This is a genomic window from Lonsdalea quercina subsp. quercina (genome assembly GCF_000688695.1).
Classification (GTDB): domain Bacteria; phylum Pseudomonadota; class Gammaproteobacteria; order Enterobacterales; family Enterobacteriaceae; genus Lonsdalea; species Lonsdalea quercina_D.
In genome coordinates this window covers 57,672-115,342 of sequence record NZ_JIBQ01000015.1, presented here as the reverse complement: position 1 = coordinate 115,342, position 57,671 = coordinate 57,672, and the positions used below count along the sequence as shown (strand labels likewise).

46 protein-coding genes (1 of these 46 only partly in view) are annotated in these 57,671 nt (G+C 57.7%); 22 read left to right on the top strand and 24 right to left on the bottom strand.

Going from position 1 to position 57,671, the window contains the following annotated elements:
- Both SB13_RS14345 and SB13_RS14340 read left to right on the top strand, forming a co-directional pair.
- Positions 1-228, top strand: partial view of a DUF1460 domain-containing protein gene (locus tag SB13_RS14345; protein ID WP_026741016.1) — the end only. The gene continues 573 nt to the left of window position 1, outside the view; 228 of the gene's 801 nt are visible here — the last part of the coding sequence; the start codon falls outside the window, past its left edge; its stop codon occupies positions 226-228.
- A gap of 23 nt (positions 229-251) precedes the next feature.
- Complete coding sequence (locus SB13_RS14340; protein WP_026741015.1) at positions 252-1,715, top strand: SH3 domain-containing C40 family peptidase; 1,464 nt, start codon at positions 252-254, stop codon at positions 1,713-1,715.
- 216 nt (positions 1,716-1,931) lie between these two features.
- Here the strand turns inward: SB13_RS14340 and SB13_RS14335 are convergent, their stop codons facing one another.
- Positions 1,932-2,747 (bottom strand): Cof-type HAD-IIB family hydrolase, encoded by an 816-nt coding sequence (locus SB13_RS14335; RefSeq protein ID WP_026741014.1) that lies wholly within the window; start codon positions 2,745-2,747, stop codon positions 1,932-1,934.
- A gap of 322 nt (positions 2,748-3,069) precedes the next feature.
- On the opposite strand from SB13_RS14335, the gene yghX reads away from it, so the two are divergent.
- Positions 3,070-3,957, top strand: coding sequence for a YghX family hydrolase (gene yghX, locus SB13_RS14330; RefSeq protein ID WP_026741013.1), 888 nt, complete (start codon positions 3,070-3,072; stop codon positions 3,955-3,957).
- Here the strand turns inward: yghX and SB13_RS14325 are convergent.
- Complete coding sequence (locus SB13_RS14325) at positions 3,945-4,916, bottom strand: LysR family transcriptional regulator (protein ID WP_072000261.1); 972 nt, start codon at positions 4,914-4,916, stop codon at positions 3,945-3,947. The two genes, yghX and SB13_RS14325, sit on opposite strands and share 13 nt — an antisense overlap.
- A 359-nt stretch (positions 4,917-5,275) precedes the next feature.
- Here SB13_RS14325 and SB13_RS14320 point away from each other — a divergent pair, with 359 nt between their 5' ends.
- From SB13_RS14320 to SB13_RS14260, 13 genes are all read left to right on the top strand, one after another.
- A complete protein-coding gene (locus SB13_RS14320; RefSeq protein WP_026741012.1) occupies positions 5,276-6,772 on the top strand; it encodes a UbiD family decarboxylase in 1,497 nt (498 codons plus the stop codon).
- A 9-nt stretch (positions 6,773-6,781) separates the two neighbouring features.
- A complete protein-coding gene (locus SB13_RS14315; RefSeq protein ID WP_026741011.1) occupies positions 6,782-7,366 on the top strand; it encodes a UbiX family flavin prenyltransferase in 585 nt (194 codons plus the stop codon).
- 44 nt (positions 7,367-7,410) lie between these two features.
- Complete coding sequence (locus SB13_RS14310; RefSeq protein ID WP_026741010.1) at positions 7,411-8,127, top strand: DUF554 domain-containing protein; 717 nt, start codon at positions 7,411-7,413, stop codon at positions 8,125-8,127.
- Positions 8,128-8,180: 53 nt separating this feature from the next.
- Complete coding sequence (locus SB13_RS14305) at positions 8,181-8,615, top strand: PNPOx family protein (RefSeq protein ID WP_081821863.1); 435 nt, start codon at positions 8,181-8,183, stop codon at positions 8,613-8,615.
- A gap of 57 nt (positions 8,616-8,672) precedes the next feature.
- Positions 8,673-9,236, top strand: coding sequence for an isopentenyl-diphosphate Delta-isomerase (idi, locus tag SB13_RS14300; RefSeq protein WP_026741008.1), 564 nt, complete (start codon positions 8,673-8,675; stop codon positions 9,234-9,236).
- A 239-nt stretch (positions 9,237-9,475) separates the two neighbouring features.
- Positions 9,476-10,009 (top strand): PadR family transcriptional regulator, encoded by a 534-nt coding sequence (locus SB13_RS14295; protein WP_051616324.1) that lies wholly within the window; start codon positions 9,476-9,478, stop codon positions 10,007-10,009.
- A 47-nt stretch (positions 10,010-10,056) separates the two neighbouring features.
- Positions 10,057-10,707: an O-methyltransferase gene (locus SB13_RS14290; protein WP_026741006.1), complete on the top strand. Its 651-nt coding sequence runs from the start codon at positions 10,057-10,059 to the stop codon at positions 10,705-10,707.
- A 98-nt stretch (positions 10,708-10,805) separates the two neighbouring features.
- Positions 10,806-11,927: an efflux RND transporter periplasmic adaptor subunit gene (locus SB13_RS14285; protein ID WP_026741005.1), complete on the top strand. Its 1,122-nt coding sequence runs from the start codon at positions 10,806-10,808 to the stop codon at positions 11,925-11,927.
- Positions 11,927-15,034, top strand: a complete 3,108-nt coding sequence (locus SB13_RS14280) for an efflux RND transporter permease subunit (protein ID WP_026741004.1) — start codon at positions 11,927-11,929, stop codon at positions 15,032-15,034. The genes SB13_RS14285 and SB13_RS14280 overlap by 1 nt, the downstream gene beginning before the upstream one ends.
- A 3-nt stretch (positions 15,035-15,037) precedes the next feature.
- The gene (locus SB13_RS14275) at positions 15,038-16,429 is read left to right on the top strand and encodes an efflux transporter outer membrane subunit (RefSeq protein WP_026741003.1); all 1,392 of its coding nucleotides are present in this window, start codon (positions 15,038-15,040) and stop codon (positions 16,427-16,429) included.
- Positions 16,430-16,519: 90 nt separating this feature from the next.
- Positions 16,520-17,308 (top strand): siderophore-interacting protein, encoded by a 789-nt coding sequence (locus SB13_RS14270; protein WP_026741002.1) that lies wholly within the window; start codon positions 16,520-16,522, stop codon positions 17,306-17,308.
- A 279-nt stretch (positions 17,309-17,587) separates the two neighbouring features.
- A complete protein-coding gene (locus tag SB13_RS14265) occupies positions 17,588-19,303 on the top strand; it encodes a tannase/feruloyl esterase family alpha/beta hydrolase (RefSeq protein ID WP_026741001.1) in 1,716 nt (571 codons plus the stop codon).
- Between the two features lie 357 nt (positions 19,304-19,660).
- Positions 19,661-20,341: a DUF3313 domain-containing protein gene (locus tag SB13_RS14260; RefSeq protein ID WP_026741000.1), complete on the top strand. Its 681-nt coding sequence runs from the start codon at positions 19,661-19,663 to the stop codon at positions 20,339-20,341.
- Between the two features lie 584 nt (positions 20,342-20,925).
- Here SB13_RS14260 and SB13_RS14255 read toward each other — a convergent pair.
- Positions 20,926-21,654, bottom strand: coding sequence for an IclR family transcriptional regulator (locus SB13_RS14255; protein WP_026740999.1), 729 nt, complete (start codon positions 21,652-21,654; stop codon positions 20,926-20,928).
- A gap of 205 nt (positions 21,655-21,859) precedes the next feature.
- On the opposite strand from SB13_RS14255, the gene SB13_RS14250 reads away from it, so the two are divergent.
- Positions 21,860-22,807: an aliphatic sulfonate ABC transporter substrate-binding protein gene (locus SB13_RS14250; protein WP_026740998.1), complete on the top strand. Its 948-nt coding sequence runs from the start codon at positions 21,860-21,862 to the stop codon at positions 22,805-22,807.
- Between the two features lie 61 nt (positions 22,808-22,868).
- Here the strand turns inward: SB13_RS14250 and SB13_RS14245 are convergent, their stop codons facing one another.
- From SB13_RS14245 to ssuD, 9 genes are all read right to left on the bottom strand, one after another.
- Positions 22,869-24,098, bottom strand: a complete 1,230-nt coding sequence (locus SB13_RS14245; protein ID WP_026740997.1) for an acyl-CoA dehydrogenase family protein — start codon at positions 24,096-24,098, stop codon at positions 22,869-22,871.
- Positions 24,073-25,551, bottom strand: coding sequence for an MFS transporter (locus tag SB13_RS14240; RefSeq protein ID WP_026740996.1), 1,479 nt, complete (start codon positions 25,549-25,551; stop codon positions 24,073-24,075). The genes SB13_RS14245 and SB13_RS14240 overlap by 26 nt, the downstream gene beginning before the upstream one ends.
- Positions 25,552-25,742: 191 nt before the next feature.
- Positions 25,743-26,618 carry a MetQ/NlpA family ABC transporter substrate-binding protein gene (locus tag SB13_RS14235; RefSeq protein WP_026740995.1) on the bottom strand — a complete coding sequence of 292 codons (876 nt, stop codon included), beginning with the start codon at positions 26,616-26,618 and terminating at the stop codon, positions 25,743-25,745.
- Positions 26,615-27,328: a methionine ABC transporter permease gene (locus SB13_RS14230; protein ID WP_026740994.1), complete on the bottom strand. Its 714-nt coding sequence runs from the start codon at positions 27,326-27,328 to the stop codon at positions 26,615-26,617. The genes SB13_RS14235 and SB13_RS14230 overlap by 4 nt, the downstream gene beginning before the upstream one ends.
- A complete protein-coding gene (locus SB13_RS14225) occupies positions 27,325-28,344 on the bottom strand; it encodes a methionine ABC transporter ATP-binding protein (protein ID WP_026740993.1) in 1,020 nt (339 codons plus the stop codon). Before SB13_RS14225 ends, SB13_RS14230 begins: the two co-directional genes overlap by 4 nt.
- Positions 28,341-29,747, bottom strand: a complete 1,407-nt coding sequence (locus tag SB13_RS14220) for an LLM class flavin-dependent oxidoreductase (protein ID WP_026740992.1) — start codon at positions 29,745-29,747, stop codon at positions 28,341-28,343. Before SB13_RS14220 ends, SB13_RS14225 begins: the two co-directional genes overlap by 4 nt.
- 86 nt (positions 29,748-29,833) lie before the next feature.
- Positions 29,834-31,243 (bottom strand): FAD/NAD(P)-binding protein, encoded by a 1,410-nt coding sequence (locus SB13_RS14215; protein ID WP_026740991.1) that lies wholly within the window; start codon positions 31,241-31,243, stop codon positions 29,834-29,836.
- Positions 31,236-32,339 carry a dimethylsulfone monooxygenase SfnG gene (gene sfnG, locus SB13_RS14210; protein WP_026740990.1) on the bottom strand — a complete coding sequence of 368 codons (1,104 nt, stop codon included), beginning with the start codon at positions 32,337-32,339 and terminating at the stop codon, positions 31,236-31,238. Before sfnG ends, SB13_RS14215 begins: the two co-directional genes overlap by 8 nt.
- A 15-nt stretch (positions 32,340-32,354) precedes the next feature.
- The gene (gene ssuD, locus SB13_RS14205; protein ID WP_026740989.1) at positions 32,355-33,527 is read right to left on the bottom strand and encodes an FMNH2-dependent alkanesulfonate monooxygenase; all 1,173 of its coding nucleotides are present in this window, start codon (positions 33,525-33,527) and stop codon (positions 32,355-32,357) included.
- A 279-nt stretch (positions 33,528-33,806) separates the two neighbouring features.
- Here ssuD and SB13_RS14200 point away from each other — a divergent pair, with 279 nt between their 5' ends.
- Positions 33,807-35,765, top strand: coding sequence for a sigma-54-dependent Fis family transcriptional regulator (locus SB13_RS14200; protein WP_026740988.1), 1,959 nt, complete (start codon positions 33,807-33,809; stop codon positions 35,763-35,765).
- Here the strand turns inward: SB13_RS14200 and SB13_RS14195 are convergent.
- On the bottom strand, positions 35,762-36,688 hold the full coding sequence (locus SB13_RS14195) for a LysR substrate-binding domain-containing protein (RefSeq protein ID WP_026740987.1): 927 nt from the start codon (positions 36,686-36,688) through the stop codon (positions 35,762-35,764). The genes SB13_RS14200 and SB13_RS14195 overlap by 4 nt on opposite strands.
- A 126-nt stretch (positions 36,689-36,814) precedes the next feature.
- Here SB13_RS14195 and SB13_RS14190 point away from each other — a divergent pair, with 126 nt between their 5' ends.
- Positions 36,815-37,972: a methionine aminotransferase gene (locus SB13_RS14190; RefSeq protein ID WP_026740986.1), complete on the top strand. Its 1,158-nt coding sequence runs from the start codon at positions 36,815-36,817 to the stop codon at positions 37,970-37,972.
- A 66-nt stretch (positions 37,973-38,038) separates the two neighbouring features.
- On the opposite strand, the gene SB13_RS14185 is transcribed toward SB13_RS14190, so the two are convergent.
- From SB13_RS14185 to SB13_RS14175, 3 genes are all read right to left on the bottom strand, one after another.
- A complete protein-coding gene (locus SB13_RS14185; RefSeq protein WP_026740985.1) occupies positions 38,039-38,818 on the bottom strand; it encodes an ABC transporter substrate-binding protein in 780 nt (259 codons plus the stop codon).
- Between the two features lie 864 nt (positions 38,819-39,682).
- Positions 39,683-40,273, bottom strand: a complete 591-nt coding sequence (locus SB13_RS17070; RefSeq protein ID WP_152545783.1) for a helix-turn-helix domain-containing protein — start codon at positions 40,271-40,273, stop codon at positions 39,683-39,685.
- A 1,375-nt stretch (positions 40,274-41,648) separates the two neighbouring features.
- Positions 41,649-42,266, bottom strand: coding sequence for a TetR/AcrR family transcriptional regulator (locus tag SB13_RS14175; protein WP_026740983.1), 618 nt, complete (start codon positions 42,264-42,266; stop codon positions 41,649-41,651).
- A gap of 724 nt (positions 42,267-42,990) precedes the next feature.
- Here SB13_RS14175 and SB13_RS14170 point away from each other — a divergent pair.
- The gene (locus SB13_RS14170) at positions 42,991-43,770 is read left to right on the top strand and encodes an acetoin reductase (protein WP_026740982.1); all 780 of its coding nucleotides are present in this window, start codon (positions 42,991-42,993) and stop codon (positions 43,768-43,770) included.
- Between the two features lie 59 nt (positions 43,771-43,829).
- Here the strand turns inward: SB13_RS14170 and SB13_RS14165 are convergent, their stop codons facing one another.
- On the bottom strand, positions 43,830-44,330 hold the full coding sequence (locus SB13_RS14165; protein ID WP_026740981.1) for an Lrp/AsnC family transcriptional regulator: 501 nt from the start codon (positions 44,328-44,330) through the stop codon (positions 43,830-43,832).
- Positions 44,331-44,599: 269 nt separating this feature from the next.
- Between SB13_RS14165 and SB13_RS14160 the strand changes: the two genes are divergently transcribed.
- Positions 44,600-45,547 carry a DMT family transporter gene (locus tag SB13_RS14160; protein ID WP_051616320.1) on the top strand — a complete coding sequence of 316 codons (948 nt, stop codon included), beginning with the start codon at positions 44,600-44,602 and terminating at the stop codon, positions 45,545-45,547.
- Positions 45,548-45,647: 100 nt separating this feature from the next.
- On the opposite strand, the gene SB13_RS14155 is transcribed toward SB13_RS14160, so the two are convergent.
- Positions 45,648-47,246 carry a methyl-accepting chemotaxis protein gene (locus SB13_RS14155; protein WP_026740979.1) on the bottom strand — a complete coding sequence of 533 codons (1,599 nt, stop codon included), beginning with the start codon at positions 47,244-47,246 and terminating at the stop codon, positions 45,648-45,650.
- Between the two features lie 349 nt (positions 47,247-47,595).
- Positions 47,596-49,164 carry a sensor domain-containing diguanylate cyclase gene (locus tag SB13_RS14150; protein ID WP_026740978.1) on the bottom strand — a complete coding sequence of 523 codons (1,569 nt, stop codon included), beginning with the start codon at positions 49,162-49,164 and terminating at the stop codon, positions 47,596-47,598.
- A gap of 286 nt (positions 49,165-49,450) precedes the next feature.
- On the opposite strand from SB13_RS14150, the gene SB13_RS14145 reads away from it, so the two are divergent.
- Complete coding sequence (locus tag SB13_RS14145; RefSeq protein WP_026740977.1) at positions 49,451-50,911, top strand: AMP nucleosidase; 1,461 nt, start codon at positions 49,451-49,453, stop codon at positions 50,909-50,911.
- 237 nt (positions 50,912-51,148) lie between these two features.
- On the opposite strand, the gene SB13_RS14140 is transcribed toward SB13_RS14145, so the two are convergent.
- The 5 genes from SB13_RS14140 to SB13_RS14120 all read right to left on the bottom strand — a co-directional run bounded on the left by SB13_RS14140 (position 51,149) and on the right by SB13_RS14120 (position 57,360).
- The gene (locus SB13_RS14140) at positions 51,149-53,581 is read right to left on the bottom strand and encodes a TonB-dependent receptor domain-containing protein (protein WP_026740976.1); all 2,433 of its coding nucleotides are present in this window, start codon (positions 53,579-53,581) and stop codon (positions 51,149-51,151) included.
- 162 nt (positions 53,582-53,743) lie between these two features.
- A complete protein-coding gene (locus SB13_RS14135) occupies positions 53,744-54,535 on the bottom strand; it encodes a heme ABC transporter ATP-binding protein (RefSeq protein ID WP_026740975.1) in 792 nt (263 codons plus the stop codon).
- Positions 54,528-55,499, bottom strand: coding sequence for a FecCD family ABC transporter permease (locus tag SB13_RS14130; RefSeq protein WP_036151809.1), 972 nt, complete (start codon positions 55,497-55,499; stop codon positions 54,528-54,530). The genes SB13_RS14135 and SB13_RS14130 overlap by 8 nt, the downstream gene beginning before the upstream one ends.
- 14 nt (positions 55,500-55,513) lie before the next feature.
- A complete protein-coding gene (locus SB13_RS14125; protein ID WP_026740973.1) occupies positions 55,514-56,332 on the bottom strand; it encodes a heme/hemin ABC transporter substrate-binding protein in 819 nt (272 codons plus the stop codon).
- Positions 56,329-57,360 carry a hemin-degrading factor gene (locus SB13_RS14120; protein WP_026740972.1) on the bottom strand — a complete coding sequence of 344 codons (1,032 nt, stop codon included), beginning with the start codon at positions 57,358-57,360 and terminating at the stop codon, positions 56,329-56,331. The genes SB13_RS14125 and SB13_RS14120 overlap by 4 nt, the downstream gene beginning before the upstream one ends.
- Between the last annotated feature and the right edge of the window lie 311 nt (positions 57,361-57,671).

The following is a 57,671-nucleotide window of genomic DNA, read 5'->3' as shown; positions in this document are numbered from 1 at the left end:
GCGATCAATCAACAGGTGCTGGATAACCTGAAAACCGGCGATTACGTCGGCATCTATACACAGCTCGAGGGGCTGGATGTCACGCATGTGGGCATTGTCATCAGGCACGACGGACAAGTGTGGTTCAGGAACGCCTCCTCGCTGAGCGCCAACCAAAAAGTCGTCGACACTCCGTTGATGGAATACGCGCATGCCAAACCGGGCATCATCGTGTTACGGGCAGAGTGAGCCCATGACGAAGGGATATCCAGATGAAAAATAAACACATATTCTGCCGCCTAAAACCCCTGTACCTGATTTTCCCATTGCTGTTATCCGCATGTCATACCGCGCCAATCCGACCGGGAGGTCATGACGCCCTCACCCCGAACGACGCGAACCCCGGCTATATTGACCCAACCAAAACGATTTTTCCGCTGGACGGCTACTCCCAGTCCGTCGACAAGTGGCTCCCTCCCGATGCAGAGAACGCCCACACGCCTGTCATCGATGACGCCACTCAACAGCGCTATTTTTCCGACCTGAAGTCCCGTTATTTCGGGATGGGGACAGACGAAAAATCGCCCTGGAACCTCCATTACATCGCTGCCACCCTGAAGAAAGGCGCGGAACGAGACCGCGACATCAACATAAACTCGTTTCTCAGCCCCCAGAGCCAATATTGGGGTGAAAACTTCAGAGTCCATTCAGACCGCTGGAAGGCGGAGATAAGGCACAACGCGGATACTCGCATTGATGCGGTTTATCAGGCTTCCCGCCGGGGGATCGCCGTCCGGGAAACGCTGGTCAGAGTGCTTCCGACGGCGCTTCCTGCTTACAGCAATCCTCGCCTGGCCGGACAGGGCTACCCCTTCGACAATTTACAGATGTCCGCTATCCGTCCCGGCACCCCCGTCTACGTGCTGACGGACAGCCGCGACAAACGCTGGAAATACGTCACGTCACCCACCGTCACCGGATGGGTACACAGCGAAGATATCACCAGCGTGGATCAGGCGTTCATCACGCAATGGGCATCACAAGCTCGCACACATCTGGGAGCCATCATTAAAAATCCGGTCTCCATCCATCAAGGCGACCAGTATTACTTCACGGCCCGTCCCGGCACCGTGCTGCCCTTCAGACAGGAATCCTCAGGGCATTTTCTCGTTGCGGTGCCGGTAAGCGACGATAAGGGCAGCGCGAAAATCCGCTGGGTCCGCCTGCAAGACAGCGAGTTCGCCGCCATGCCGTGGAAAATGACGCCAAGCAATATGGCGACGCTGATGAAGTCAATGAGCGGCAGGCCCTACGGTTGGGGAAATTATCTATTCCATAATGATTGCTCGGCCGAAATGCGCAGCCTGCTGATGCCCTTCGGTATCTTCCTGCCCAGAAATTCCGCCGCGCAGATCCAGGCCGCCAGCCGGGTGGTAGATCTCACCGACAAAGACATCAGTACGCGAATCAGCTCTCTCAAAGAACACGGCAAGCCGTTCACCACGCTGATTTATATTCCCGGTCACATCATGCTTTATATCGGTAACGCTATGATTAACGGACAGAATGTCCCCATGACCTATCAGAATGTCTGGGGGCTGCGCCCCGCTGACTCGAAGAGCAGAAGTATTATCGGCGGCTCCGTCTTCTTCCCTCTGCTCACCGCTTACCCGGAGAACCCGCAACTCAAGTCGTTGGTCGATAAGCCGCAGTTCAAGTTAGGTTTTATCGAATAGCCGATCCCCCAGGCGTTACCGCCCGAAGCGCTATCCGGNAAACAGGGGGAAAGTCACAGGGAGGGCGTGGGGTCAGACGCACCCGAAAATGTTTGAAGACGGCCTTCGGTGTGAACGCCGTTCTCCGCGCCAGGGCGGGAGTCATGCAGCAAGCCCTGGCGCGTTCACCGCCATCACCTCAAGGGGCGTAACGGAGGGGTCTTCACAGGGAAGTGATTAGCGTAGATCGAACGGCGCGCTGCGGGTTAAGACCCGATCGATGACGTTAAGCGCTCCTTCCTGCTCGTTGCTTTCGGTATGATATTTCGCCATTTCACGGATTTTAGGCTGAGCATTCGCCATCGCCACGCCGAAGCCCGCCTGCCTGAGCATTTCTTCATCGTTACCGCTGTCGCCTATCGCCACCACCTCGTCATTGCCGATCTGCCACCGTTTCTGTAGCAGCGCGATCCCGTGAGCTTTGTGCACGCCGGGGATGATCAGATCGACAAAGCCGAATCCGCTGGACACCGGTTTGACGATGCCATCGAGCGCATGGCCGATATGCGCCATCAGGGCCGGTATCTGGTCATCGGGTACGCTCAGCGAGAATTTGAAGATCGTGTCCGTCAGCCCGTCAAAATCGTCGCGCTGCTCGATGCGGTAATAGTGTTTGGCAATCAGCTGGAGGAAGTCGTCGGTGGACGACGCGTAAACATAGGCGCTGTCTTTACCGCACACCACGAACTGGATGTAGGGGATGGCGGACAGCACCTCAATCACCTTCCGCACATCCGCAGGGGCAAGCTCGCCGCAGAAGATCGGCTCCCCGGCAGTGACGACATAGGCGCCATTTTCCGCCACAAAAGCGATTTCATGACGGATGTCTGGAAAGAATGAGAGGAGCTGATAGTACTGATTACCACTGGCGACCACGAACTGAATGCCTGCCTGTTTCAGCTGTGCGTACTGTTTGAAAAATCGGGCCTGATTGAACTGCTTGTCGTGATTAAGAAACGTACCGTCCATATCAACTGCAATCATTTTGATCATACATCTCGTCCCCGGATAAAAAGGTATTACTGCGGGTTTAGTCTATACAAAAGCCCTCTACAAGCAATCGGCCAGACACGTGGCAGAGCGGGACGCAACGGCCTACGGCGCCTAAAATCGACGCTACCGTTTGGTGAAAAAGCTTTGCAAATCTTTACACCTTGTTAACCGGGTTCCGCCACGCGCCGCCGCCGCTGACAGCCCCGCAGGTCGCGGGATCTCAGGCCGATATCACCCACCGATTACCCGCTGTGGGCATGCTCGACATCCGTTAACCTTCTGTTAAATTAAAGATCAAAATAGGGACAAAAGGAGCGAGCGTATGACCCGTCTTACCGCAAAAGATTTCCCCCCGGAGTTGCTTGAACTCTATGACTATTATGCGCATGGCAAAATTACCAAGCGTCAGTTCCTCGAAAAAGCCGCGAAATATACCGTCGGCGGTCTGACGGCGGTGGCATTGCTCGGTTTGATGAGCCCCAACTATGCGCTGGCGCAGCAGGTGGAGTTCACCGACCCGACGATCGTTCCGTCCTACATCACCTACCCGTCGCCCAACGGCCACGGCAGCGTGCGCGCCTATCTGGTGGTGCCGGCGGGAGCGAAGGGCAAGCTGCCAGCGGTGGTGGTCGCTCATGAAAACCGGGGGCTGAATCCTTATATCGAAGACGTGGCGCGGCGCGTCGCCAAGGCGGGTTTTATCGCGCTGGCCCCGGACGGGCTCAGCTCCGTCGGCGGTTATCCCGGTAACGATGATAAGGGACGCGAACTCCAGCAACAGGTCGACCCGACCAAGCTGATGAACGACTTCTTCGCCGCCGTCGAATTCCTGCTGCAGGACGAACGCACGACCGGCAAGGTGGGGATCACCGGCTTCTGCTACGGGGGAGGCGTGGCCAATGCCGCCGCCGTGGCTTATCCGGAGCTGGCCGCGGCCGTCCCCTTCTACGGTCGTCAGCCGAAAGTGGAAGACGTCCCTCGTATCAAGGCGCCGCTGCTGATCCACTACGCCGAGCTGGATACGCGCATCAACGAGGGGNGGCCAGCCTATGAAGAGGCGCTCAAGGCCAATAACAAAACCTATGAGGGCTACATCTATCCCGGCGTCAATCATGGTTTCCATAACGACTCCACGCCGCGTTACGACAAGGCGGCGGCCGACCTGGCCTGGGAGAGGACCCTCACCTGGTTCCGCCGTTATCTGGTCTGATTTCCCGCCGACGTCGGCGATACGGCGTCGGCGCTCCCCTCCCAACCGGTCTCCTCGCCCAGCGGCTCGCTGTGCGTGAACGGATAGCCATCCTGAATAATCTCAAGCAGTTCCTGCATATAGGGCGTCGCGGACATCTTGACCATCGCGGGGAAAAAGACCTGCGGAGAAGGAAAGACGTCGATGACGTGACAGTGCTGCAGCCGGTCGCCGTCAACTTCCGACGAGGGCAGCAGCGTCGCAGCCTCCAGACCGGACTCCAGCCAGTCCATAATGACGCCGGGCTGAGTCACATGCATGATGACGTCCGGGTCGACGCCGCCTTTGCGAAAATGATCCAGTAGGCTCTCATAGGTGCCGGGATCGCGCGCCCGGTGTAATAACAGCAGCGGCCAGCGTCCCACATCCAGATAAGGGAAAGGCCCTTCCGGTTTTTCCGGCAGCAACGCCTGGTTGACGACCGCCACCAGCCTCACCGGGTTGAATGCCAGACAGTCGAAGCCTTTGCGATGATAAGGCTTTTGAATCAGCGCAATATCGATCAGTCCATCGTTAAGCGACTGTTCAAGATGACTGGAATCCGAAACGGAAATATTTAATATCACGTCGGGATGACGTCGGTGTAATTCCAGAAACAGCGGTTTGAAATAACATTGAAATAGGTGCGACAGCCCAATCTTTAATACTTTATTTTCTTTATTGGCGATTGAAATCGTCTCATGCGAGGTGTCATTAATCAGACGAAATATCTCGCAGGCTTTTTTATAAAGATAATAGCCCGCTTCCGTGGGTTCGATTCTTTTTGCCGTCCGTACAAAAAGGGAAACATTTAATTCCGCTTCCAGTTCATGAATGCGTTTGCTCAACGGCGGCTGCGCCATATTCAGCTGCCGGGCAGCCTGGCTGATGGAGCCCTCTTCTACCACCTTGCAAAAATACTTCAGTCTTTTCAGATCCATACCAGCCTCTTTATACAGACAGAATGAAAAAATGCTGTCAGCGGCTTCAGTCTACCATGCAGGGAAACGTTCGAATGCGTCGCCACGTCGCAATTATTACGTTTATTTCATCCGCCTGCGGTCAAGCGTGAATGATTGTTGCATTCATGTTGCAAAATATTGAGTCGTTTTATTTTTCATGTCGGAAATTTCACAGGTATTTGAATCAGATCACTTATTTGAATGGAATAAGAAAGAACAACGGCGACATAGATCGCTTTGATATGAGCGCTACTACTTAAATGGTATTTGTCGGCGAGTCCGCGCGGCCATATATTTTCCCACAACGAATATATGACCTTTCCATAAGGAGTCTCATTATGTCCCACGCTAAAAATAAACCGGATAATCAGGTGCACGATCTGCGCTCCGCGCTGGCGTTGCTAAACACGCTGCCGGGCGAGTTGGTCTCAACCGATGTCGAAGTCGATCCCCAGGCGGAACTCTCCGGCGTCTACCGTTACGTCGGCGCGGGCGGAACCTGTATGCGCCCGACGCGCAAAAACGGTCCGGTCATGATGTTCAACAATATTAAGGGGTTCGACGATATCAGCGTCGCCATCGGCCTGAATGGCTCTCGCCAACGCGTCGGCCATTTCTTGAGCTGCGAGCCGGAACGTCTGGGACACCTGCTGAAAGATTCCGTCCAGCATCCTATTCCGCCGGTCAAAGCCTCTGCCGACAAGGCTGTTTGTCAGGAGGTGGTGCATCTGGCGAGCGACGCCGACTTTGACCTGCGCACCCTGCTGCCCGCGCCGACCAACACTGCCGAAGATGCCGGTCCTTACATCACGATGGGCCTGTGCTACGCCTCCGNCCCCGATACCGGCGAGTCCGACATTACGATCCACCGCCTCTGCGTACAGAGCCGCGACGAGCTGTCCATGTGGCTGACGCCGGGCCGTCATATCGACGCCTTCCGCCAAAAAGCGGAGGCAGCGGGCAAACCGTTGCCCATCTCCATCAGCATCGGCGTGGACCCGGCCATCGAGATCGCGGCCTGTTTCGAACCGCCGACCACCCCGCTTGGCTTTGACGAACTGAGCGTCGCCGGCGCGCTGCGCGGCCACGCCGTCGAGCTGGTGAAATGCATGACCATCGACGAATATGCCATCGGACACGCTGAGATCGTCATTGAAGGCGAGCTGCTGCCGGATGTCCGCGTCCGTGAAGATCAGAATACCGATACCGGCAAAGCCATGCCGGAATTCCCAGGCTATACCGGGGGAGCCAAACCCGCGCTGCCGGTGATTAAAGTGAAAGCCGTCACCCATCGCCATCACCCGATCTGGCGGACCACCATCGGTCCCGGCGAGGAGCATGTCAACATGGCGGGCATCCCGACCGAAGCCAGCATTCTGGATATGGTCAACCGGGCGATGCCGGGCAAACTGCTCAATGTGTTCGCCCACTCTGCGGGCGGCGGCAAGCTACTGGCCGTGATGCAGTTCAAGAAATCCGCGCCGGTGGACGAAGGGCGGCAGCGTCAGGCCGCGCTGCTGGCTTTCTCGGCGTTCCCGGAACTGAAACATGTCATTCTGGTCGACGAAGACGTCGATATCTTCGACAGCGACGATGTTATGTGGGCGATGCAGACCCGCTATCAGGGCGACGTCGACACCGTTTTCATTCCCGGCGTACGCTGCCATCCGCTGGATCCGTCGCAGGTTCCCGAATACAGCCCGTCGATCTTGCAGGAAGGCATGTCCTGTAAAACCATTTTCGACTGTACCGTGCCGTTCACCCTCAAACCTCACTTCGAGCGCTCGAAGTTCAAAGAGGTCGACGTTAAACGCTTCCTGCCAGACTTCGAATAAGGGGAAAACATGTCCACCCGACGTATTATCGTAGGCATTAGCGGCGCCTCGGGCTTTCAGTATGGCGTCAAAGCCCTCGAACTGCTGCAAGGGCAGGATCTGGAAGTCCATCTGGTGGTGTCCGCTGGCGCAGAGAAAACCTGCGCCCTGGAAACCGACTTCAGGATGGAGGAGGTCGTCGCGCTGGCGGATGTGGTGCATGAGTGTAAAAATCTGGGCGCCTCGATTGCCAGCGGATCTTTCAAGACGCTGGGCATGCTGGTCGCGCCCTGCTCCATGCGCTCGCTGGCCGCCATTGCCCACAGTCTGACGGATAACCTGCTGACGCGCGCCGCGGACGTCGTGCTGAAAGAGCGCCGCCGGCTGGTGCTGATGGCGCGGGAAACGCCCCTGAACCTGGGGCATCTTCGCAACATGCAGCAGGTGACGGAAATGGGCGGCATTATCTTCCCGCCCGTGCCCGCGCTGTATCAGCGGCCCAAGACGCCGGATGACATCATCACCCACAGCGTGGGACGCGCGCTCGATTTGTTGGGTATTGAAGTCAAAACGTTGCCCCGCTGGGGGGAAAGCTCAGCTAACACCCGGCCGTAGGCAAACTACGGAACACGCTGAAAACCATAACAAGGATAACGAAAATGCTAATCGGACCTTATGTGAACGGAGCGGCTATCGTGATAGGCGGCCTGCTGGGCGCGCTGATCAGTACACGGCTTCCTGAGCGGATCAGAACCGCATTGCCCCTGACGTTCGGCCTCTGCTCCATGGGCCTTGGGATCATGCTCATCATCAAGGTGAAGTTCATGCCCGCCGTCGTGCTGGCCATGATCCTCGGCGCCATTGTGGGCGAACTGTTGTACATCGAAAAGGGCATCGGTAAGGCGGCTGGCACCACTCGCGGGCTTATCGACCGCGTCTTCCCGGCGGTTGAAGGCGTCACGCATACCGAGTTTACGGATAAATTCGTGGCGATCCTGGTCCTGTTCTGCGCCAGCGGCACCGGGATTTTCGGCGCGATGCACGAAGGCATGACCGGCGACCCGTCGATTCTGTATATCAAAACGGCGCTGGATCTGTTTACCTCGGCGATTTTCGCGACGCTGTTGGGGTATGCTGTCATCACCATCGCCGTTCCGCAGCTGATCATCCAACTGGGATTGGCGATGCTGGCAGCCATGATCCTGCCGCTGACGACCCCCGATATGATGGCGGATTTCTCCGCCGCGGGCGGGCTGATCATGCTGGCCACCGGGTTAAGAATTTGCGGTATCAAGCCATTTCCCGTCGCCAACATGCTGCCGGGACTCTTTCTGGTGATGCCGCTCTCCCATTTGTGGTCGACCTACGTCGCCTGATGTCAGGCCCGCGGACCCGGGGCCGATAACCGGGTCCACACACTAAGAGGCAAATGATGCAACCATTACCGGCCCCCGCCGCCGACTTTATCGCAGGCCACCACGTGTTATCGCTGACCACGCTGGACGAAGACGGCCTGTGGAGCGCCAGCTGTTTCTATGCCTTCGATGCCGCCAATGCCAGTCTGATCGTTCTTTCCAGCAGTAGCACGCGCCACGGCGGCGCCATGGCGGCCGGGAGCCGGATCAGCGGCACCATCAGCGGTCAGCCCGAGAAAATTCGCGACATCCGCGGCATTCAATATCTGGCGACCGTCGGTAAGCTGGACGGGGCGGAACGCCGGGACGCGCTCAGCCTCTACGTCGCCCGCCACCCCATCGCGCGCCTGAAGCCCCTCACTGAAGTGTGGCGGCTGACGCTGCAGACGATAAAGTTCACCGACAATGCTACCCTGTTCGGCGCGAAGGAACATTGGTCGCGAGAGTAACGACGCCGCCAGCGTTTGGTCGCTGAAAGCGGTAATACATAAGCATTGAGGACTCCCATGACTACCCCACTGGAACACGTCGTATTGCTGGATGCCGACAGAAATCCCATCGGTACGATGGACAAAAGCGTGGTACATACCGATAAAACGCCCCTGCATTTGGCTTTTTCCAGCTATTTATTCTCACCCACAGGCCAGTTTCTGACCACGCGCCGCGCGTTATGCAAGAAGGCCTGGCCGGGCGTCTGGACGAATTCGGTCTGCGGTCACCCCCAATTGGATGAAAAAATGGAGGCGGCAGTCCATCGTCGCTGCCGCTACGAGCTGGGCGCAGACGTCGATCGGATCACGCTGGCGGACGACGAATTCAGCTACTGCGTCACCAGCGCCTCCGGCATTATGGAAAACGAATATTGCCCGGTATTTATGGCAGTGATCACCAGCGACTTGTCGCCGCGTGACGACGAGGTGCTCGACTATCGCTGGGTCGATCTTCCCGATCTCATCGATGCCGCCGCCAAAACTCCATGGGCATTCAGTCCGTGGATGGTGCAACAGCTCGCCATTCCCGCGCTGCAACGTCGGCTCAGGTCATTTGCCGCGGCGCTGACCGCACGCTAAAAACTCGCTCGGCGACGGTCAGGCGGGGTCTCAAGCGACCTCCGCCGACGAGCTCATCGCGCGTCAGATCCCGGTACGGCCGAGCTCCGGATGGCGTATGGACATAATCTGAAATATAAAACAACGCGCCGCTATCACTTCATTACGCCCTTCTGCCACGGACTGCGTTGACGGCTATTTTCGCCAAGATATATCTTAGACAGACAGCAGAAACGGAATGATTTTCACACCTAACGACCATGAAAAAGTCATTGTGTCACGCCGATGCCCTACCCGGAGGGATTGGTACTCAACCTCCACAGCGCGCTTCACGACGGGCGAAAGTCTTCAATCGGCATGAGCTGTTTCTGCTAATTTTATATTTGATCCGCATTAACCCGACACACGGCTACGAAATTATCCGTTCGGTCGAGGACTATTCACAGGGAGCTTACATCCCTAGTCCGGGGGTCATTTATCCCTTGTTATCGACGCTGGAGTCCGAAGGGCTGGCGTCAGGGCATGAAGAGAACGGTAAGAAGCAGTTCGCTATCACGCAGCGGGGCAGGAAATATCTTGATAAGCAAAATGATCATTTACTGACAACACTCGCCAAGTTAAAAGCGCTGGTTTTAACTCATAATCCCCGGCGGGTTCCAGATATTGATGATGCGATTGAAAATCTGAAGGCTTGTATAAGAAAAAAACTCCATCGTGGGAACCTGAATTCAGAACAAGTTAAACACGTAAGGGATGCCATTGATGCCGCGGCACGGGCGATTGACGCACTTTGACGTCACCGTGCCGCTTTTCACTAAATGACTGATACAGGCTTATACGTATGACATCGGAACCTACCCACCCCATCAATACGATCAGCGATACCAGAATCCTTGCCGTCATTGACAAACTGAACCGCGAACGGCGATTTCCCGCCAAAGGAACCTCGCCCGAAACCCTGGCCGACCACCCCACGGACTTCATCGACTGCGGGTTTTCCATCCATCCCACACAAGGCGAGTTGATCTATCTCCTCTGCCGCTCTCTGCGTGCGACGCGGGTGGTCGACTTCGCCACCTCCGTCGGGATGTCCGCGATCTACTTCGCGGCGGCGCTCAAAGATAACGGCGGCGGCAAGGTCATCGGTTCGGAGCTGGTGCCGGAAAAAGCGGCTATCGCCCGACGAAATCTGGCCGAAGCCGGACTAGCCGACTACGCGGATATCCGCGTCGGCGACGCCCGAGAAACGCTGCAAGACCTGGGCGGAGAAGTCGACTTCGCACTGATCGATGGATGGCCCTCCAGGCGCGGTACGTCGTTGGCGCGCGACGTCATCGCCCTCGTCGCGCCGCAGCTGCGCATTGGCGGCATGGTGCTTAACGACAACGCCGAGCCGGATTTTCTCGACTATATCCGCGCGCCGGAAAACGGTTTTATCTCCGTCAGCCTGCCAATCAAGGGCAACACGGAGCTGGCGCTGAAAGTGCGTTGACGACCGCGGCGCCGGTGCCGCGCCAACCATGAAAAATGCTTCTCTTGTTACGACTTAACCAGTCACCGACTTTATCTCGCCGAATACGGGGAAATGTTATGCAGTTACGCATGCTATGTCTTTTAACATTGATTGGTCTTAGCGGTTGCGACGACCGTAGCGCGAAAACGGAAGACGCCGGGCCGACCGAGGTCGGCGTCGTGACGCTAAAACCCACGACCTTTACGCTGGAAAGCGAATTGACCGGCCGCACCGCCGCTACGCTGACGTCTGACGTCATTCCCCAGGTCGGCGGTATTATTCAGAAGCGCCTGTTTACCGAAGGCGATGAAGTGAAAGCCGGTCAGCCGCTGTATCAGATAGACCCGTCCAGCTACAAAGCCACCTACGATCAAGCCGCCGCCGCGCTGCAAAGCGCCAAGGCGCTGGTGCTGTCTGACTGCCTGAAAGCCAAGCGCTACGCGGGACTGGTGAAAGAACAAGGCGTGTCGCAGCAGGATGCGGACGATGCGCGTTCCACCTGTGAGCAGGATAAGGCCAGCGTGCTGGAGAAAAACGCCGCGCTGGAAAGCGCCCGTATCAATCTGCAATGGACGACCGTCACCGCCCCTATCGCCGGGCGCATCGGGATTTCCAGCGTGACGCCGGGGGCGCTGGTCACCGCGCAACAGTCCACCGCGCTCACGACGATCCGCACGCTGGACAACATGTATCTCGATCTGACTCGCTCCAGCGCCGACCTGCTGCGCTTACGCAAGCAGGCGCTGGCGACCAATAGCGACACGCTAAACGTCACCCTGACGCTGGAAGATGGTACGGTTTATCCGCATAAAGGCCGTCTGGAATTGACGGAAGTCGCCGTCAACGAGTCCACCGGATCCGTTACGCTGCGTTCCGTGTTCCCCAACCCCGACCATGTGTTGCTCCCCGGTATGTTTGTCCGTGCCAAAGTCGATGAGGGCGTGATGCAGAACGCGATACTGGCGCCGCAGCAGGGTATTACGCGCGATGTAAAAGGCAATGCCACCGCACTGATAGTGACGAGCGACAACAAAGTGGAACGCCGCAGCGTCGTCACGGCGGAAACCGCCGGCAGCAACTGGTTGATCGCAAGCGGCCTGCAGAGCGGCGATCGGCTTCTGGTCGAAGGCAGCGACAAGGTGGCGACAGGCAATACCGTTAAACCGGTCGAAGTTCAGCTGACGGGGGGCACAGACTGATGTTCTCCCGCTTCTTTGTGCGACGCCCGGTTTTCGCCTGGGTGATCGCGATACTCATCATGATGGCGGGGCTGATGTCGATCCGCACGTTGCCGGTCGCACAGTATCCCGACGTCGCACCTCCTTCCGTGCGCATCAAGGCCACCTACACCGGGGCTTCCGCGCAAACGCTGGAAAACAGCGTCACCCAGATCATCGAACAGCAACTGACCGGGCTGGATAACCTGCTGTATTTCACCTCCACCAGCAGCTCGGACGGCGAAGTCGAAATTCAGGTGACCTTCGCACAGGGCACCAATGCCGATACCGCTCAGGTACAGGTTCAGAACAAAGTGCAGCAGGCGGAGTCGAGGCTGCCCTCCGAGGTCCAGTCGTCCGGGATCACCGTGACCAAGTCCCAGTCCAACTTCCTGCTGATCATGTCGCTGTATGACAAGACCGACAAAGCCACCAGCTCGGATATTGCCGACTGGCTGGTCAGCAACATGCAGGATCCGCTGGCGCGTGTCAGCGGCGTCGGCAGCCTGCGAGTGTTCGGTTCCGAATACGCCATTCGCATCTGGATGGACCCCAACAAGCTGGCGTCCTATAGCCTGATGCCTTCCGACGTCGAGTCGGCGATCGAGGCGCAGAATATCCAGCTATCGGCCGGTAAAATCGGGGCGGAACCCTCCTCAGCCGACCAGCAGTTGACGGCGACAGTACGCGCGCAGTCACGCCTGCAAACGCCGGAACAGTTCCGCAATATCATCGTGAAAAGCGAATCCAACGGCGCCGTGGTGCATATCGGCGACGTCGCCCGCGTCGAAATGGGCAGCGAAGACTATACGTCGTCCTCGCGGCTCAACGGCCATCCGTCCGCCGGGATCGCGGTCATGCTGGCGCCGGGCGCCAACGCGCTGGATACCGCGGAGCTGGTCAAGGCCAAGATCAACGAATACAGCCACAGCATGCCTGAGGGCTATGCGGTCGCTTATCCGAAAGACAGCACCGACTTCATCAAGATCTCCGTCGAGGATGTGGTCAAAACGCTGATCGAAGCCATCGTGCTGGTCATCATCGTCATGTACCTGTTCCTGCAGAATCTGCGGGCGACGCTGATCCCCGCCCTCGCCGTGCCGGTCGTCCTGCTGGGAACCTTCGGCGTTCTGGCGCTGTTCGGCTACTCGATCAACACCCTGACGCTGTTCGCCATGGTGCTTGCTATCGGGCTGCTGGTGGATGACGCCATCGTGGTGGTGGAAAACGTGGAGCGTATCATGCGCGACGAGGGGCTCCCCGCCCGCGCGGCCACCGAAAAATCGATGGGCGAGATCTCCGGCGCGCTGGTCGCCATCGCGCTGGTGCTTTCCGCCGTCTTCCTGCCGATGACCTTCTTCGGCGGTTCGACCGGCGTTATTTACCGTCAGTTCTCCGTCACCATCATCTCCGCCATGGCGCTGTCCGTGGTGGTCGCGCTGACGCTGACGCCCGCCCTGTGTGGGCTGTTGCTGAAACACAGCAAACCCCATAAGAAGGGCTTCTTCGGCGGCTTCAACCGGTTTTACGCCCGCACGCAAAAAGGCTACAGCCATCGTGTGGTCTCCGCGCTGCGCCGCCCGCTGGTGATGTTGATCGCGTTCGCCGCCATCGTCGCGCTGATGATCCTGTTCCTGTGGCGGCTGCCCAGCAGCTTCCTGCCGAACGAGGATCAGGGGCAGATTATGGTGCAGTACACCCTGCCGGCGGGGGCGACGGTTAACCGGACCAACGCCGTCAACAAACGCATCACGGACTGGTTCCTCACAGAGGAAAAGGACAACATCAGCGTCATCTATACCATCACCGGCTTTAACTTCAGCGGTAGCGGGCAGAACGCCGGTATGGCATTTGTCGCGCTGAAAAACTGGGACGAACGCCCCGGTTCGAAAAATACCGCGCAGGCGATCGCCAACCGGGCGATGAAAGCGCTGTCCACCGAACGCGACGCCCGCATTTTCGCCTCCACGCCACCGTCGGTGCAGGGGATGGGCCAGACCAACGGCTTTACCTTTGAACTGTTGGCCGACGGCAGCACCGAACGCGCAAAACTGATGGAGCTGCGCAGCCAACTGCTGAAACAGGCGGGCGCCAGCCCGGAACTGCAGTCGGTCCGCGCCAACGATCTGCCGCAGATGCCGCAGCTACAGGTCGATATCGACAACAACAAAGCCGTGGCGCTGGGCCTGTCGCTAAGCGACGTGACGGACACGCTGAGCAGCGCGTGGGGCGGGACTTACGTCAACGACTTCATCGACCGGGGTCGGGTCAAGAAAGTCTACATTCAGGCCGACAGCCCATTCCGCTCTAAACCGTCGGATTTGAATCAGTGGTACGTCCGCGGCAGCGACGACAGCATGGCGCCGTTCTCCGCCTTCGCCTCGACAAGTTGGACCTACGGCCCGGAAACCTTGACCCGATATAACGGTTCCGCCTCGTTCGAAATCACCGGGGAAAACGCCGACGGCGTCAGTTCCGGCGATGCGATGAATAAAATCGAAGCCATCGCCTCTCAGTTGCCCTCAGGCTCGACCTGGGCGTGGAGCGGACTCTCCCTGCAAGAAAAACTGGCGAGCGGTCAGGCGCTGGGACTCTACGCCATCTCCATCATGGTGGTGTTCCTGTGCCTGGCGGCGCTGTATGAAAGCTGGTCGGTGCCGTTCTCCGTCATCCTGATCATTCCGCTCGGGATCTGCGGCGCGGCGCTGGCCGCCCTGCTGCGCGGCTTGAGCAACGACGTTTACTTCCAGGTGGCGCTGTTGACCACCATCGGGCTGTCGTCGAAGAACGCCATCTTGATTGTGGAGTTTGCGGAGTTGGCGGTGCGGCAAGGCAGCACGCTCAGCGCCGCGGTACTCTCGGCGGCCAAAACGCGTCTGCGGCCTATTATCATGACCTCCATGGCGTTCATCGCCGGGGTGATTCCGCTGGCGATAGCCACCGGGGCTGGCGCGAACAGCCGCATCGCCATTGGCACCGGAATTATTGGCGGGACGCTGACGGCCNCGCTGCTGGCGATTTTCTTCGTGCCATTGTTCTTCGTGCTGGTGAGACATTATTTCACCCGTCGCCATGACGTTCAGGAGTAAGACATGTTTTCTCGAATCACGCTTCTCTCGCTGTCGCTACTGCTGACCGGCTGTATTTCTCTGGACCCGGACTATCAGCGCCCCGCGGCGCCGGTACCCACCACCTGGCCGGGCGCCGCCGCGCAGCGCGATCAGACCGGCGCGGTGTTAACCGACTGGCAGCACGTCATGAACGACGCGCGTCTCAAGACCGTGGTGGAACGCGCGCTAGCCAGCAACCGCGACCTGCAGAAAGCCATCGCCGACATTGAAGCCGCCAAAGCGCTTTACGGCGAAGAGCGCGCCAGCCTGTTCCCGACGCTGAACGCAGAGCTGAGCCATACCCGGAGTCGGACGGTCGACTCCGGCGTCAGCGGAAGCAGCGAAGCGCAGGGCGCGGTCAGTAGTTTTGAAATCGATCTGTTCGGTCGTAACCGCAGCCTCTCTCGGGCGGCCAGGGAAACCTGGCTGGCCAGCGAGGCCACGGCGCAGAATACCCGCCTGACGCTGATCGGCGAAACCACCACGGCGTGGATCACGCTGGCGGCGGACAAAAGCAATCTGCAGCTCGCCAAAGAGACCATGGAGAGCGCGGCAAACTCCCTGCATATCACGGAACGCCGCATGGCGGCGGGCGTCGCGGCGGCAACCGACGTCAGCGATGCGATGACCGTCTATCAATCCGCGCGCGCCAGCGTCGCCAGTTACCAGACGCTGGTCGCGCAGGATATCAACGCGCTGAACCTGCTGGTAGGGGAAACGGTGCCGGAGAACCTGCAGCCCGCGCCGCTTGACCAGCTCAGCGACAGCGCGATCGCGCTGGTGCCGGCCGGCGTCTCCTCCGAGGTCCTGCTGCGCCGCCCGGACGTGCTGGAAGCGGAATACAGTCTGAAGAGCGCCAACGCGGATATCGGCGCCGCCCGCGCCAACTTCTTCCCGACCGTCTCGCTGACCGCCAGCGCGGGCGTCGGCAGCAACTCGCTGTCCAACCTGTTCAGCCACGGGGCCAATATCTGGTCGTTCGCCCCGAGCGTGACCCTGCCACTGTTCACCGGAGGCAGCAATTTGGCGCAGTTGAGATATGCTGAGGCGGAGAAAAAAGGGTTGATTGCAGACTACGAGAAAGCGATCCAGAGCGCCTTTAAAGACGTGGCGGACGCATTGGCGCGTCGCGAGACGCTGGCAGAGCAGCTCGACGCTCAGCAGCAGTACGTGGCGGCGGCCCAGCGCAGCTTCACGCTGGCTCAACGCAGCTATCAATCCGGCGTCGGCGATTACCTCAATGTTCTGACGGCTCAGCGCACGCTCTGGTCATCCCAGCTTGAGCTTATCGCGCTGCGTCAGACCGACTTTGATAATCGCATCACCCTCTGGCAATCGCTGGGGGGCGGCGTCAGCTCAACGACGGAAAAGTAACACCCACGACGGCGGCGGTTGTCGCCGGATCCGTTCATGGCCGGNCATCTTGCCCGGCCTGTGCTTAATGACTTGAACACGGGGTACATCATGACGACTGAATCTTCTCAATCCAGGCAGCCCACCCGTATACGTCTGCCGCTGGTATTTCGTACCTTAACGGTGAAAACCACCTCTCGCCTCCCCGGCCCATTCCAGCGCATCGTCTTCACCGGCGACGATCTCGACGGTTTTCACAGTCCGGGATTCGATGACCATGTGAAGCTGTTTTTCCCCGACCGTGAAACCGGCGAACTTCATCTACCCAAGAATGGTCCCGACGGCCCGATCTGGGGCGACGTGCGTCCGGCTAACCGTGATTACACGCCTTACCAGTTCGATGCGCTCGCGCGCGAACTCACCATCGACTTCTATCTGCACGCCAACGGCGTCGCCTCCGACTGGGCCAAAGCGGCCAAAGCGGGTGACATCATCGGCATGGGCGGACCGCGCGGCTCTATTCAGATCCCGGCGGATTACGCCTGGCAGTTGTTGATCTGTGATGAAACCGGGATCCCTGCGCTCCTGCGTCGACTTCAGGAGCTGCCGGACACCACGCGCGGCGCGATAGTTATCGAAAGCGGAAGTGAAGACGAACGTCCTGCCATTCCGGTTAAAAGCGGTATGACGCTGGAATGGATCGCTCGGGACGGCAATGACGATGCCCAGAAATTGATTGCGGTCGTGGATCGCCTGACATTTCCCACCGACGATTACTTCGTCTGGGCGACCGGCGAGAACCACAAGATATTCACGCTTAAAACCTATCTGACCGGCGCTCTGGGACTGGACGAGGACTACGTTCGCGCAGTGGCCTATTGGAAACGCGGGGCCGAGTAGTCGCGATCCCCTTTCGCCGCTGTCAGGGCACGAGTGCGGAACGAGCGGCAATGATGCCGCCACAAACGGCAACACGCCGATATGAATGACAGAATTTGGCTCTAGAAACAGCGTCAGCCACCGCTTGACGATGGCGGCAAAGCTGTCAGGCCGCCCAAATATGATGGCGCCATACCCGGCTTCGTTCGCGGAGCCGCTGGCGCCATCATGGACGTTAAACCAGGTTTGGCGAATTTTCGCGCTGGTTTAAGGATAAATCATGACAAACAAGGATAATTTATGCGAATAGCATCCCCTCTACTCTGGCTTCTGGCCTCGGTGTCCCTGTCAGGGATCGCCACGACGGCGCAGGCCAAACAGAACCCACATGTCAATCAAACCACCCTCGTCAAGCAAGCCGTGTCCTGCGCCTCGCTAGCGAAAGNGGATCTTACCGACATCGGCGGACAGGGAAGCCGTATCACCGCGACAAGCGAGTCTACCTCCAATGGAGAGACCCACTGCGTCGTCGACGGCGTACTCGCCCCCGCCATCCAGTTCAAGGTTCTGCTGCCCTCCACCACCTGGACTCAACGCTTCCTGCAGCTCGGCTGCGGAGGTTTGTGTGGTCGTATCAGCCTGGATGTCGGCGCGGCGGCAGGCTGTGCTCCGCTGAATGCGAGCGGCTTTACGGTCGCGACCACCAATATGGGGCATGAGTCAACGGAGACGAATTTCGGCGATGATGATCAGAAGCGGCGCGACTTCGCCTACCGAGGCGTGCATCTGACCGCGGTCACGGCGAAAAAGCTCATGAGCGTGTTTTATGGACGTTCGCCATCCTACTCCTACTTTAGCGGCTGTTCCGACGGCGGTCGTGAGGCGCTGATGGAAGCGCAGCGCTACCCTGAGGACTTCAACGGCATTATCGCCGGGGCCGCGGCCATGAACTTCCAGGTACAGAACAGCATGTATCACGGCTGGCAGGCGCTGAGCAATATGGATTCGGACAACAAAGCGATCATCGTTGCCGCCGATTTGCCGCTCATCCACAAAGCCGTCATTGCGCAATGCGATGCGTTGGACGGACAAACGGACGGGCTGATTTCAGACCCAATGAACTGCCATTTCAATCCATCCGTGTTGCAGTGCAAAAAGGGGGAAAGCAATAGTTCGGGCACCTGCCTCAGCGTCACGCAGGTGAATACGCTGCGTAAACTCTACGCCGGACCGCGCGCGCGGGTGACCGGAGAAAAAATGACCGTCGGAGGTCCGCAGCCGGGTTCCGAACTCTCCTGGGCCGGCGTCTTCGTTCCGCAGAATGCCAGCGACACGCCCAGCAGCGCGACCATCGCGTTGGAAGCGCTGAAAAACGTCATTTTTGAAAAAAATCCGGGGTCAAATTACACGCTCAAAGATCTGAGCTTCACCACGGAGACGTTCGCAGAGCTGCACGCATTGCATCCGCTGAATGACGCCACCAACCCAGACCTGTCTGACTTCAAAGCCGCAGGCGGCAAACTGATTGTCTGGCATGGCTGGTCCGATCCCCATATCAGCCCGATCAACAGCATCGCTTACCATGAAGCGCTGGGGAAAACCCTGGGCGTCGCCCAACGCCACGCGTTCGAACGCCTCTATCTGCTACCGGGTCTCTATCACTGCTCAGGCGGCGACGGCCCGAGTCAGGTAGATTTCCTGACGCCGATGCTGAACTGGGTCGAACAAGGCGTCGCGCCGGAGAGCATTGTGACCTGGCAGGCGGCACAAGAAGAAACCAGCGGCTTCGGTCAGCCGACTCAGGGCGATAACACGCAAAGCGCGCTGAAGCTGGAAACGATCTCGTCCACTGCGGCGTCACGTCCGGTATTCCCTTACCCGTATTACGCGGTCTACAGCGGTCAGGGGGATGAAAACGTCGCGTCCAGCTACGTGAGCAAACCCATCAGCCCGCTGCCGACGTCATTCCGCTGGCTTGGGAAAACGTTTTATACGCCTTACCCACCGATGCAGTAACCTGCTGTAGTCCCTACCCTACGGAGGGCCGCCTCCGTAGGGCCTCATCGCCCCTCTCGTCTCACACTCCGTCATCTAAAACGTCGCCTCGCCTGCCCTCATTAATATTCCATCATCGTGAACATATGTTCACATTTTTTGCTAACAAAACTGAACCGATGTGTACATTTTATTGACAACCTATTCGCGCCGATCAAAACTGAACCGTACGGTATGCTTTTGAACGCGACACGCTACCGGTCTTTATTGACGACGGCCCGGTCACTCAAGGCGACTGAACTCAAAATGCGTTAACACGGCGTCTCCCGCACGACGCTTTCCGACCCACATTGGTGATCTTTTTAGAAGGTTTTACGAATGAGCATATTGACCAAGGTAGTCCGTTCCTCTGCAATGATCGTCGCCATCGCCTTAGCCGGTTGCGCCGGCACCCAACCCGCCCGCTACGCCGGGATTGAGTCCTCCTCTCAATGGCAGCCCAATACCGGTGCTGAATCCGATCGTATTCCTTTCCGCTACGCCGCGCCGGTGGACTGGACAAAGTACACCCACGTCATTCTCGACCCCGTCACCGTTTATCCGGGCAGCGACAATCAGTTTGGCGATATGGATCCGGACGATCGCCTGGCACTGGCGAAATACATGCAGGATCGCTTCAGTGAAAGCCTGAGATCGCGTTTCACCGAAACCAAAACGCCGACGCCTGCAGCCATCAGAATCAAGCTGACGCTGACGGGGGCGGAAACCACCACGCAGGTGGTGGGGACGGTGACCAAATTCGATCTCGCGGGCGGCCCCTACAACATTGTGCAAGCCCTTCGCGGTAAGGAAGGCATGCTCAGCGGGTCCGTTAGCTATGCGGTGGAAATTTACGACGCCGCCAGTCATCGCCTGCTGAACGCCTACGTCGCCAAGCAGTACCCAAATGCGATGAACGTGGGCGCCACCATCGGCTCACTCAGCGCGGCGGAAGTCGGCATCGATAAAGGGGCCGATGAACTGGTCGACATGCTGAAGTCATCCGCACCGGCGGAGTAAGACGCGGATGCCGGCGTTTCGTCCGGTGGAGAAAACCGTGACACGCAATTGCAGCAGGCGAAACCGAGCGGTTCATCAGCTGCTTTTGCATGACGCTCACCCCCTGATAACGTCAATGACAGGAGCCCGACGATGAAAATACCACGCTTAATGATGTGCCTCGCAGCGATGCTCCTGCTGAACGGGTGTATCGTTGTCGGCGGTCACCCACGGGATCATCATTCGCGTCCGCACGATGACGACCCTCGTTCCTATGACGTTCGCGATCATCATCGCGGGCGTGATTATCGCTAAGGCAGGCAAACGCGGGCGGCACTGAACTGGCCGCCCGTGTTTCCTTTGCTGGTTTTTTTACTGACCCTGCCGAACGCGCCGGAACCCTTTCAACTAGCAGAACAAACGGCAAAAAGGACGACATTGTCGACCATAGTCAAGCTGGCGGCACGTCCCAAATCTGACACTTGTGTCTGAGCGGGTTGTCTTATTGGAAGGGAAATGGATTCAAACATGAAGAAAATTCTGGTCATTGCCTCTCTGTGAACGAGTGACAATGCCAGAAGCGGAAGCGACTTATCTCGATGAGATCAGTCGAGTTTTTTCGTATTGACGAACTTTTCCTGCAGCATGCGATGGACAAGATCTTGCAGCGCGGAAGCCGACCACCGGCAGGCCGGACCGCTCATCCCCAGTGCCGCGGCAACCCGTCCTTGTTTATACAGCGGTATGGCCACGCAGCACAGGCCCGGCTCTACCTGTTCCAGATCGAGCGCAAAGCCCTGCGCGGCGATGGTCTTCAGCTCCGCGCCCAGCGACGCGGACACTTTCCCCGCTCGCCGCAGACTACGCACTAATCCGACATCGTTGGCCAGAAGGATTTTACCGATGGCGGAGGTGGTCAAATCTTCGCGATTCCCGCAGGGACAGGTCGCCCGCAGTAAGCTGCCATCACATTCGACGGAATCAATACAGAGATACTCGCTTGTCCCGCACGGGACGGCCAGGTAACAGGTTTCGCCGCTGATCTCGGCGAAGCGCCGCAGTACCGGCCCGAACGTGGCTCGCAATGCGGTATCTTCGTCAGTCAGCGGCTGCGCCAGTTCACGCAGACGTAAGCCCAGCGCATAACGTGTGCCGTTACGGGTGACATAGCCCATCGCCGCCAGCGTATTCAGCAAGCCGTGCAGCGTACTTTTGTTTAATCCCAGCTGTGTCGTCAGGTCGACGAGACGGGATTCCCCTCCTGCCGCGGCAATGGCTTCGAGTAACGCCATTGCTCGCTCAACAGACTGGATCTTTCGGTTATCGTCGATCATCCTTTCCCTCTCAAACCGCGACTGCGGCAATCCGTCACTTAATTAAAGATAGAGTCTCGAAAGATAACATCGTAGATCGTTGATGTCGCACACCCGACGACCGGTTAAAACTAATAGGAATATTAAAAAATATTTCATTATTTTAAGGTTATAAATTCTCTCTGATAAGGTTTTTGCTTAATTTGCCTTAAGAGACGACGCCATCATGAAAACCTCCCTACGTCATACCGCGCTCGCGCTGCTGTTGGCGGGGCTGTCCGCCTCTGCGGTCGCCGCGTCCCAGCCTGAAGCCATCAACATTGGTTATCAGAAAGCCAATATTTTCGCCCTGCTGAAATACCGGGGAACGCTGGATGAAAAATTTAAACAGCAGGGCATTCAGGTGCGCTGGATCGAGTTTCCCGCCGGGCCGCAGATGCTGGAGGGATTGAACGTCGGCAGTATCGATCTGGCGGCGACAGGCGATGCGCCGCCCGCCTTTGCGCAAGCGGCGCAGGCCGATCTGATTTATCTGGCGCACTCGCCCGCCAATCCGAAAACGGAAGCCATCGTCGTGCCGGGCGACTCCCCCATCAAAAAGGTGGCGGATCTCAAAGGGAAGCGCGTGGCGCTGAACAAGGGCTCGGACGTCAATTACCTGCTGGTGAAAGCGCTGGAAGATGCCGGGCTGAGCTATCGCGATATTACCCCGGTCTACCTGACGCCGAGCGATGCGCGCGCGGCGTTTCAGCGCGGCGCGGTGGACGCCTGGGTGATTTGGGACCCGTTCCTGGCCGAGGTGGAGAGCAATGCGGGCGCCAGACAGATTCGCAATGCCGAGGGGTTGGTGCCGCACTACACGTTCTACCTCGCCAGCCGGAAATTCGCCGAAACCTGGCCGCAGACGGCGGAACAGGTCGTCAACGAACTGGCGTCGCTCAGCCAATGGGCCAACGCTAACTCGACCGATGCCGCCGCCATCCTGTCTCAGTCGACCGGCTTGGATCGCGCCATCTGGAGCAAAGCGCTGGCAAGAATGCCTTACGGCGCCGAGCGGATGACGCCGGAAGTTTTCAGCCAGCAACAGGCGCTGGCGGACAAATTCACGCAGATCGGCCTGCTGCCGACAAAGGTCAACGTGACCCGCGCCACCTGGTCATTGGATAAACAGTGATGAGTCTTACTGACCACAAAAAAGCGGGCGCTCAGGCCCGCCTTTTTGTTCGTCCACACGATTAAGCGGTTTTCTGTTCCTGCCCGCCATTGCCGACCTGCCAGATAAAGGTCGGCGCATTGCCGTTAACCAGCCAGTCGCCGATATTACGGGCCTTATAAATCACCGGATTATGGGACGCCAGCGTGCGCGCGTTGCGCCAGTGGCGATCCAACGCCTTGCTCACGCGCGTATCCGAAGCGCCAAGCGCGTTGAACAGCTCGGTCGCCGCCCGCGGCACCAGCTCGCTGGCGATCACCTGCGCCTGCGCCGCCTCCACTTCCGCGATGCTGTTGATGCGCAGTTTGAGGGCGTCGTCGCCCGAAGCATGGACCTCATACGCCTGCTGCAGCGAATGCGTAGCCGCGATCACCGCCGCTTCCGTGGCGTAAGCCCAACTGGAAACCTGACCAACGACCTGCAATACCTGCACATCCTCTTTCGGCAACGCGGCATTACTGTGGCTGTAGATACGCTTACGCTGTCGCACCCCCTCAGCCGCATCGCGCGCAACCGCCCGCCCGATGCCGGCGAGCGTCGCTAATAGCATGTGCTGGTAAAACGCCGTCTGATACAGAAAGCGGTCCGCAAAATCGTATACGTGCTCGGCATCGACCTGTGCCTGTGTGAATCGAGTCGTGCCGCTGCCGGTCAGCCGCTGACCAAAGCCGTCCCAGTCGTCCTCGCGCAATACGCCGTCCTGATGGGTACTGACGATGGCAATCACATCCCGGCCGTTATCGCTGCGACGCGCGTAAACATCAATCCAGTCGGCGAATAGCGTGCCGGTGCTGTAAAACTTTTCGCCGTTCAGCGTCCACCCCTGCGCCGCTGGCTCGACGTGAGTGATGACATCGCCGAGTTTGATGTTGCCGATCTCGGTCCAGCCGCTGCCGACCAGCTCACCGTCCAGGAAACGCAGAAACCAGCGGTCGCGCTCCGGCGAGTCAGGCGCATTAAGGCGATCTTCCACGAAGGCGAAATGCGCCCTCAGCGCCTGCGGCAGGTTAGAATCCGCTTCCGCCAGCTCCGTCAGCAGACGGAACAGCTGAGGCAACGATGCGCTCTGCCCCCCCTTCTCCTTAGGAATACGCACGGCACCAAATCCCGCCTCCTTTAACCAGCGGATAGGCTCATGGGGTAGCTCCCGACGCCGCTCACGGTCGGCGGCGCCAGCGGCGATACGGGCGAAGATAGGGCGGAACTGCGCCGCCAACGTATCGTAATCAGTCCCGGTCGAAAGTAAGGTCATGATGTGCTCCTTGATCGTGATGATCGTCAATGTCCTGACGGGTCGGTTCGTGGCGAACCGCGAGCAGGAAGAAAATGGGGATAATGGCGCTCAACGAGACTATCCAGAACATGTTGGTGCCGTAGGCCGCCTGCAACAGCGGCAGAATAAACAGCGCCAGCGCGCTGCCGATGCCGGAGAGCGAGCGGCTGAAACCAACGCCAGTCGCGCGGATAGACGTCGGGTAAGACAGCGCCGGATAGATCATCAACTGCGCCCCCGGCCCGAACCCTTCCGCAAACAGCCACAGGCCCAGCATCAGAATGGCGATGACCACGCCTATGGTCGCCTGGGGCTGGCCAATCAGCGCCAGTGCGATAAGCGCGATGAACTGCAGGGCAAAGCCCGCAATCGCCACATGACGTGAAGGATATTTCCAGGCCAGCCGCATCCCCAGCAGGCCGCCGGTGAAGGCAAATAACGCATTCAGCCCCAGCGAAGCCGAGATGGTTTCAAACACGCCGGCCCCGAGAAATTGCGCCAGAATGGACGGCAGGAAGAAGGCGATGGCGGTGTATTCGAAGGAGATACACACGTTCATCACCCCCGCCACGATGGTGCGTTCACGGTACGGTTTCTGGAACAGCACCCGGAAGCTGACCTTCGGCTGATGAGACGTCTTGCGCTGCGTCTTATCGACAGCTTCGTGGGCGGCAATGCCGTAGGAGTCACGCAAAATCCGCGCCGCGCCTTTGAGATCGCCCTGATTCGCCGCCCACAGGGGAGACTCATTCATAAACTTGCGCCGGACCGCGATAATCAGCAGGGCCGGCACCGCGCCGAACAGCAGCGAGGCGCGCCATAGCCAGTCGAGATGCTGTTCAGGCAGTAGGAAGTAGAGACCGAAAATGATCAGGAAGCAGGCCGACGACGCCGCGTACCACATCGGGCACCACGCCGCCAAGCGGGCGGCCTTGTTGCCCTTGCCGGCGAACTTGGAGAATTCAGCCAGATAGGACATCGCCACCGGCAGGTCGATCCCGACGCCAATCCCCATCAGGAAGCGCGCGCCAATCAGCACCCATACGTTCGGCGCCAACCCGGCGGCGATCGCCGAAACGACGAAAAACAGCATATCCGCCATGAAGACGGAATAGCGGCCATATTTATCCGTCAGCCAGCCGCCGATCAGGTTGCCGATGATGGTGCCGATCATGATGGAAGACGTGACCAGACCGGTTAGCACCGGCGTTAATTGAAACTCTTTGACGACATCATCAATGCCGTAAGACAGCGTGGTGAGATCGTAGGCGTCGAGAAATACTCCGCCCAGCGCCAGAAAAATGATCATTCTGGCGTAGCTGTTTTTCTCGCTGCGGGTGTTGATCAACCTTGCCACGTCGCTCACCGAGCTAATGGGAATGGACCCTGGAGCAGAAACCCCGATGTCGTTATCAACCGGAAACGTACTCATACTATTGGCATCCTCGCTATTATTTTATGTGCAGGTGAAGCTACGGTTATAAGTCGAAGATCTGGCGTTCACAAACAACATTTATGTCTTTGAAATCCATTAAATAACAATAAGATAAACACAAATAACCACGAAAACCGAGCCGCTATCCAGCGGCCCGGCGACAACGTTGAAACGCACGAGAGCGGCGACTATTCGGCCGATACCGGCACAAGAACGCCCTTGACCAACGGGTCGTCTGTCTCCTTCAGCCACCGTTGCAGGCGCGGGTCTGAAAACGCCTGTTGCAATTTGACGATAGGCGCGTCGTTAAGATACGGCGTGCCGATCACCAGCTGTGAGGCGAAGGTGGCCGGGGCCGGCGGGAAGAGAATCCCCTTCTCTCGCGGGATCTTGCCGGCATCGAACTGGGAGACGTAGCCGATGGCGGCATCGACCGAATTTAGCGCGCGCGGCATAGTCAGCAAATCCAGTTCCTTAAAGACGAAGCCTTTAGGGTTGTCCTGAATATCCTTTAGCTTCGCCGTACGCGGCTCGACCGCCGGATTCAGGCGGATGAGCCCGATACGTTGCAGCAGCCACAACGCCTGTCCCTGATTGGCGCCGTCGTTCGGCACCACGATCGTCGCCTGCTCCGGCAGCGCGTCGACCGAGGGGTAGCGGTCCGAGTAGATGCCGAACGCCCACTGGAATACCGGCACCGTCGGGGTCAACTTGAAGCCGTTGGCATCCACCACCTGTTTTAACCACCACTGATGCTGATACACCGTGGCGGCATAGACGCCATCCGCCACCGCCCGGTCCGCCTGGACCGGATCCTGCAAGCCTACGGCCCTCAGCTTCAGGCCGTAGTCGGGGGCGATGTGTTCGCCGACGTACTGAATCACCCGCTCTTCCCCCGCCATCGCCGGTTCAAAATGGATGTCCAGCGTGGAGCCGAACGTCACCGTCTGCTGACGCTGCGTCAGCCAGTACCACGCGCTGNCCGCCGCGGCGATAATCACCACGCCGCCGACCCACCACGGCCAGCGCCGCTTCTGACGAATTTCGAACTGCGGTGTATTCATGCTGACTGCGCTCCCTGTGAATGACGCAATGCCGCGACCAGTCGGTCACCGGCGAATTGAATAAGCTGTATCGTGGCGATCAGCACCACGATGGTGGCGATCATGATGTGGTGATCGAAACGCTGGTAGCCGTAGACCACGGCGAGGTAGCCGATGCCGCCCGCGCCGATGGTCCCGGCGATGGCGGAATATTCGATCATGGAGATCAGATTGAGCGTGATGGCAGAGACGATCGCCGGCAGCGCTTCGCTCAACTGCGCCGAGACGATGATCTGACCGACGGACCCGCCGGACACCAGACCGACCGACGTCACGTCTTCCGGTAGTTCCCGCAGCGCGTTTTCCACCAGCCGGGCGAAAAACGGAATGCCGGCGATGACCATCGGGACGACCGCCGCCGGAATGCCGATGGTGGTGCCGGTCAGCCAGAAAGTCACCGGGATAATCGCCGCCATCAGCACCAGAAACGGCAGGGAACGCCCCATGTTCACCAGCCAGTTCAACATTCGGTTTACGGCCGGGCGAGGAAACAGCCCCCGGCGCGAGGTATTGAACAGCACGACGCCGACCACGCCGCCAAGGCTGACCACGAACAGCATGACGATGGCGACCATGAGCCAGGTTTCGCCGTAAGCGGGCAGCAGCAGCGTGTGGATTTCGCGCCAGGGCGTGTCCTGACTCATCACCGCCGTTGACGTTGCAGTCGTCATATCGCCTCCCTTAGCGCCGGAGCCGTAGCCATCACCTCCGCGACGACGCCCTGCGCGTCGAGCAGCCCGACGATCTGAGCCGCAGAAAGTCGCTCGCCGTGAAAACGCACCGCGATCTCCAGCCGTCCCGCCAGTTGCTGGTTGACCCACTCGACATGACCGCCCAGCATGTCGATCTGCAACGCGAACTGCCTTGAGAGCCGACTAATCCAATCCGTCGCTACCGCCCGGTTCGCGCTATAGCTGACCCGCAGCAAGAGGTCGCCGCGCCCCGGCTGTGCCGTGACCGGGAACAGTCGCTCGCCGAGTGAAGAGCCCGGCTGCGCCAGCAGGCCCCGGACGTCGCCCTGCTGGACGATGGCCCCGTCGCGGATCTCCGCCACCGCATCGGCGGCCGTGCGCACCACGTCCATTTCATGGGTAATCAACACGATGGCCAGACCGAAGTCATCCCGCAGCTGTTTAAGCAGTTGCAGCACGGCCGCGGTCGCCTCAGGGTCGAGGCCGGACGTGGCCTCATCCGCCAGCAGCACCGTCGGATTCAGGGCCAGCGCCCGGGCGATGCCGATACGCTGTCGCTGGCCGCCGGAGAGCTGCGACGGGTAGCTGTCCGCCTTGTGGCTCAGCCCCACGCTGTCCAGCAACGTGCCGACGCGCTTCTGGATGTCACGCTTCACCACGCCCAGAAACTCCAGCGGCAGCGCGATGTTCTCCCAGGCGGTTTTACGCTGGAGCAGCGCTGACGACTGAAACACCGTGCCAATCGCCCGGCGCTCCCGGCGCAGCGTCTCACCGGTCAGCAGCGAGAGATCCTTGCCGTTGACCCGCAGCGTGCCGCGGTCAGGTTTTTCCAGCAGGCTGATGCAGCGCGCCAGCGTGGATTTCCCCGCGCCGCTCGGCCCGACGACCGCCGTGATGGTGCTTGACGGCACCTGCAGCGAGATGTCCTTCAGGACATCCGTCCGACGGCCCTGCTTGTCGTGATAGGTTTTGTACAGGTGTTCGATTTCAATCATGACACCCGCTCCCGTACGCGCGCTTCGGATGAAGCGAGATCCCGATAACCCGCCGCCGGGTGCGGGGCGGCCAACCGCGGGCCGGCGTGAAATAGTTTTTCCCGCAGCGTGCCCGCCGAATAGTCGCGTTTGAAGACGCCGCGCTTTTGCAGTTCGGGGATCAGCAACTCGACCACATCGGTGAACGTTTCGTGCGTCAGGGCATAGGCCAGATTGAAGCCGTCCACGTCCGTCTCTTCCACCCAGCTTTGCAGCTCGTCGGCAACGGTTTCCGCGCTGCCCACCAGCAACGGCCCAAAGCCGCCGATACCGACCCAGTCCGCCAGCCCCTGCACCGTCCACTGCCGGTTCGGATCGGCGGTCGAGAAGGTTTCCACCGCCGACTGGATGGCGTTGGTGTGCAGGTGTTTCAGCACCTGATCCGGCGGATACTGACCAAAGTCGATCCCCGTCCAGCCGGAGATGAGCGCCAGCGCCCCTTCGTAGCTCACCCAGGAGGCATNCTCCCGCCACTTCGCCTGCGCCTCGCGATCGGTCTCGCCGACAATCACCGTTTGCAGGTTAAAAATCAGAATGCTGCGCGGATCGCGCCCGGCCTCCGCCGCCCGGCGTCGGATATCCGCCACCGTTTTCTTTAGCAGCACCTTGGAGGGCGAAGCCACGAAGACGCACTCGGCATGATGGGCGGCGAACTGTTTGCCGCGGCTCGATGCGCCCGCCTGGTAAAGTACCGGCGTCCGCTGAGGAGAGGGTTCGCACAGGTGGATACCCGGTACGTTGAAGAACTCGCCGTGATGATTGATGGGATGGATTTTGGTCGGATCGCTGAAAATCCGCCGCTCGCGATCCCGCAGCACCGCGCCCTCTTCCCAGCTTCCTTCCAGCAGCTTGTAGACCACCTCCAGATATTCGTCGGCGTAGTCATAGCGTGCGTCATGATCGGTCAGCGCCTTCTGCCCGATATTGCGGGCGCCGCTCTCCAGATACGAGGTGACGATATTCCAGCCGACGCGGCCTTTGGTCAGGTGATCCAACGTCGACAGCCTGCGCGCGAAGGGGTACGGATGTTCGAACGACAGCGACGCCGTCAGCCCAAACCCCAGATGCTCCGTGACCAACGCCATCGGCGTGACGAGCGCCAGCGGATCGTTCACCGGCACCTGCGTCGCCTGACGAATGGCGGCGTCGCTGCTGCCGTGCAGTACGTCATAGACGCCCAGCACATCGGCAATAAACAGACCGTCGAATTTGCCGCGTTCCAGCAGCCGCGCCAAATCGACCCAATATTCCAAATCCTTATACTGCCAGGAGCGATCGCGCGGATGCGCCCACAGGCCCGGGGACTGATGTCCGACACAGTTCATATCAAACGCATTAAGGCGAATTTCACGTTGCGATGGCATAGCGCTCTCCATAGAGCTCCCGCAGCCGAACGGCGTTCGGCCGGAGTCTCGATTTATTATTCGTTGAGTCAGTGAGTCGTGAGGGTTCAGGTAGAGACGGGACATCGCGCCGAGACGGCCGCGGCAATCACCGAAGTCATCAGGTGTCGCGCGACGCTTTCCGCGTGCTGCGACACCTGCGGCAGTCCCATCAGTTCGCCGAAACGGCCGCGGGCGGCAGGGCCGACGACCAGCAGGCGCGGGTTGGGCTGACCGAGGATATCCAGCGTTTCCGACCGCTCGTTGACCAGAATCCCCAGTCCCAGCGGATCGGGCTGCAGCACGCCGCGCTGCGACAAGGAGTGCAGCAACGGCTGACTTTCGGTGAGCGACGCATGCGCCGGACCGGTGGTTACAATCAGCTTGTCGACCGTCGTGGTTTCAACCTTCCCCTGACGCGGCTGGAGTCGCAGCGTCAGCGTCGTTTCGTCGGCCCCTACGCCACACAGTCGCGCCGCCAGCACGCGCAGGTCGCCGGATTCGCGCCGCGCCGCGATCACCTGAGCCACCTGCGGCGCGGTGCGATAACGATGCACGTCCCACCAGCTGCGAAGATGGCGCAGGAAACGCTGCTGCTCTTTCAGTGCCAGCGCCTGCCACAAGGTCTGCCCGTTGGCGCGGATCTCATCCATAACCGCCTGCCAGGGAATGCCCTGTTCGGCGGCGGCGGCTACCTCCCGTCGCGCCTGAGCCAGCGCCCCGCGCGCCGTCGTCGGCCAGGGTAACGACAGCGACCAAGGCGGCGGCGGCGCGTCAACGCTCAAATTACTGCGGGACAACAGGCCGTGCCGGGAAAAGGCGACGATCGGCCCACGGTGGCCGCGCGTTTGCAGCGAGGCGACGACGTCGGCCATCGTCAACGCGGTCCCCATGATGCCGACGCGTTGAGTCGGCTCCACGGTATCCAACACGCCCGGCAGCCACGGGTTGGAGACCAACGCTGGATGCGTCTGCCAGTGACGCAGTATCTCGGGTAATGCCGGCGGCGGATGGCTGACGGCCAGCACCACGACATCGGCGCGTAATGCCAGACCGCTTGCCGTCGTCACGATATTATCCTGCAGGCCGATCGCCCGGTCCCAGAGATGGCGGAGCTGAACCGGGCCAGACTTGGCGACGTCGGCGAACAGGCCCTCCATGTAGCGGCCAAAGAGTCCGCGCTGCGGATAGGCGCTGCCGTCACGCCACAACGCCGCGCTATCTTTGCGGAAGTCGGGCTGACGTTTTAGCCAGCGTTCGAAGTGGGTTTTGTCCTCGCTGAACAGCGACATCCGCGCGGCGGGGACGTTGATGCGATGCGCAGGCTCCGGGGTGGAATAGGCGACGCCAAGCCCTAGCCGCTCCCGGGGTTCCACGATCGTGACGCGCAGCGCGCTTTCAGCCATCCGGGCTAGATGGATCGCCAGCGCCGCGCCGCTCACGCCGCCGCCGATAATGATAATGTGGGGTTTAGTCATAGCTCAGCTCCTTTGCCGTGTGTTGCTCCATTTTTCTTACCCGCGGTATGATTTCCCGCCCGAAATAGTCCACTTCTTCCTGAAAATGCAAAAAGCCCAGCAGCATCAGGTCCACGCCCGCGCTTTTGTAGTCGATAATGCGCTCCGCGATCTGCTGCGGCGTGCCGATCAGGTTGGTTTTGAAGCCGTCGTTGTACTGCACCAAATCGTCCAGCGTAGACTGCGCCCAGTTGCCCTCTTTTTCCGGCGAGGCGTTGCCCGCGTTCTGCACTTCATGATGAAAACCTTTCACCGCCGCCGGGTCGGCCTGATCCAGAATATCCTGTAGCTGCTGGCGCGCCGCCGCCTCGGTGTCGCGCGCAATCACGAAGCCGTTAACGCCGATTTTTACGCGGCGTTGATGCGACTGCGCCTTGAGCTGGATGTCCTCCACCTGCCGCCGGATCCCCTCCACGCTGTTGCCGTTGGTGAAGTACCAGTCCGACACCTGCGCCGCCATGTCGCGCGCCGCCCGTGAACTGCCGCCCTGGAAAATTTCCGGCAGCGGATCGCGCGGTTTGGGTTTCATGACGTAGTCGCGGAAGCGGTAAAAGTCGCCCGCGAAGGTAAAGCTGGGCTCGGTCCAGATGCCCCGCAGGCAGCGGATAAACTCTTCAGAACGCAGGTAGCGCTCTTCGTGATCCAGCCACGGTTCGCCAATGGCTTTGAACTCGCCGCGGAACCACCCGCTCACGATGTTGACGGCGATACGCGGGCCGTAAATCTGGCTGAGGGTGGCGACCTGCTTCGCCGCCAGCGCGGGTTTCCACGGACCGGGCAACAGCGCGGCGATCACCTTCAGGCGCTCCGTAGCGGCCAGCAGGTCCTGCGAAAAGGTGACGGATTCGTGCTGATTGTCGGCGCCATAACCCGCGGTGAAGCGAATTTGCGTCAAGGCGTAGTCGAAACCGGCGCGCTCGGCGATCTGCGCCAACTTGCGGTTGTAGTGGTGATCCCACTGCGTGCGCTGAGGTATTTTGCTGACGACCAGTCCGCCGGAGACATTAGGCACCCAGTAGGCGAACTGGATTGGGCGGCGCGTTTCGTGCTGTGACATAGCGATCTCCCGTGATTAGCTGGCGCTGACCTGTTTGACCGGTCGGCGGTCGCCGCCGATAGTTTCACCGAAGGGGCCGGTATTGACGGCGCGAGACGGCGGGCGGGACGACTGCGCCAACGGCAGCAGCGGCATGACCAGCTCGGCGAAGCGATGCGCCTCCTCCAGATGGGGATAGCCGGACAGAATGAAGTTTTCGATGCCCAGCGCCTGGTACTCCCGCAGGCGATCCGCCACCTGCTGCGGACTGCCCACCAGCGCCGTCCCCGCGCCGCCGCGCACCAGCCCCACGCCCGCCCACAAATTGGGGCCAATACGCAGATCATCCCGCGAGCCGTGATGCAGCGCGCTCATTCGCGCCTGTCCGGTCGAATCCATTCGGGCGAAAATTTTCTGCGCCTGCGCGATGGTGTCATCGTCCAGATGGGCGATCAGACGGTCGGCCGCCGCCCAGGCCTCTTCCTCGGTTTCGCGAACGATGACATGCAGGCGAATACCGAAGTTCAGCGTGCGTCCATTCGCCAGAGCGCGTTCCCGCACGACCCGCAATTTTTCCTCGACCTGCGCCAGCGGCTCGCCCCAGGTGAGATAGGTATCGATCTGCTCCGCCGCAACGTCGATGGCCTCCGGCGAAGAGCCGCCGAAATAGAGCGGCGGGCCGTTTTCCTGCACCGGCGGAAACAGCACCTCCGCACCTTCCACCCGAATATGTTTACCGGAGAAATCCACTTTCTCGCCCTTCAACAGCCGCGTATACACTTGCAGGAACTCTTCGGTGACCTCATACCGTTCGGCATGAGTCAGAAAAATGCCGTCGCCTTTGTTTTCCACCGGATCGCCGCCGGTCACTACGTTGATCAGCAGCCGTCCCTCCGACAGCCGGTCGAGCGTGGCCGCCATGCGCGCCGCCAGCGTCGGCGGTTGCAGCCCCGGACGCACAGCTACCAGATAGCGCAGCTTACGGGTCACGGGCGCAAGCGCCGAGGCCACCAGCCAGGAGTCTTCACAACTCTTGCCGGTAGGAATGAGGACGCCGTAGTAACCGAGGTTATCCGCCGCCAGCGCCACCTGCTGCAAATACGCTAGATCCACGGGACGGCCGCCGTGAGACGTCCCCAGATAACGCCCATCGCCATGCGTGGGCAGGAACCAGAAAACCTTGATATTGCCGTTATCAGATTCAGCCATTATTCGATTCCTATATAACTATATTCATTATTTATACAAAGAATGTTTCAGTTTGGTTATAAAAATCAAAGCAGGAACCGTGCCATGAAGTACGGGATTTTTTATTCATAAAAATCAGGGGATTAACCACCGTCGATCGACAGTGAAAATGGTGCATTTGCAGCAAATCGGCATCACCCACTGCTGCGTTTGCAGCAAAGGGCTCAAATGGCCCTCTCGTATCGCTTAGGGCGCTGAGATAAGCTCAAGCCATCCCATTTCCTGCCGCGAACGCCATCGATGAAAAACCCTCAGCCCTTTGCCGCCGATACGCCCGTGTTGATCGACCCTGCCTCTCTGGCCTTCCAAAGCATGCTGGATAAGCTGGCGCCGACCGACGCGACCGTGCTGATCGTGGGAGAAACCGGAACAGGAAAAGAAGTGGTGGCGCGCTATCTGCACCATCACAGCACCCGGTGGCAACAGCCGTTTCTGGCGGTCAACTGCGGCGCGCTGACGGAAAGCCTGGCCGAAGCGGAGCTGTTCGGGCACGAGAAAGGCGCGTTCACCGGCGCCACCCAAACCCACCAGGGCTGGTTTGAGGCGGCGGAGGGCGGCACGCTGCTGTTGGATGAAATCGGCGAGCTGAGCTTACCGTTGCAGGTTAAATTGCTGCGGGTGTTGCAGGAACGGGAGATCACCCGCGTGGGTTCGCGCAAATCGGTGAAGATGAACGTGCGCGTCATTGCCGCCACCCATGTGGATTTGGCGCAGGCGATCCGCGAGCGGCGCTTTCGGGAAGATCTCTACTATCGCCTTAACGTCGCCGTCGTCGACCTGCCGCCGCTGCGCCACCGCACCGGCGATATCCCGGTGCTGGCGCAGCATTTCCTGTCGCTGTACGCCCGCCGTCTGGGCCGCCCCACCCGGCAGCTGTCGCCGGAAGCGCTGGACACGCTGATGGCCTACAGCTGGCCCGGCAACGTGCGCGAACTGGAAAACACCCTGCATAATGCCGTACTGCTGAGTAAGGACGGCGATATCAGCCCGGCGCAGCTGCGGCTCAACCTGACGCTGTCGGACCTGAATGTCCCGACGTGCGACGACGCGATCGACCGCTTTATCCGCCAGCAGTTGGAAAGCGAAGCGGAGCGGCTGTATGACCGGCTTCAGCATGCCCTCATCCGCAACGCCTTCGAAATGAGCAACGGCAATCAGACGCAGGCCGCCGCCCTGCTGGGCGTCAGCCGGAATACCCTGCGCACGCTGCTGGCCAATCAGGGGCTAATCAAAGGCCGACGTAAAACCACGCCCGTCCCATCCGCGTCCTCCGCCACGTCATCCTCTGGGCATACGGAGCGGGAACTGCGCATCGGCTACCAGAAGTTCGGCATTCTTGGCGTCCTGAAAGCGCGCCAGAGTCTGGAAAACCAGTTTGCGCGTCAAGGCGTCAGCGTGTTGTGGAGTGAGTTTCCCGCCGGGCCGCAGCTCCTGCACGCGCTGCACAATGATGAAATCGACTTCGGCACCACCGGGGAAGTGCCGCCGATTTTCGCTCAGGCCGCCGGCACGCCGTTGGTGTACGTCGCCTACGAGCCGCCCGCGCCGGAGAGCGTGGCGATGCTGGTCGCCTGGGACAGCGATATCCACACGCTGGCGGATTTGCGCGGCAAGCGGATCGCTGTCAATAAAGGCTCGAACGTACACTATTTGCTGGTACAGATGCTGGATGAACAGGGACTGACGCTGAACGACGTCCGCGTGGTGTATTCCCCGCCCAAATACCCGCTGACGCCCAGCGATTACCACGCCGTAGATGCGTGGATGTTGTGGGACCCGCTGCTGAGCGATGCCGAGCGCGACGGCGCTCTGCGGGTCATCGCTGATGGGCGCAGACGCGTGCTTAACCATCAGTTTTATCTTGCGCGTCGCGATTTCGTCGTTCGTCATGAGGATTTGCTGGAACCGCTGCTGGAATTACTGACGCAGACCGGCCACTACATCGACAGCCAGCGCAGCGAGGCGGCCCGGAGCCTCTCGGTGGAGCTCGGTATGGCCCCCGCCTCGCTGGAGCGCGCGCTGCGGCGGCGTAGTCATCGAACCCGACCGATGGATATTGCGGTGATCCGCGAGCAGCAGATTATCGCCGACCGTTTTTATGCTCTGGGGCTGCTGCCCCGTCCAATTACCGTGCGGGATGCCGTCTGGCTGCGGGGAAACGCCCGACCACCGACGACGACGATCGCCAACGTCCGCTAGCGGGCGCGGCTCTCCGCTGGCATCAGAGTCGATAGATACGCCCGGCTGAGCGTCGCCTCTTCCATCAGTCGAGTCGTCAACGCGCTGAGTGCCGGCGTTATCTCTGAAGACGCCGGGTACGCCAGATAATAAGCGGAGCCGCTCGGCACGCAGAGCGGGAAAGGCGCAACGATCCGTTGCGTTCTCACGTCGTCCTCCAGCAGGCAGAGATCGCCGATGGCAATACCGAACCCCTGCTGCGCGGCGCTCATCGCCAGATCCAGCGTATCGAAGTGCTGCGCCTTGCGGGAGGGCAACGCATCGCGCCCCGCCGCCCGCAACCATAACAGCCAGTCGCGGCGGTCGCGTGTGGGATGGAGCAGCGTGTATTGCGACAGATCCTCCAGCGTCATCGCCCGACCCGCCGGAAGCAGTGAGGGCGCGCACACCGGCGTCAGCACTTCATCAAACAGCGGATGCAACGTCAGCCCGCGCGCCGAGGGACGGCCAAACACCACCGCCGCGTCGAAATGTTCGTGATCAAAATCCAGACCGTGCGAAATCGATGACGTCAGCTCGATATGGACGTCGGGCATGTCGTTTTGCAGGCGAATGACCCGCGGCAGCACCCAGCGCATGGCGCAGGTTGGGCATTTGATGCGCAGCGTTCCTGGGCGGGCAGCCGCCCGCACCAGCGCTTCATCGATGGTCGCCAGCGCCTGCCGTACCGGCGTCAGCAGGCGTTCCCCCTGAGGCGTCAGAATCAATCCGCGCGCGTGGCGTTTGAACAACGGGTAGCCCAGCTGACGCTCCAGCCCCAGAATCTGGCGGCTGACCGCGCCCTGCGTCAGGCAGAGAGCCTGCGCCGCGTGGGTGAAATTGAGATGCTGGGACACCACCGCGAAGGTTTGCAGTACGTCCAACGAAGGGCGTTTCTGGGCCATGAGACTCCTTGTGCAACCGGTTAAGCTATGATTTTTGTGCATGGCTAGTATGACAAAGTTTCCCTTGTTGCCCAGGGTTTTCTATTACTTAATGGCCCTATTCTCGATGACAATCAGGAGCAATCCATGCAGAGCGCATGCGCCACCCGTTCCAAGCTGCCGGATGTCGGCACCACCATTTTCACCGTGATCGGCCAACTGAGCGCCGAGCATAATGCGCTGAATCTGTCGCAGGGCGCGCCCAACTTCGCCTGTGCGCCTCAGTTGATCGACGCCGTTTCCCAAGCCATGCGTGAAGGACATAATCAATACGCGTCCATGACCGGTCTGGACGCATTGCGCCACGCGCTGGCGGAGAAAACCGAGCGACTGTACGGCGCCCGTTACGACGCCGATACGGAGATTACGATCATGGCCAGCGCCAGCGAGGGACTTTACTCCGCCATCAGCGCGCTGGTGCATCCAGGCGACGAGGTGATCTATTTCGAACCGGCGTTTGACAGCTATGCGCCGATTGTTCGGCTGCAGGGCGCCACGGCGATCCCCATCAAACTGTCTCTGAGCGATCTGCGTATCGACTGGGATGAAGTGGCGGCGGCCATCAATCCCCGCACCCGAATGATCATCGTCAATAGCCCGCATAACCCCACCGGGATGGTCTTCGACGATCACGACATTGAGCGACTGACCGCGCTGACCCGCGGCACCCCTATCGCCATCCTGTCTGATGAAGTGTATGAGCACATGGTCTTCGATAAGGGGATTCATCACGGTATGGCGCGTCATCCGGCGCTGGCGGAACGCAGCGTGATCGTTTCATCGTTCGGGAAAACCTATCACGTCACCGGCTGGCGCGTGGGCTACTGTCTGGCGCCGAAAGCGCTGATGGATGAAATTCGGAAAGTGCACCAGTTTATGGTGTTTTCGGCGGATACGCCGATGCAATATGCGTTCGCCGCCATGATGGCGGATCCGCAGAGCTATTTGGGATTGGCCGAATTCTATCAGCATAAGCGAGACCTGTTGGTGGAAGCGCTGCAATCGTCCCCGTTCGAACTGCTGCCCAGCCGCGGCAGTTTCTTCCTGCTGGCACGTTTCCAGGGGTTCAGCAATCTGAGCGATGACGATTTCGTCCTCAGGCTGATTCGGGACTATAAGGTCGCCACCATCCCGCTATCGGCGTTTTATAGCGAAGGCGCTGACACCGGACTGATACGGTTGAGCTTTTCGAAAGATGATGAAACGCTGCGCGAAGGCGCGCGGCGTTTATGTCAGGTGCGGTAGTGCGCCGAAGACGTAGTCTGGAACGCGTCGGAGCCGGGCGCTCACGCCCGGCTCCTCAGGAGCTTGCTACTTGGCGGTGACGTCCAGTCCACCAAAGTATTTTTTAGACAATTCGTTAATCGTACCTTTGGCTTTCACTTCAGCAATCGCCGTATTTAAACGCTGACGAAGAGCGTCATCGCCTTTGCGCAGGCCGAAGGCGATGCCGCGACCCAGAATGCTTTCGTCTTCTACTGCGCCGCCCACGAAGGCAAAGCCTTTACCCATCGGCTGCGACAAAAAACCGCTCTGCCCTGCCGCCGCCATCACCAGCGTGGCATCCAGACGACCGGCCTCCAGATCCTGATAAACCTGATCCTGGTCCTGATAAGCGACCACGTTCACACCTTTTGGCGCCCAGTGCGCATTGGCGTAGCTTTCCTGCACTGAGGACTGCAATACCCCGACCTGTTTTCCGCGCAACGACGCGACCGTCGGCAACAGTCCACTGTCCGCACGGGCGATCAGCAAGCTGGGAATGTGATAAATCACATCGGTAAAATCAATCGCCTGACGTCGTTTTTCGGTCACATTCATGGCCGAGTTAATCACATCGAATTTACGCGCCTGCAGCGCCGGTATCAGGCCGTCGAAGGAGGCTTCGGTCCAGGTGCATTGCACTTTGGCCGCTTTGCAAACCGCATTGCCCAGATCCACGTCAAAACCGGCCAGATCGCCCTCCGGCGTTTTATATTCAAACGGCGGATATAGGGCTTCCAACCCAAAACGCACCGTGGTCTGTTCCGCCCAGGCGGACCCCAGAGTGAACAGGCACCCTGCCAGAAGTAGGGAGGTCATTTTCTTCACTGCTACAGTCTCCGTTTTTATCTTTCATGAGGGGAATAGCGCTGATGATTTTACAGTCTGTGTATTGCGCGTGGCAGTGGCGAGCCCCATGCGTAAGCACGCCATCGCCGTGTTCAGCATACCGCGAATAATGGAATAGTCGACGAAGTTGAACCATGAAGATGGCATACACCCTCACGGAAAGAGAAATTCACCTCAGTGGCGGAGGGGCATCACTGTTTTACGGGTGAAAGGTTTTGACCGCTCACGACTTCGCGGCGTTATGCCGCATCCCACCTTTAGGGAAGGTAAATCGATTCAGGTCAGCATCTTTAAGTCGGCGAGGCAGATATCGCTCGGGTCACGCCGGCAGTAGCAGTAGCAGTAGCAGTAGCAGTAGCAGTAGCAGTAGCAAAAGGAATGTCTCAGAGCAGGGGCGAGAAACTCATTTTGTTTGGCGTGCAGAGGAACAGGCAATGTCATGGGGCTGCAAAGCGAGTAAGTCGGAGACAACCATGATGGAGCATAGCCCCCTCTATGCTCGGTATTTTTTACCTTAATCACGGGTTATTACATCACTCTGCCAATCGCTTACCTAAAGAAACAATTAGTAACAATAAGACTGGAGTGTGTGTGCCGTATTCCCTTTGACTATTATTTTTAACATATTCATCGCATTCGAAAACAACCTGAATTCATAGCGTTGATGCCAAAATATTATCTCAGTGAATAGAATTTTGTTTTCCTTCAGGGTATAGAAAAGAATTTCACCCATTGTTAACGGGGAAAACCATTTAATATAATGAAAAGTTTTTTAAATTAAAAAATAAAACAGCTATTTTGAAATAATGTTCTGAGTGTGTATACGATATGAAGATGATTTGTTTATATGCGATTTACGGCTTCAATAATATTTTTTGCGTTAAGTTTTCTAAGAATATTTTTCTTATGACTGCTGATAGTTTTCTCACTCAGGCACAGCATCGTGGAAACTTCTTTATTCGATTTCCCTGTAGCAAGTTGCTCAAGAACAAACATTTCCCTGGACGACAGTCTCCTTGGTTTAGGCTCAGTGTTAGAATAGAGTGGTGATTGAGTGGCATTCTTTATCGAAGAGACTATCTCAGCAATGGGACTTTTCAGTCCGATAACCGAGTCGCATTTCTGATAATTTAAGTTATAGCACGATGCGTTGTTTTTAAAGAGAATAATTCTATTTTCCTTATTGATAAACTTTATCACGTCGACAAGAGATGCTGTTATCGGACATTCGTTTGACGTTCCGATAAAAAAAACCTTACTGACCTCTCTATTGGGATATCGCATCAAATCACTCACATCCGTAGCGACATAGCTCATGTCGGCCGTGGTCATAATCTTACTACGAATTATTTTTTGAAGCGAATAAGTTATTATTTCATCTTCGAGAAAAAACACATAATCCATTGTTTCTTTATTACCTCCAACTTTAGTCACAACTAGCCATAAATCGCCATTAGCATAAAACAGGCGATGCCATAGATTTATATCTCTCGTTTAGGATTTTTAAGAAGTATAACACCGAATAAAAAGAATGAACATCGGTCACATTATTTCAGAATTTTTTCAGAAATTACCCCTTACCAAGAATTTTCTTAACAATACGGAATTTTACCCCGCCTTTTTTAAGACCGATTTCAAGCGCCAAACCTCATGATCAAATTACCCCACAAGTGCCGCCATCACTGGATTTCAGCGCCATTCATACACGCGCCGCATATCTGTCAGTCGCCTCGTAGAGCAGGTTCCTGCCCAGCACATCAGGTTGGCCCGGCGTAGGCCGTCAGGCGATATTCCTTTCAGAATCAGAACCCATTCTGATAACGAATTATCGTTTTCCTATTCCTGTTAATTACTTGTAAACGACCACCTAATTTCTATGGGCTTTAAAATTAAGACCTCTTTTTTATTTAGCATGTCTTATCTTTTGTCTTATATTGCGCCTATTTATAATAACATTATGGTAGTTATTTTATGACAATTCAGACACGCATCCTCTTTTAATGAAGTTCATCCCTGCCAACAAAACAAGGGGGCTATGGATAAATCATTTCCACTATCTGTCTATTTTTACGTTCATTCTTAAGTTTTCTTTTGGGTAACAATAGCCACACCCTACAACACGACTTAAATCCAATTATTCCGAGTAAATCCCTCGGGTTTTCCTCTTTTTTCCTTTGAGGTAAAAAAGCCCGTATCGCATTGACCGCGTCGATGCGATTTCTTTATTTTTTGAGGTCAAAAGATAATGGTAAAAATACTTTATACTTTGAGTTACATTCCGGAGCAGATCAATTCATCTCACGTCTGTTTTTCAGGGTCTATCGGTTGTTTTTATTTCATCGCACGGCTCATGTTAGATAAATAGAAATAATATGAGACAGATGCATAGACCTTCTCTACATTAAGTCATAAGAAGAAGCAATATAAAAAATATAATGCCATTGATGCCGCTAGCGTTAAAGCACCAGGAGATTGCCCCTGTGTCAAAGCGATGTCCGTCAACATCGAAAACCCGGCGGCTGATATTACCATAGCCTTTCTACCACTTCTTAACATACCATCGCCAAAGAGAGCGTTTATGAGCTTAGACTCATGGATTACATTAACGCCGATTCCGGTTACAGAAATAGAATAACGGCGGGACGGCCTATATCTTTATAGCCAGGTCTGTTTTATCGAAGACTGAATAGCGTCAAGATATTTCATTCGTGATTAATACGGTAGGTAAAGGCAACAATAAAAATTGCCGGGATTCAACAGGGTGATGATGAATCTCGGCAGTAAAGTGAGTTATCTGCAAATAAGACTGCTAGCGCGGACCGGCCCCCATCAGAAACATATCGACCGCCCGTCGAGTCAGTTGACGAATTTCCTCGGTGCTGAACGGTTCAGGGTCACATTGGAAAATGCGTATCTCCGTTTCAGCCGTGACTAACGCCAGAAACTGTAGCGCGCGGAGATGGGGATCATCCTGATGCATTTCGCCTTGTTCCATTGCGGCCGCCATCACAGTGGACAGCACATCCAAACACTCGCTGGGACCGGATTCGTAAAACAACATACCGATATTCGAGCGCCCTGCTTCCGCCACCACCATGCGATAGACGGCCAGCGCGCTGCTGTCGTTAGTGAGCACCGCCAGCATGCGTTCGCCGAATCGCATCAAAATGTCATCAAAGGAGATGTTCGTTTCAATTCTTTCCGCCAACTCGGCAACAGCGTCTGACAGATGCATCGTTGCATGAGCACGCACCACCGCGATGAACAGTGCTTCTTTCGAAGGGAAGTAGCTGTAGAGAGTGGCTTTCGAGCCTCCTAGGCGCTTCGCCAGTTCATTCATCGACGCACGTTCATAGCCCATCTCCTGGAAGAGTTGGGCCGCGGCGCTGATGATAGATTCACGACGGGCCTGAGTCCGTACTTTCATTATCTCACCTGCAATAACGACATTGGTATGTCGCCATGTTCTTGACAGCGAAAAAAAATCGGTGCAAAACTGAACCGTACAGTCTGTTTTTGCTAATTATCATTAATGTACAGCGGTGGTCCGACCTTGTAAAGGCTGGCCGCATCCCGTCATCGAGTCGGCGTTGCCCGCTGTTACCGCTCGGTTGAATATAGTTCAACGCCGTGCTCATGAATTGATGCTCAGCATGACGATTTAGGGGCGAATTCGTGGACGCGGCAGGGTTGAAATCATCATGTTCGGAGACTCGGACATCCCGCTGTCGGGATTTCTAGATATACTGCCTGGCTTAAACTACGGAGCGATGGCGAAACCATGATGCTTCTTATGATGACCAGCCATCGTAATGCGCTGACTTTGCGACACGCTTCCCCTCTCTCGCTAGCGAGCGCTGGCGACGCACGCCAAACGGTGAGCGAACAAAAAAATTCAGAAAGACCTGTCACACTTTTTGTTCGCGTTGCCAAGAGCGGACATTCCCCCTCAAACATCCTCAATTTTACCCTGAAATAGAATCATGCCAGTGCATTATTACGCCAGACTCCCACATGACAGCACGAAATCTCAGCCAAAAGATGAATCCAAGTAAAATCATTAAAAAACAATAAAATACAAAAACAACGAACGGTGATGATATGCGTCTAAACTTACAGTATCCGAACTATTTCATCCGAAGGAGTTGATTATGTCTTTATCAGGAAAAGTCGCGCTGGTTACCGGCGCCGGACAAGGTATTGGTCGTGGGATTGCACTGCGTCTGGCGAAAGACGGCGCGGATATCGCATTGGTCGATGTCAAGGATGACAAAATCAAATCCGTCGCGGAAGAGATCCGCGCATTGGGCCGTAAGGCCACGACCTTCAAGGCCGATATCAGCGTGCGCGAGGAGGTGTTCGCCGCCGTAGATTTCGCAGAGAAAGAGCTGAAAGGCTTCGATATCATCGTCAATAACGCCGGCATCAGTCAGACGAAAAATCTGCTCAGCGTGACCAAAGAAGACGTGGAGAAAATTTTCCAGATCAACGTGCAAGGCACGCTGTGGGGAATTCAGGCGGCCGCAACGAAATTTAAGGCGCGTAAGCAGAAAGGTAAAATCATCAATGCCTCTTCCATCGCCGGTCACGAAGGATTCGCCCTGCTCGGCGTCTACTCGGCGACCAAATTTAGCGTACGTGCGCTGACCCAAGCCGCCGCCAAGGAGCTAGCCAGCTTCGGTATCACCGTCAACGCGTATTGCCCCGGCGTCGTGGGCACGGATATGTGGGTCGAAATCGACAAGCGTATGGCTGAAGAAACCGGCGCGCCGATTGGCGCAACCTACAAGAAATATGTCGACGGCATCGCGTTGGGCCGTGCGGAAACGCCCGAGGATGTGGCGGCGTTTGTTTCCTTCCTTGCAAGCCCTGACTCCGACTACATGACCGGGCAGGCACCGCTGATCGACGGCGGACTGCTGTTCAACTAATTTGTTCTCATCGATCCGGAATGGGCGGCCATACCGCTGCCCTTTCACGGCGGTTCCGATTACGACGACGTTGCCGAGGGCAATAACAAAGGATCCACGGATATCTCTCTCTTCAACGTGCGTAATGCAAATGTCGAGCGAGTTTGTCGGATCCCTTTGACGCGGTACAGCTTCTGGCGCAAGAACCGCTCGTAGTGCTCGGCGTCGGCCACCACAATCTTCACCAGATAGTCATAATCTCCCGTTACCAAATGCGCTTCCAGCACTTCGGGCATCTCCATCAACGCCTGGCCGAACTGTTCCAGCATGCGATCATCATGATGTTCCAGCGTGATCTCGATAAAAAAGACCTCCGAGGCCCCCACCGCTTTGGCATTGATGACCGCCACATATCCTTCGATCGCTTTCGTCGACTCCAGACGTTTGAGGCGCGTCCAGCAGGGCGACGAAGAAAGCCCCACTTCTTCGGCCAATTCCGCCACCGTCAGGCGGCCGTTACGTCGCAATGCCGATAAGATTCGCTTATCGGTGATATCCAGCGTTTTGTCTTTGTTCGCCATCGATTCCTCGCCTCAGCATAGGCATGCTGAAATTTTCATTATTCCCATCAATATTTACCGAATTAATGCATAAATAAAGAAAAAATCAGGAAAAGTTTAGCGAGCAGCCCCTCTATACTGAAAAAAGCGGTTAGCTCGTCCACTGGCTGACTCTCTTCAGGCCCTCGCGGAAACCCCCAGGGTTGCCTTCAGGCACAAATTTAACGTCACGACGGAATATCGCGCCCCCACTTTTCCAGAACGATGCTCGCCGGTGATAAGAGGGAAAGATGATGAATAAAACATCGCTGTTATTTGTTCCAGGACTCTTCCTGCTGGCTCCGCTGCTGTTCTCGGGCAATATGGTGGTCGCGCGCTGGATCAGCCCCGAACTCCCTCCGCTGACGCTGGCTTTCGCGAGATGGCTCATCGCTGCCCTCGTGATTTTCCCCTTTATTCTGTCCCCCTTGCGCCGGGCTGCGCCGACGCTCCGCCGTCGCGGGAAAGATGTGGCGCTGCTCGTCTTGCTGGGCGGTGTGCTCAGCGTCGCGCCGCAATATGCCGCGGCGCATCACACCAGCGCGGGCCATATCGCTCTTTTGTTTTCGCTCTCTCCAATCATGGTTTCGGTTATTGAGCGCGTCGTATGGCGCATCCCGCTGCACGCCAACTTCTTCGTCGGCGCGAGCATCGCCATACTGGGGATTTGTGTGGTGGTTTTCGAAGGGGATGTCACTCACCTGCTACAGTTGAAGTTCAACCAGGGCGACATTATTGCTTTTATCGCATCGACGGCCTGGGCCGGTTATACGGCGCTACTGCGTCAACGCCCGATTGCCGTGTCGGCCTTTGTGCTGCTGTGGATTATTGCTATCGGCAGTTCGGTCATTCTGCTGCCCTTTCTGCCGCTGGAATGGCGAATGACGCATGCAACTCCGGAACTCTCGTTGCATCTGCTATACGCCATTCTATTTCTGGCGCTGGTCGCCGGTGTCGCCGCCTACAGCGTCTACTCTCGCATCGTGCGCCTGCTTGGCGCGGCGCGAGCCAGCACTTCCATGTATCTGGTGCCGGTGTACGCGTTTATCCTCTCCTCCGTGTTCCTTCAGGAACAGCTGTATCTCTATCATCTGGCAGCGACCACGCTTGTCTTGCTGGGCGTGACGTTGACCACAATGCGCTCCATGCCTCATCTTAAATTCCATGCCGCCAGGTCTATTGAGCACAGAACGCACTAACGTTTAAAACAAGAAAGCCCGCCGACAATGTCGGCGGGCTTGGTGATACGCTTGCGAAAACGCCCCTTTACGTCATTCAAACCGGGGCGAGTAGCGGAACTTAACGATCCAAGGTGTGATGACCCAACGCGGCCGTAGGACGCTCGAGCTTAAAGAACGCCATCGTTTCATCCAAATTGACCGCCTGGTCGTTCAGAGATGCGCTGGCGGAAGCGGACTCTTCGACCAACGCCGCATTCTGCTGCGCGACTTGCTCCAGCTGAGTAATAGCCACGTTAACCTGCTCGATGCCTTTCGCCTGTTCGGAAGACGCCAGGGAAATTTCCTGCATGAACTCGTTAACCTTCTTAATCTCACCAACCAGCAGATTCATATCAGCGGACGAATCGGACGCGACTTTAGAACCCTGAGAGACTTCGTTCGAGGTCTCTTCAATCAGCGTTTTGATTTCTCGCGCTGAACCAGCGCTGCGCTGCGCCAGACTACGCACTTCAGCGGCTACCACGGCAAAACCTTTACCCGCTTCGCCTGCACGCGCAGCTTCCACAGCGGCGTTCAACGCCAGAATGTTGGTCTGGAACGAGATACCGTCCATGATGGAGATGATGTCGTTGATCTTGTTCGAGCTGGTGGCGATACCGTCGATACGCGCGATGAGCTTGCCGAAGTTGCTGGCATTCTTTTCCGCCAGTTCGGCGACGGTCGCGGTCAACGCCATAGCGCGTTGAGTATTCGCCGAGTTTTCATGAACTGAAGACGTCAGCTGTTCCATGCTCGCGGCGGTCTCTTCAACCGATGCCGCCTGCTCTTCCGTACGGGAAGAGAAATCGCGGTTAGCCGCGGAAATCTGCTGTGCGCCGGAGGCCACGGCCGCCGAAGAGTCACGCACATCGGCCACGATTCGACGGAAGGCTTCCTGCATATCTTTCAGCGACTGGAGCAGATTACCCATTTCAGTGTCGTGCTGCGGCGGGATATCCAGCGCCAGAGAACCGCTTTCCATCATACCGAAGTAGCGGCGAACGCGTTCCACCGGCGACAGTACCACAGTACGAATAAACTGAATCGAACAGATGCTTAGCAGCAGAACCACGACAAATGCGGCGATAAGAATCGTCAAGGTGGTTTTATAGAAGCTTTCTGCGTGATTGATTTCCCCATCACCCACATTCTGTGCGAAGTCGATGAAGTTCATCAGCTTCTGGCGGAATACCTCGCCTTTCTCGGCGGCCAGCGGTTCGATCTGACCGTAGAACAAAGTGACATTGCCCTGATTCAGAGCAGTCACTAACGGATCGATAGCGGTAGAGATGTAGTCATCGAATGCCGTGTCCAGGTCCGCACGCAGTCTGCGTCCCTCAGGCGTCAGCGCACGGGTTTTACGCAGGTCCGTCATCGTCAGTTTGGCTTTGTCGACGTATGTATTGAGTTTTTTTAAATAGGGCGCTACGACATCTGCATTCTCTTTTTTATCAAGAGAGAGGGCAACATTCATCGACAGAAGGCGGGCACTCAGTAAATCCGTGTAGGTAGAAGCCAGCGGGATAACCTGGTCGCCCTGAATGGTATCCACTTTTTGAATTGAACTGTTGCTCTGAATAGAAGAATAGAGACTAAAGACACATAGCGTGGTGAGTAATATAAAGAATATAGCGATAACGGCATAGAGCCCGTTCCGAATCTTAATTCGTTCGTACATTTAAAATTCCTTGGTTATTATCAGTATTCCTAGGCCCTATCGACTAGGTTATTTAAATCTTTAACAACTCCTTAAAACAAAAATACTTATCACGCCAAAACGCAAACTGACAGGCCATTCATCTAACGATGGTGGTAACATCAGGATAATTAACCATCAAACTCCATGATACGTGGAGATATCATCGAATCAGGAAAGTTTAAAGAAATAATAAAAAAGTGCGACAAAGTATGTGCCGCACCAGATTGAAACCCTGTGAATGATCATTCCGCTAAAATAATGTTTTTTTAGCCGGTGTTAGTGGATAGCCTATATTTCACGCGAAAGAGATCACGCACATCGAATAACCCTAAAGTCGAATGCATTGATTGCGCCCTTTTTTCTTGGCCAGATACAGCGCCTGATCCGCGCCTTCCTTCAAACGCTGTGCATCGCAGGAATGTTGGGACGTGTAGGAATAAACACCGACACTGACCGTCACAATCTTTTGCGGCAGCTGAGAGCCGCAATGCTCGATGGCACGCATTCTCATCGCCTCAACCATATCGTTACCCACTTTCTCCGCCTGCCTGCCGGAAAGTCCCGGCAAAATAATCGAAAACTCCTCTCCGCCGTATCGGGCAGTCTGTGCGCCCGACGGCAGCGGAAGCGAACGAAGGATGAGGCCGATTTCAGCCAGACAGCGGTCGCCTTCTATGTGGCCATAGGTATCGTTATAGCGTTTGAAAAAATCGACATCGATCATAGCAAGCGCCACGTCGCTGCCCTCAACGTCTGCCGTGGTCAGACACTGTTCAAGATAGAGATCAAATCGTCGACGGTTCGCCAACTGGGTCAGCGGATCGACCAGCGCCAGCTCCTGTAGCACCTGATTCTGGTCTTCCACTTCCCGATGCATCATGGAAAGCATCTCTTTATTGCGCACCGTGATGCGGATCTGTTTAAGGACAAAGGTGCCCAACAGCACCAGAGAAACCAGAACTAAAAAGTTGACGGCTATCGCGGCGATATTGTCCGCTATCCAGCGCCGCTGCAGCTCATTTTTATTCACGCTGGCCGCCGCGATGAGGGGATATCTTTTGAGTTTAACGTAACCCACCACGCGCATCTCACCGTCAAACGGCGTATGCCAGGTACCCACGCCGACGGATTTGCTTTGCAACGCCTTTTCCGCCAGCACGCCCGGTGAGTATTTCTCGATCAGCATTTTCTGTTCATCCGGATAAACGTACAGCGGGGAGCCGTCAATATTCAGCAAAGACAGAATCGAGTCATAATTCAGACTGAAATAGCTGTAAAAACGGCCGAAGTAACCCGGGTCGACCGAGGCCAGGAAAATGCCTTTAAACTCGCCGTTTTTGCCGTTGATGCGCTTCGATACCGGAATGACGGATCTCCCCGAGATCACGCTGATGCGCGGCTGACCGATAAACAGCTCCTCGCTGGTACTATTCTTGTTCCAGATGAAGTAGCTGCGCTTGGACACATTGTAGACAAAACGGGAGCCCTGCCCGGTTGAGGCAATCAGGTTGCCTTTCTCGTCGAAGATATAAAGGCCGATAATTTGTGGAAGCAATACTCGGTGAGATTCGAGTACGGAGGTGATCTTTTCAGAACTCAGCGAATTAATATCACCGTGGATCTCACGCATAGTGTCGATGATGGCCAGCTCTATCGGCAGAAAGGTATCTTCAGCCTGACGCGACAATATCACCGAAAGGTTGATGACATCCTGCTCAACTTCCAACACCTGCCGATGATAGGACTGCCAGAAGTTCCACCCGTTGGTCGTGGCTAACACAATGAAACTCACGACCAGGAAACCAATCATGGTTTTTCCCGGAGCAGAAGGATTGTTTTTCCCTAAGAGACGACGCAATCCGCGCGGTGTGAACGAAACAAAAGATTTATAAGGCATACGTTTTCCTGAAACCATGAATCGCCTCAGGGCGTTCATGCGGGCACATCCTACTAAATCGCACCGTTATTGTGTACCAACTCACGACGATGGCTCGCTATTCCGCGGTGAGGGTCCTAAATCAAAGCCTTAAGTCGGGTGCGCATACAAGAGACGCAAATCCTCGTGTAGACTCAATACATCAGGATTAGCATAGTTTATGACATAGCGCCGCGTGACCTGCCGTTACGATGACAGCACCGCATTTCGCCGGACGCCGTTGCGCCCGGCAAACCAAGGAGAAAAGATGAGTAAAGCATCCGCTGCCGGCCTCACGGCCACCGAAGCGCTCGACAAACTGGAAACCCTGTATGACGAAGCGGTCGCCTCGCTGCGCGCCGCCATCAGCGCTTTTATCGATGAAGGCACGCTGCCGGACGCCTCGGCGCGCGCCAACGGTCTTTTTGTTTATCCCGAGCTGCGCGTCAGCTGGGATGGACGCGCCCCCTCGGAGAACAAAACCCGTGCCTATGGTCGACTGACCCACGGCGGCTGTTACAGCACCACTATCACCCGCCCCGCCCTCCTCCGCGGCTATCTGTCCGAACAGCTGGAAATTCTGGAAAACGACTATGACGCGGTGATTGAAGTCGTGCCTTCGCAGCAGGAAATTCCCTATCCGTACGTCATCGACGGCGCGAATCTGGGGCTGAACCGCTCGATGAGCGCCGGGCTGGCGCAGTATTTTCCCACCACCGAACTGGCGCAGATCGGCGATGAAACGGCGGATGGCCTGTTTCATCAGTCCAAAGAAAACTTTCCGCTCTCCCACTTCGATGCGCTAAGAACCGACTTTTCGCTGGCGCGCCTCCGACACTACACCGGCACGCCGGTCGAGCACTTCCAGCCTTTCGTCTTGTTCACCAACTACACCCGCTATGTGGATGAGTTTGTGCGCTGGTCCTGCGAACAAATTGCGGATGAAAACAGCCCTTACTATGCGCTGTCCTGCGCCGGCGGCAGCTACACCACGGCGGAAACCCGCAATCCCGAGCAGGCGGGCACCGATCTGGCCTGGAAGAATCACCAGATGCCCGCTTATCATCTGCTGTCTCGCCAAGGTCGCGGGATTACGCTGGTGAATATCGGTGTCGGACCGTCCAACGCGAAAACCATCTGCGATCATCTGGCCGTTTTACGTCCGCATGCGTGGCTGATGATCGGCCACTGCGGCGGTCTGCGCGAAAGTCAGTCCATCGGTGATTACGTACTGGCTCACGCTTACTTGCGCGACGACCACGTGCTGGACTCCGTGCTGCCGCCGGATATTCCGATCCCCAGCATCGCCGAGGTGCAACGGGCGCTGTATGACGCCACCAAGACCGTCAGCGGTATGCCCGGCGAGAAGGTGAAACAACGCCTGCGTACCGGAACCGTCGTCACGACGGACGACCGAAACTGGGAACTGCGCTACTCCGTGTCGGCCCGCCGCTTCAACCTGAGCCGTGCCGTCGCGGTAGACATGGAAAGCGCGACCATCGCCGCTCAGGGGTACCGCTTCCGCGTGCCTTACGGCACCCTGCTCTGCGTATCCGACAAGCCGCTGCACGGCGAGATCAAACTGCCCGGTCAGGCCAACCGCTTTTATGAAGGGGCGATTTCCGAGCACCTGCAGATCGGCATCTGCGCCGTCGATCTGCTGCGATCGGAAGTTGACCAACTGCACTCCCGCAAGCTGCGCACGTTCGACGAACCGCCGTTTCGCTAATTCGCGCGGCGCTGTCTGCCCCATCAAAACCAGCAAGGAGCCGCCAACGGCTCCTTGTTAACCTCTCCCGGTGAACATCTCCTTCTCTCCCGCAGCCCGCCTCCTGCCGATGAAATTAACCCTCGTCTCGGTTGACGCCCTGTTTTCGCGTAAACGAAAAAACCCCGGCTTTCGCCGGGGTCGGGACCGAATTTCAGTCTACGTTTGCTGACAGGAATCCCTGCCGATCAATACGATTTAGAAATCCACGTTGATGCCCAGTTGGAAGGTTCTGCCCGGCATAACCGCGAGCTGCTGGTCATACGCGTCCTGGTTGTTGGTGCTGGTCAGCTGACGGCTGCTCAGATAATCCCAATATTTGCGATCGGTCAGGTTATAAACGCCGCCGCTGAGTTTGACCGTCGGCGTGACGCGCCAGTAGGCGGTCAGGTCCACCAGACCATAGCCGGGAACGCGCATATACTCGGTGGTAGAGTCGGTGATGGTCGTCCCCGTGTTGCTGTAGGTCTCACGGTTGGTCGCCGTTGCCTGTTTGCCTTTCTGGAACGTCGCCGTCAGCGCCGCGCCATAGAGGTTATCCGGCGCATCCCAGCCCAGTCCCACGACGGCTTTCAGAGGCGCTACGCTATCAAGGTCGACATATTTGTCGCCGGAATAGCTGGACTTGGACTGCCCTTCGCTATAACCGACCCCCAGCGTGGTGCTCAACCCCTGCAACGCGTCGAACCAGGTTCCCCACTGTACTTTACTGCTGAACTCCGCGCCGTAGATAAAGGCTTTGTCGCGGTTTTCCGACTGGTAGGCAATGTTGATATTCGACGGCACGTTGGAGAACTTGTCAGGGTTATTCGCCCGGGTATACCGCGTGTAGGCGATAAAGTTTTTATACGTGTTGTAGAACAGCGCTGAGCGGAAGGTTACCCCTTCGGTCATTTCCCCTTTCAATCCCAGCTCATAGTTGTTGCTGGTCTCCGTTTTCAGCTCGTTGTTGCCGATCAGCGCATACTGCGACGCTCCCGCATAGGAAGAGCCCAGCCCCCACGATCCGTACAGCTGGCTGGCATCCGGGAATTGTGCGCCGCGCTTGTACTGAATGTAGCTGGTCAGACGCGGCGTCAGCGCATACTCAAGACTCAGCGACGGCAGCACCTGCGTATCGCTGTTGGTGCCGTAGAGCTTCGCCACCTCGTCTTCGGTCAGCACCGAACTGTTTTCGGTCAGGCTGCTCAGGTTCTGTGGTTTCGTCCGCTGGTAGGCGACGCGCACCCCTGGCGTAATCGCCAACGTTCTGCCCGCGACGTCCATCTCCATACGGTCCTGAACGAACCCGCCCAGCGTATCCGTGCGGCTGTCCGCTTCGGGCTGCATGATGGCGTAGTAGGTGGTCTGAGCCGGATCCTGGGTAAATGGCCGTTTGGTGTCAGATTGCTGGGCATTGAACCCCCAGCTGAACTGATGCATGCCCCAAGTTTTCATCATGGTGGTCTCGGCGCCGTAGGTATCAACCTTGTAGTCCGAATTCACCGTATACATACTGCTGGCGGTCAGCGGCATGTAAGTTTCGTCTTGGGTTTTGGTGTTCTGGTAATAGATGCGCGAGTCGATAGCGTCTATCCATGAATCCACCGAGGACGCCGTCCAGTTATGACGCAGACTGCTGCTCCAGCGGCGGGTATCGCTGTCCTGCTGCGCGTTGCCTAAAATCGAACTTCCCGTGGCATCCCATGAGTCGTAGTTGGAATGGGACGTCTTGGTGTAGTACTCCAAGGTACCGGTGAAGCGGTTCTGATCGTTCGCCTGCCAAATCCCTGAGGTCATCACAGACGTGGAGTGCCAGTTCATCGGATAAGCGGAAAGCACGCCGCTGTTGTTCTGGGTTTCCTGCCCGTCGCGACGGCTGATCACGACGATACCCCGCAGCGTCTCATCGCCGCCCGCCGCCGTGATGCCGTTGTGCCAGCTGCGGTTGGACGAGTCATAGTCGCTCTGGTAGCCGAAATACGTGTGTTTCGACGGCGACAGGTATTGGTCCGGCGATTTGGGACGGAAGGAAACCGCGCCGCCGATGGCGTTATTGGCGCGCTCTACGCTCGTCGCCCCCTGGTCGATAATCACCAGACCGTACATGTACGGGTCGATGTAGTCACGGCCGATCCCGAACGTATTCAACCCGGCGCGTCCGGCATAGCTGCGCGCGGTCGCATTAGGCAACGGAATACCGTCCACGTCGATGGCGACGCGGTTGCTTTCGAGACCGCGAATGTTATAGCCGGTGTAGCCGGAGCGGTCGAACCCGCTCTTGCCGTTACCGGAACCCGAGCTGGCGCTGGTGGCGCTGACCAGCGGCTGATAGCGCATGATGGTGCCGAAATCGTTCCCGCCGTTTTTCTGCACTTCACTGGCGTCCAACGTTACGCGACTTCCAGCCTTGGTATCGACGGGGGCGGAAATCACCGTCATCTGCTCGCCCGGATTGTCGTCCTCCGGCTTAGCGGCGGTAGCCGCCGCAGCCTGGGTGGCAGATGTGGTCTGCTCTTTCTTGGCTGCCTGCGTTTGATTATCGCTATCGGATAGCGCGGCCATCGCATTGCACGCTGTGCTGGTCAATACGCCCGTCAGGATAATCCTGATGAGACCTGAGAGATGTTTTTCTTTTGTATGCAAGAACATACTGAAACCTCAAATGTTGAAATCGTTATATTCTTGCTCAGTCATTGCTTTGCAGTATTTTTGCTCATTATTTTTGTAGTTATCAGGGCGCGATCAGACCCGCGTTTCCGCTGAGAGTCACATCGCATCCCATCATCAATCAAACGCTATTCCTTCCCCGATTCAACGCCGTAGCGACACCTGCGGCGTTGCGGTTTCACGGTGAGGACTGACAACGACGTCGGCTTGATACCAACGTTCAATCGCCGGCTGGGTGATAACGCCCTCCGGCACGCCTTCCGCGACGATCCTGCCCTCGTGCAGCAGCACGATCTTATCCGACCATAACGAGGCCAGATTCAGATCGTGCAATACGCAGCACACCGCCAGCTTTCCCGTCGAGGTCAGCGTTTTCAGCAGCCGGAGCAGCTGCTGTTGGTGATACAAATCCAGCGCCGACGTCGGCTCATCCAGAAACAGCCATCCGGCAATGCCGTCAGGCCGCCATAGTTGCGCCAGCGACCGAGCCAGCCGCACCCTCTGCTGCTCGCCGCCTGACAGCTGCGGATAAAGCCGGCCGCGCAGCGTCTCACAGTCGGTCAACGCCAAAATCTCATCCAACACACGGTCATTCGCGTCTGAGGGCCAGGGCGAACGCCCCATCGCGACAACCTCTTCCACCCGAAACTGGGCCTGCAGCACGCTGTCCTGACGCATCACCGCGCGCTGACGGGCCAGCACATTCGGCGTCCATTCCGCCAACGGGCGGCCGTTGAGTCTGCACTCGCCCTGGTGGGGGGAGAAAAACCCCGTCAGCAGGCGTAGCAACGTCGACTTACCGGCGCCGTTAGGGCCGATGACCGTCGTCAATTCGCCGGGCGTTAACGTCAGCGACACGTCGGACAGTAGCTGCCGCCTTCCCGAGCGGTAGCTGAGGTTATGAGCGGTCAGGCGCAGTTCACTCGTCTCAGCCATGTTTGTGCCTCAAAATCAGCCATAAAAACCACGGGCCGCCCACCAGACTGGTTAATAGCCCCACCGGCATTTCCGCCGGAGCCACCATCGTCCGCGCCAGCGTATCGGCCAGCAGCAGCAGGAGCGCGCCGCCAAGCGCCGATCCGGGCAGCAACCAGCGGTGATCGGCCCCGAGCGTGATCCGAATGAGATGGGGCATCACCAGACCGACAAACCCAATGATGCCGCTGACCGCCACGGCTGCCGCCACCAGTACGGCGCTTAGGATCACTATCTGCCGCCGCGTCCGGCGAACGTCCACGCCAAGATAGTGTGCTTCTTCGTCGCCCAATTGAAGCAGGTTGAGCTGCCGCGCCAGGCGCTGCAGCCACCACGCGCAGGGCAGGACCAACGAGGCGACGACCGTCACCGACGACCACTGGGCCTGTCCCAGACTCCCCATGCCCCACAACGACAGCTGGCGCAGTTGCTGATCGTTGCTGATCCAGGACAGCACGCCGGTCGCCGCGCCGCNCAGCGCGTTGATGGCGATCCCCGCCAGCAGCAGGCGGGATAGCGGACTGGTGGCGGAGATACTGAGCGAAAACAGCAGCAGCATGATCGCGACGCCGCCTGCGAAGGCGGCCAACATCGGCCAGTACAGCGCAATGACCGCCGGCAGCGCGACCGGGACGACCACGGACAGACCGACGCCCAGCGCCGCGCCGCTACTGACGCCGAGCAATCCCGGATCCGCCAGCGGATTGCGAAATAACCCCTGCATCGCCGCGCCGGAAAGCGCCAGCGCGACGCCGACCAGCACGGCCAACAGCACGCGCGGCAGCCGGATGTTCAACCAGACCTGCCACGGCAGGCTCTCCGACGACGACGTCATCAGTTCCGACAGCGTGATCGGCATAGCGCCGATGTTCGCTGCGATAATCGTTAGCAGCCCCGCGGACGCCGCCATAATGAGCAGCGTCATCGATGGATTGAACCTCACTGCTGCGCTTCCACCGCGTTACGCAGACGCAACAGCGCCGCCGGCGTATCCAGATCGAAGCCCAGCATCGCCATGTCGTCGACCACCAGCAGCCGTTTGTGTTGGCCTGCCGGCGTCAGCGCCAGACCGGGCAACTGCCAGATTTGAGCTTCGCCACCGAGGGTTTTCACGCCCTGACTGCTGATGACCACCCAGTCCGGCTGGCTGGCGACCACCCCTTCCTGAGATAACGGCTGGTAACGGTTGAATCCCTGCATCGCATTTTGCAACCCTGCCGCGCGGATCGCGGCGTCCGCCGCCGTGTTCTGCCCAGCCCCCATCGCCGACATGCCGCTGTGGCTCAGAATGAACAGGACCTTGACGGGCAAGGGTTTCGACGGCAGTTCGGCGAGCTGCTGATTCACCTGCTGCACCAATGCTTGTCCTTCTTTCTCCTTCCCTAACGCCTGAGCGATAACCGAGATCTTGGCGGCGATGCTCGCCACGTTCTGTCCGGCGGGCACGGTCACTACCTTCACGCCGCTTTTCGCGATCTGCTCCATTGCGGCGGAAGGCTGGGAAAGCGCGCTGGCCAGCACCAGCGTCGGCGTCATCGCCAATACGCCTTCCGCATTCAGCTGTCGCATATAGCCGACATCCGGCAGCGCCAACGCTTCTTTTGGATGCAGGCTGGTGCTGTCGCGGGCGATCACATCGTCGCCCGCGTGCAGAGCGAAGACGATTTGCGTGACATCGCCGCCAATCGTCACCAACCGCGTCGCCGCCAGTAGCGAGAATGGCAGGCATAGCGCCAGCGTCAGAAGGATTTTCTTCATGCTACGGCTCCCGGCGTCACCAGCGATGTCACCTGCTGTCGCCACTGTGCCTGCTCCGGCTGCCCTTCCGTACGCTGACCAAACAGCTGCGCAATCTGCGTGCCGTCGGCGGCGAACAGTTCCAGACTGGTGACGATACCGTCGCGCGTAGGCTTACGCGTGACCCAGCTTTCCGCAATGGTATTGCCCTGCAGATGCAGCGTGAACGTCTTGTTGAACACGTTCAGCCAGTGGTCCATCGGCACCACTTTCTCAATCACGCCGGTAAAGATCTGAACGCAGCCCCGGTTGCCGACAAAGATCATGATTTCGTTGCCGTCCTGATGCGCCGCATTCAGCAGCGTCGCCAGCGCCTGGTTGTCCACCAGGCAGGCCAGATCGTCACTTACGTGGCGGAACGCCTGCTGACGCGTCAAATTGTGCCGTTTCAGCAGGGGGAAAAATTCATGCACGTCTTGCATCTCCCGCCACTCTTGTTCCAGCCGCGCGGCGTCGACAACGACGTCGGATGCTGGGGCGGCATAAGGNGTGAGCGCCAACGGGACATTTTCGGCAGCGGTGAAACGCTCGACGGTGGCCTGCCATGCCGTCCAGTCGGTGTGCTCCGTGCCGTAGACCTTCAGCACCGCGTCGCCCTGACGGTCATAGAATTGAATACTTTGGCGCTCGCCGCGCGCGGTCTGCTCGATAAAGGAAAATACGCTCGCCCACTGCTCGGGGAACACGCGCAAGTCCAGGCCACGTGGATTCAGCACCACTCCCGCGTGCCCGCCAATGCGTTGATTGCGGTAGAACCCGACCTGCTCATGCACGGCATATTCGTTCCGCGTGATGGATTTTGTCTCCCCCACGCTTTCAAGCGCCGCCAGAATCTGACGCGGATCGCCGGTCAGTCGACGCGCCTCATGACCCACACGCAAGTCAGAGAGCTCCGCTTCACTGATATTCATCAATTGGGCCAGTTCACGCGCGTATTTTTTGGGATGCTGCTCTTTAAGTTGCAGATAATCTTGATAATCGTATTGCATGAATAAAAAACTCCAACATTCGCGCTTCTTTCGCAGGATTGTTTTAGGTGACGACACCGACTGTAATGATAATTATTACCATTGCCATAAAAATTTAACAAGCCAATATTCAGCGAATGAAGAAACCTTAATTCCACAATTCATTAAGGGGTTAGCAATCGAAAAATCATGACTAATCAGATGAGCTAATCGATATTGAAATAGGAAATCGAGGGATGAGTCAGACGGGAAACGTACCATGGGTGAATGAATGCGCCAGAGCAAGACGCTTCGCTCGTGACGGTTCGCGTACCAGTACGCGAACGGCGTGG

What these genes read in the sequence shown, in the direction of transcription:
- SB13_RS14340 (WP_026741015.1), top strand. Translation starts at nt 252, where the DNA reads ATGAAAAATAAACACATATTCTGCCGCCTAAAACCCCTGTACCTGATT.
- SB13_RS14335 (WP_026741014.1), bottom strand. Translation starts at nt 2,747, where the DNA reads ATGATCAAAATGATTGCAGTTGATATGGACGGTACGTTTCTTAATCAC.
- SB13_RS14325 (WP_072000261.1), bottom strand. Translation starts at nt 4,916, where the DNA reads ATGGATCTGAAAAGACTGAAGTATTTTTGCAAGGTGGTAGAAGAGGGC.
- SB13_RS14315 (WP_026741011.1), top strand. Translation starts at nt 6,782, where the DNA reads ATGTCCACCCGACGTATTATCGTAGGCATTAGCGGCGCCTCGGGCTTT.
- SB13_RS14310 (WP_026741010.1), top strand. Translation starts at nt 7,411, where the DNA reads ATGCTAATCGGACCTTATGTGAACGGAGCGGCTATCGTGATAGGCGGC.
- SB13_RS14305 (WP_081821863.1), top strand. Translation starts at nt 8,181, where the DNA reads ATGATGCAACCATTACCGGCCCCCGCCGCCGACTTTATCGCAGGCCAC.
- idi (WP_026741008.1), top strand. Translation starts at nt 8,673, where the DNA reads ATGACTACCCCACTGGAACACGTCGTATTGCTGGATGCCGACAGAAAT.
- SB13_RS14295 (WP_051616324.1), top strand. Translation starts at nt 9,476, where the DNA reads ATGAAAAAGTCATTGTGTCACGCCGATGCCCTACCCGGAGGGATTGGT.
- SB13_RS14290 (WP_026741006.1), top strand. Translation starts at nt 10,057, where the DNA reads ATGACATCGGAACCTACCCACCCCATCAATACGATCAGCGATACCAGA.
- SB13_RS14285 (WP_026741005.1), top strand. Translation starts at nt 10,806, where the DNA reads ATGCAGTTACGCATGCTATGTCTTTTAACATTGATTGGTCTTAGCGGT.
- SB13_RS14275 (WP_026741003.1), top strand. Translation starts at nt 15,038, where the DNA reads ATGTTTTCTCGAATCACGCTTCTCTCGCTGTCGCTACTGCTGACCGGC.
- SB13_RS14270 (WP_026741002.1), top strand. Translation starts at nt 16,520, where the DNA reads ATGACGACTGAATCTTCTCAATCCAGGCAGCCCACCCGTATACGTCTG.
- SB13_RS14260 (WP_026741000.1), top strand. Translation starts at nt 19,661, where the DNA reads ATGAGCATATTGACCAAGGTAGTCCGTTCCTCTGCAATGATCGTCGCC.
- SB13_RS14255 (WP_026740999.1), bottom strand. Translation starts at nt 21,654, where the DNA reads ATGATCGACGATAACCGAAAGATCCAGTCTGTTGAGCGAGCAATGGCG.
- SB13_RS14250 (WP_026740998.1), top strand. Translation starts at nt 21,860, where the DNA reads ATGAAAACCTCCCTACGTCATACCGCGCTCGCGCTGCTGTTGGCGGGG.
- SB13_RS14245 (WP_026740997.1), bottom strand. Translation starts at nt 24,098, where the DNA reads ATGACCTTACTTTCGACCGGGACTGATTACGATACGTTGGCGGCGCAG.
- SB13_RS14240 (WP_026740996.1), bottom strand. Translation starts at nt 25,551, where the DNA reads ATGAGTACGTTTCCGGTTGATAACGACATCGGGGTTTCTGCTCCAGGG.
- SB13_RS14230 (WP_026740994.1), bottom strand. Translation starts at nt 27,328, where the DNA reads ATGACGACTGCAACGTCAACGGCGGTGATGAGTCAGGACACGCCCTGG.
- SB13_RS14225 (WP_026740993.1), bottom strand. Translation starts at nt 28,344, where the DNA reads ATGATTGAAATCGAACACCTGTACAAAACCTATCACGACAAGCAGGGC.
- SB13_RS14215 (WP_026740991.1), bottom strand. Translation starts at nt 31,243, where the DNA reads ATGACTAAACCCCACATTATCATTATCGGCGGCGGCGTGAGCGGCGCG.
- sfnG (WP_026740990.1), bottom strand. Translation starts at nt 32,339, where the DNA reads ATGTCACAGCACGAAACGCGCCGCCCAATCCAGTTCGCCTACTGGGTG.
- ssuD (WP_026740989.1), bottom strand. Translation starts at nt 33,527, where the DNA reads ATGGCTGAATCTGATAACGGCAATATCAAGGTTTTCTGGTTCCTGCCC.
- SB13_RS14200 (WP_026740988.1), top strand. Translation starts at nt 33,807, where the DNA reads ATGAAAAACCCTCAGCCCTTTGCCGCCGATACGCCCGTGTTGATCGAC.
- SB13_RS14195 (WP_026740987.1), bottom strand. Translation starts at nt 36,688, where the DNA reads ATGGCCCAGAAACGCCCTTCGTTGGACGTACTGCAAACCTTCGCGGTG.
- SB13_RS14190 (WP_026740986.1), top strand. Translation starts at nt 36,815, where the DNA reads ATGCAGAGCGCATGCGCCACCCGTTCCAAGCTGCCGGATGTCGGCACC.
- SB13_RS14175 (WP_026740983.1), bottom strand. Translation starts at nt 42,266, where the DNA reads ATGAAAGTACGGACTCAGGCCCGTCGTGAATCTATCATCAGCGCCGCG.
- SB13_RS14170 (WP_026740982.1), top strand. Translation starts at nt 42,991, where the DNA reads ATGTCTTTATCAGGAAAAGTCGCGCTGGTTACCGGCGCCGGACAAGGT.
- SB13_RS14165 (WP_026740981.1), bottom strand. Translation starts at nt 44,330, where the DNA reads ATGGCGAACAAAGACAAAACGCTGGATATCACCGATAAGCGAATCTTA.
- SB13_RS14160 (WP_051616320.1), top strand. Translation starts at nt 44,600, where the DNA reads ATGATGAATAAAACATCGCTGTTATTTGTTCCAGGACTCTTCCTGCTG.
- SB13_RS14155 (WP_026740979.1), bottom strand. Translation starts at nt 47,246, where the DNA reads ATGTACGAACGAATTAAGATTCGGAACGGGCTCTATGCCGTTATCGCT.
- SB13_RS14150 (WP_026740978.1), bottom strand. Translation starts at nt 49,164, where the DNA reads ATGCCTTATAAATCTTTTGTTTCGTTCACACCGCGCGGATTGCGTCGT.
- SB13_RS14145 (WP_026740977.1), top strand. Translation starts at nt 49,451, where the DNA reads ATGAGTAAAGCATCCGCTGCCGGCCTCACGGCCACCGAAGCGCTCGAC.
- SB13_RS14140 (WP_026740976.1), bottom strand. Translation starts at nt 53,581, where the DNA reads ATGTTCTTGCATACAAAAGAAAAACATCTCTCAGGTCTCATCAGGATT.
- SB13_RS14135 (WP_026740975.1), bottom strand. Translation starts at nt 54,535, where the DNA reads ATGGCTGAGACGAGTGAACTGCGCCTGACCGCTCATAACCTCAGCTAC.
- SB13_RS14125 (WP_026740973.1), bottom strand. Translation starts at nt 56,332, where the DNA reads ATGAAGAAAATCCTTCTGACGCTGGCGCTATGCCTGCCATTCTCGCTA.